This window comes from Pilosibacter rotomagensis (genome assembly GCF_045062245.2).
Classification (GTDB): domain Bacteria; phylum Bacillota; class Clostridia; order Lachnospirales; family Lachnospiraceae; genus Pilosibacter.
In genome coordinates this window covers 3,032,501-3,085,000 of the sequence record NZ_CM170323.1, presented here as the reverse complement: position 1 = coordinate 3,085,000, position 52,500 = coordinate 3,032,501, and the positions used below count along the sequence as shown (strand labels likewise).

At 50.2% G+C, this 52,500-nt stretch carries 36 protein-coding genes, 1 tRNA gene and 1 rRNA gene (2 of these 38 only partly in view); 33 read left to right on the top strand and 5 right to left on the bottom strand.

Going from position 1 to position 52,500, the window contains the following annotated elements:
- The 8 genes from ACI3EW_RS13835 to ACI3EW_RS13800 all read left to right on the top strand — a co-directional run.
- Positions 1-2,718 (top strand): 23S ribosomal RNA (locus tag ACI3EW_RS13835); it begins 169 nt to the left of the window's first position.
- Positions 2,719-2,784: 66 nt separating this feature from the next.
- Positions 2,785-2,856, top strand: a tRNA-Gly gene (locus ACI3EW_RS13830).
- Between the two features lie 301 nt (positions 2,857-3,157).
- Entirely contained in the window at positions 3,158-4,477 is a 1,320-nt protein-coding gene (locus tag ACI3EW_RS13825) for an ATP-binding protein (RefSeq protein ID WP_117471125.1), read from the top strand.
- Between the two features lie 281 nt (positions 4,478-4,758).
- Positions 4,759-5,502: a LytTR family transcriptional regulator DNA-binding domain-containing protein gene (locus ACI3EW_RS13820; protein WP_118533343.1), complete on the top strand. Its 744-nt coding sequence runs from the start codon at positions 4,759-4,761 to the stop codon at positions 5,500-5,502.
- Positions 5,503-5,813: 311 nt separating this feature from the next.
- Positions 5,814-7,676 (top strand): MBG domain-containing protein, encoded by a 1,863-nt coding sequence (locus ACI3EW_RS13815; RefSeq protein ID WP_118533341.1) that lies wholly within the window; start codon positions 5,814-5,816, stop codon positions 7,674-7,676.
- Positions 7,677-7,867: 191 nt separating this feature from the next.
- Positions 7,868-9,400 (top strand): sodium/proline symporter, encoded by a 1,533-nt coding sequence (locus ACI3EW_RS13810; protein ID WP_118533339.1) that lies wholly within the window; start codon positions 7,868-7,870, stop codon positions 9,398-9,400.
- Between the two features lie 277 nt (positions 9,401-9,677).
- A complete protein-coding gene (locus ACI3EW_RS13805) occupies positions 9,678-10,871 on the top strand; it encodes a M20 family metallopeptidase (RefSeq protein ID WP_118533337.1) in 1,194 nt (397 codons plus the stop codon).
- 308 nt (positions 10,872-11,179) lie between these two features.
- A complete protein-coding gene (locus ACI3EW_RS13800) occupies positions 11,180-12,121 on the top strand; it encodes a ketopantoate reductase family protein (RefSeq protein ID WP_118299082.1) in 942 nt (313 codons plus the stop codon).
- A 210-nt stretch (positions 12,122-12,331) separates the two neighbouring features.
- On the opposite strand, the gene ACI3EW_RS13795 is transcribed toward ACI3EW_RS13800, so the two are convergent.
- Positions 12,332-13,744 (bottom strand): sensor histidine kinase, encoded by a 1,413-nt coding sequence (locus ACI3EW_RS13795; protein WP_485663131.1) that lies wholly within the window; start codon positions 13,742-13,744, stop codon positions 12,332-12,334.
- Positions 13,745-13,996: 252 nt separating this feature from the next.
- Positions 13,997-14,683: a response regulator transcription factor gene (locus tag ACI3EW_RS13790; RefSeq protein WP_118533333.1), complete on the bottom strand. Its 687-nt coding sequence runs from the start codon at positions 14,681-14,683 to the stop codon at positions 13,997-13,999.
- 251 nt (positions 14,684-14,934) lie between these two features.
- Here ACI3EW_RS13790 and ACI3EW_RS13785 point away from each other — a divergent pair, with 251 nt between their 5' ends.
- The 5 genes from ACI3EW_RS13785 to ACI3EW_RS13765 all read left to right on the top strand — a co-directional run bounded on the left by ACI3EW_RS13785 (position 14,935) and on the right by ACI3EW_RS13765 (position 25,778).
- A complete protein-coding gene (locus tag ACI3EW_RS13785) occupies positions 14,935-16,158 on the top strand; it encodes an efflux RND transporter periplasmic adaptor subunit (RefSeq protein ID WP_405580145.1) in 1,224 nt (407 codons plus the stop codon).
- A 2-nt stretch (positions 16,159-16,160) separates the two neighbouring features.
- Positions 16,161-19,163: an efflux RND transporter permease subunit gene (locus tag ACI3EW_RS13780; protein ID WP_118533329.1), complete on the top strand. Its 3,003-nt coding sequence runs from the start codon at positions 16,161-16,163 to the stop codon at positions 19,161-19,163.
- Positions 19,164-19,328: 165 nt separating this feature from the next.
- Positions 19,329-20,486 carry a TolC family protein gene (locus ACI3EW_RS13775; RefSeq protein WP_182426868.1) on the top strand — a complete coding sequence of 386 codons (1,158 nt, stop codon included), beginning with the start codon at positions 19,329-19,331 and terminating at the stop codon, positions 20,484-20,486.
- 93 nt (positions 20,487-20,579) lie between these two features.
- Positions 20,580-21,830 carry a TolC family protein gene (locus ACI3EW_RS13770; RefSeq protein ID WP_118533325.1) on the top strand — a complete coding sequence of 417 codons (1,251 nt, stop codon included), beginning with the start codon at positions 20,580-20,582 and terminating at the stop codon, positions 21,828-21,830.
- Between the two features lie 558 nt (positions 21,831-22,388).
- On the top strand, positions 22,389-25,778 hold the full coding sequence (locus ACI3EW_RS13765; protein ID WP_405580150.1) for an InlB B-repeat-containing protein: 3,390 nt from the start codon (positions 22,389-22,391) through the stop codon (positions 25,776-25,778).
- A gap of 157 nt (positions 25,779-25,935) precedes the next feature.
- On the opposite strand, the gene ACI3EW_RS13760 is transcribed toward ACI3EW_RS13765, so the two are convergent.
- Positions 25,936-26,367 (bottom strand): hypothetical protein, encoded by a 432-nt coding sequence (locus tag ACI3EW_RS13760; RefSeq protein WP_118533321.1) that lies wholly within the window; start codon positions 26,365-26,367, stop codon positions 25,936-25,938.
- 417 nt (positions 26,368-26,784) lie between these two features.
- Here ACI3EW_RS13760 and ACI3EW_RS13755 point away from each other — a divergent pair, with 417 nt between their 5' ends.
- The 4 genes from ACI3EW_RS13755 to ACI3EW_RS13740 all read left to right on the top strand — a co-directional run bounded on the left by ACI3EW_RS13755 (position 26,785) and on the right by ACI3EW_RS13740 (position 31,067).
- Complete coding sequence (locus ACI3EW_RS13755) at positions 26,785-27,294, top strand: hypothetical protein (protein WP_142412735.1); 510 nt, start codon at positions 26,785-26,787, stop codon at positions 27,292-27,294.
- 25 nt (positions 27,295-27,319) lie between these two features.
- Complete coding sequence (locus tag ACI3EW_RS13750; RefSeq protein WP_118533317.1) at positions 27,320-27,997, top strand: uracil-DNA glycosylase; 678 nt, start codon at positions 27,320-27,322, stop codon at positions 27,995-27,997.
- A 169-nt stretch (positions 27,998-28,166) separates the two neighbouring features.
- A complete protein-coding gene (locus tag ACI3EW_RS13745; RefSeq protein WP_118533315.1) occupies positions 28,167-29,006 on the top strand; it encodes an undecaprenyl-diphosphate phosphatase in 840 nt (279 codons plus the stop codon).
- Between the two features lie 366 nt (positions 29,007-29,372).
- Positions 29,373-31,067 (top strand): S1C family serine protease, encoded by a 1,695-nt coding sequence (locus ACI3EW_RS13740; protein WP_405580155.1) that lies wholly within the window; start codon positions 29,373-29,375, stop codon positions 31,065-31,067.
- Between the two features lie 225 nt (positions 31,068-31,292).
- On the opposite strand, the gene gltS is transcribed toward ACI3EW_RS13740, so the two are convergent.
- Positions 31,293-32,477, bottom strand: a complete 1,185-nt coding sequence (gene gltS / locus ACI3EW_RS13735) for a sodium/glutamate symporter (RefSeq protein ID WP_118533313.1) — start codon at positions 32,475-32,477, stop codon at positions 31,293-31,295.
- A 644-nt stretch (positions 32,478-33,121) separates the two neighbouring features.
- Here gltS and clpX point away from each other — a divergent pair.
- Positions 33,122-34,735 (top strand): ATP-dependent Clp protease ATP-binding subunit ClpX, encoded by a 1,614-nt coding sequence (gene clpX / locus ACI3EW_RS13730; RefSeq protein WP_405580185.1) that lies wholly within the window; start codon positions 33,122-33,124, stop codon positions 34,733-34,735.
- Between the two features lie 46 nt (positions 34,736-34,781).
- On the opposite strand, the gene ACI3EW_RS13725 is transcribed toward clpX, so the two are convergent.
- Complete coding sequence (locus tag ACI3EW_RS13725) at positions 34,782-36,515, bottom strand: S8 family peptidase (RefSeq protein ID WP_405580159.1); 1,734 nt, start codon at positions 36,513-36,515, stop codon at positions 34,782-34,784.
- A 262-nt stretch (positions 36,516-36,777) separates the two neighbouring features.
- On the opposite strand from ACI3EW_RS13725, the gene ACI3EW_RS13720 reads away from it, so the two are divergent.
- The 15 genes from ACI3EW_RS13720 to ACI3EW_RS13650 all read left to right on the top strand — a co-directional run.
- Positions 36,778-37,284, top strand: a complete 507-nt coding sequence (locus ACI3EW_RS13720) for a signal peptidase II (protein ID WP_118533309.1) — start codon at positions 36,778-36,780, stop codon at positions 37,282-37,284.
- An 88-nt stretch (positions 37,285-37,372) separates the two neighbouring features.
- The gene (glf, locus tag ACI3EW_RS13715) at positions 37,373-38,482 is read left to right on the top strand and encodes a UDP-galactopyranose mutase (RefSeq protein ID WP_405580163.1); all 1,110 of its coding nucleotides are present in this window, start codon (positions 37,373-37,375) and stop codon (positions 38,480-38,482) included.
- Positions 38,475-39,788: a lipopolysaccharide biosynthesis protein gene (locus ACI3EW_RS13710; protein WP_405580166.1), complete on the top strand. Its 1,314-nt coding sequence runs from the start codon at positions 38,475-38,477 to the stop codon at positions 39,786-39,788. The genes glf and ACI3EW_RS13710 overlap by 8 nt, the downstream gene beginning before the upstream one ends.
- Positions 39,778-40,704 (top strand): glycosyltransferase family 2 protein, encoded by a 927-nt coding sequence (locus ACI3EW_RS13705; RefSeq protein ID WP_405580169.1) that lies wholly within the window; start codon positions 39,778-39,780, stop codon positions 40,702-40,704. The genes ACI3EW_RS13710 and ACI3EW_RS13705 overlap by 11 nt, the downstream gene beginning before the upstream one ends.
- Before the next feature lie 392 nt (positions 40,705-41,096).
- Positions 41,097-41,672, top strand: coding sequence for a dTDP-4-dehydrorhamnose 3,5-epimerase (rfbC, locus tag ACI3EW_RS13700; RefSeq protein WP_015553895.1), 576 nt, complete (start codon positions 41,097-41,099; stop codon positions 41,670-41,672).
- 156 nt (positions 41,673-41,828) lie between these two features.
- Positions 41,829-42,614, top strand: coding sequence for an ABC transporter permease (locus ACI3EW_RS13695; RefSeq protein ID WP_485663125.1), 786 nt, complete (start codon positions 41,829-41,831; stop codon positions 42,612-42,614).
- A 9-nt stretch (positions 42,615-42,623) separates the two neighbouring features.
- The gene (locus tag ACI3EW_RS13690) at positions 42,624-43,940 is read left to right on the top strand and encodes an ABC transporter ATP-binding protein (protein ID WP_215702217.1); all 1,317 of its coding nucleotides are present in this window, start codon (positions 42,624-42,626) and stop codon (positions 43,938-43,940) included.
- A 91-nt stretch (positions 43,941-44,031) separates the two neighbouring features.
- Positions 44,032-44,892 carry a class I SAM-dependent methyltransferase gene (locus ACI3EW_RS13685; RefSeq protein ID WP_118533299.1) on the top strand — a complete coding sequence of 287 codons (861 nt, stop codon included), beginning with the start codon at positions 44,032-44,034 and terminating at the stop codon, positions 44,890-44,892.
- A complete protein-coding gene (locus tag ACI3EW_RS13680) occupies positions 44,889-48,002 on the top strand; it encodes a glycosyltransferase (protein ID WP_118533297.1) in 3,114 nt (1,037 codons plus the stop codon). Before ACI3EW_RS13685 ends, ACI3EW_RS13680 begins: the two co-directional genes overlap by 4 nt.
- A gap of 353 nt (positions 48,003-48,355) precedes the next feature.
- Positions 48,356-48,904, top strand: coding sequence for a ribosomal protein S18-alanine N-acetyltransferase (rimI, locus tag ACI3EW_RS13675; RefSeq protein WP_243022373.1), 549 nt, complete (start codon positions 48,356-48,358; stop codon positions 48,902-48,904).
- Between the two features lie 49 nt (positions 48,905-48,953).
- Positions 48,954-49,223 (top strand): hypothetical protein, encoded by a 270-nt coding sequence (locus ACI3EW_RS13670; protein ID WP_485663122.1) that lies wholly within the window; start codon positions 48,954-48,956, stop codon positions 49,221-49,223.
- 463 nt (positions 49,224-49,686) lie between these two features.
- Positions 49,687-50,598 (top strand): ribonuclease Z, encoded by a 912-nt coding sequence (locus ACI3EW_RS13665; RefSeq protein ID WP_118322624.1) that lies wholly within the window; start codon positions 49,687-49,689, stop codon positions 50,596-50,598.
- Positions 50,599-50,601: 3 nt separating this feature from the next.
- Complete coding sequence (gene tsaD / locus ACI3EW_RS13660; protein WP_118533295.1) at positions 50,602-51,639, top strand: tRNA (adenosine(37)-N6)-threonylcarbamoyltransferase complex transferase subunit TsaD; 1,038 nt, start codon at positions 50,602-50,604, stop codon at positions 51,637-51,639.
- Positions 51,639-52,373 carry a 2-C-methyl-D-erythritol 4-phosphate cytidylyltransferase gene (gene ispD, locus ACI3EW_RS13655; RefSeq protein ID WP_118533293.1) on the top strand — a complete coding sequence of 245 codons (735 nt, stop codon included), beginning with the start codon at positions 51,639-51,641 and terminating at the stop codon, positions 52,371-52,373. Before tsaD ends, ispD begins: the two co-directional genes overlap by 1 nt.
- Positions 52,360-52,500, top strand: the 5' end (the start) of a protein-coding gene (locus ACI3EW_RS13650) for an AAA family ATPase (RefSeq protein ID WP_118533291.1). It continues 1,350 nt past the right edge of the window; the window shows 141 of its 1,491 coding nt (coding positions 1-141); its start codon is at positions 52,360-52,362; its stop codon lies beyond the right edge, outside the window. Before ispD ends, ACI3EW_RS13650 begins: the two co-directional genes overlap by 14 nt.

Below are 52,500 nucleotides of genomic sequence, written 5' to 3'. Positions count from 1 at the left end.
CATACGCCGGGAACCCGGTGAACTGAAACATCTAAGTAGCCGGAGGAAGAGAAAGAAACATCGATTCCGAAAGTAGCGGCGAGCGAAATTGGAAGAGCCCAAACCGGAATGCGTGCATTCCGGGGTTATGGACCACGACATGTGACCTGTATGGTAATGGAACAGTCTGGGAAGTCAGACCAGAGAGGGTGAAAGTCCCGTACATGAAACCAGAAGGGAGCTAGTGGGATCCAGAGTACTGCGAGACACGTGGAACCTTGCAGGAAGTCGGGGGGACCACCCCCCAAGGCTAAATACTCCTTAGTGACCGATAGCGCATAGTACTGTGAAGGAAAGGTGAAAAGGACCCCGGGAGGGGAGTGAAAGAGAACCTGAAACCCTGTGTTTACAAGCTGTGGAAGCACGTTAAGGTGCGACCGCGTACTTTTTGTAGAACGGTCCGGCGAGTTGCGGATGCTGGCAAGGTTAAGCACTTTAGGTGCGGAGCCGAAGCGAGAGCAAGTCTGAATAGGGCGTCAAGTCAGCATGTGCAGACCCGAAACCGGGTGATCTATCCATGTCCAGGTTGAAGCGAAAGTAAAATTTCGTGGAGGACCGAACGCACATCCGTTGAAAAGGGTGGCGATGAGGTGTGGATAGGGGAGAAATTCCAATCGAACCCGGAGATAGCTGGTTCTCCTCGAAATAGCTTTAGGGCTAGCCTCGTATTAGTCTGGTGGAGGTAGAGCACTGAATTTCCTAGGGGGCGTCAAAGCCTACCGAAGAATATCAAACTCCGAATGCCATACAGATGATGTACGGGAGTCAGACGGCACGAGATAAGTTGGGTCGTCAAAAGGGAAAGAGCCCAGACCTGCAGCTAAGGTCCCAAAGTGTGTGTTAAGTGGAAAAGGATGTGGGATTTCAAAGACAACTAGGATGTTGGCTCAGAAGCAGCCACACATTCAAAGAGTGCGTAATAGCTCACTAGTCGAGAGGTCCTGCGCCGAAAATGTCCGGGGCTGAAACACAACACCGAAGCTCAGGAATGACTTAGGTCATTGGTAGAGGAGCATTCTTAAAGGGGCGAAGCAGTACCGATAAGGAGCTGTGGACTTTTAAGAAGAGAGAATGCCGGAATGAGTAGCGAGATGGAGGTGGGAATCCTCCAGGCCGAATATCTAAGGTTTCCAGGGTAAAGCTGATCTGCCCTGGGTAAGTCGGGGCCTAAGGCAAGGCTGAGAAGCGTAGCTGATGGACAACAGGTTTAGATTCCTGTACCACATGATATCAGAACTGTGGGGACGCAGAGGGATAAGATGACCGGGGAACAGAACTCCGGGCAAGCGTAGGAGGTGTCAGGCAGGCAAATCCGCCTGACAAGCCAAAGGCGTGACGCGGACCGAACTCAAGTAGGGAAGCATCCGATTCCAGCTGCCGAGAAAAGCCGCTATTGTGTATCATGTGCCCGTACCGTAAACCGACACAGGTGGATGAGGAGAGAATCCTAAGGCCGGCGGGAGAAGCATTGTTAAGGAACTCGGCAAAATGACCCCGTAACTTCGGGATAAGGGGTGCCAGAGAGATCTGGCCGCAGAGAATAGGCTCAAGCAACTGTTTAGCAAAAACACAGGTCTATGCGAAACCGTAAGGTGATGTATATGGGCTGACGCCTGCCCGGTGCTGGAAGGTTAAGAGGAGAGGTTAGAGCAATCGAAGCTTTGAATTGAAGCCCCAGTAAACGGCGGCCGTAACTATAACGGTCCTAAGGTAGCGAAATTCCTTGTCGGGTAAGTTCCGACCCGCACGAAAGGCGTAATGATTTGAGCGCTGTCTCGACAATGCACCCGGTGAAATTGAAATACCAGTGAAGATGCTGGTTACCTGCGCCAGGACGGAAAGACCCCATGGAGCTTTACTCCAGCTTGATACTGGGATTCGGTAATGCATGCACAGGATAGGTGGGAGGCTACGAGTACGGAACTCCGGTTTCGTATGAGCCGCTGTTGGGATACCACCCTTGCGTTACTGGGTTTCTAACCATGGTCCATGATCTGGATCGGGGACAATGTCAGGTGGGGAGTTTGACTGGGGCGGTCGCCTCCGAAAGGGTATCGGAGGCGCTCAAAGGTTCCCTCAGAATGGTTGGAAACCATTCGAAGAGTGCAAAGGCAGAAGGGAGCTTGACTGCGAGACCGACGGGTCGAGCAGGTAGGAAACTAGGACTTAGTGATCCGGTGGTATGAAAGTGGGATTGCCATCGCTCAACGGATAAAAGCTACCCTGGGGATAACAGGCTTATCACTCCCAAGAGTTCACATCGACGGAGTGGTTTGGCACCTCGATGTCGGCTCATCGCATCCTGGGGCTGAAGTAGGTCCCAAGGGTTGGGCTGTTCGCCCATTAAAGCGGTACGCGAGCTGGGTTCAGAACGTCGTGAGACAGTTCGGTCCCTATCCGGCGCAGGCGGAGGATATTTGAGAGGAGCTGTCCTTAGTACGAGAGGACCGGGATGGACGGACCGCTGGTGTACCGGTTGAGCTGCTAAGCTCATGGCCGGGTAGCCAAGTCTGGCAGGGATAAACGCTGAAGGCATCTAAGCGTGAAGCCCCCCTCAAGATGAGATATCCCATTCGAAAGAAGTAAGACCCCTTGAAGACGACGAGGTAGATAGGGCAGAGGTGGAAGTGCAGTAATGTATGGAGCTGACTGTTACTAATCGGTCGAGGGCTTATCCAGGAAGGTCAAGTGAAGATTCGAAGGTTGCTGATGTTCAATATGTGGTTTTGAAGGTATGTTACCTATGCACGAGTGGCTCAGTGGTGGAGTATCGCCTTGCCAAGGCGAGGGTCGCGGGTTCGAATCCCGTCTCGTGCTCGCTTTTTGAGGATATCCAGTGTGGGTATCCTCTTTTTTTGTGGAAAAAGAGTTTGCGATGCCTCGTGCTCTTTTTTATAAGGATATCCAGTGTGGATGTCCTTTTTTTGTGAAAAAATCATTTACCAGCGGTGTCTATTATAAAAAGTTGCTTGAAAAAGTTTGCACTTTATCGAAAAAGTCACTTGAAAAAGTTTATATTTTATCAAAAAGTCGTTTAAAAAAGTTTGTTATATCTTATATAACTCCCTTGAAAAAATGAATATTCCGTTGTACTCTATAGAAAAGAGGTGAAATCATTATGCTGAAAAGAAAAATTGAAAAAAAATTAATCGCTTGGAAAAACACAGAAAATCGAAAACCATTGATTATTAAGGGGTGCAGGCAATGTGGCAAAACATTTTCTGTTCTTGATTTCGCAAAGAAAAATTATAAAAATGTTGTGTATTTGAATTTTTTTGAAAATCCAGACTATGTTGCTGTATTCTCAGGCTCTCTGGAAGTAGATACGATTGTTATGATGCTCTCGGCCTTACTTGGTAAGGAAGCAGTCTTTGAAAGTGGCAATACTGTTTTAGTCCTGGATGAAATTCAGGAGTGCCCAGAAGCTCGAACAGCTTTGAAATTTTTTCGCATGGATGGGCGTTACGATGTGATAGGTACGGGATCACTTTTGGGTGTAAAAGGATATGGAAAAGAACCAAAATCGGTCCCAGTTGGGTCGGAAACGGTAATTGATATGTATCCACTGGATTTTGAAGAATTCCTGTGGGCAAATGGAATTGAAACTCCGGTGATTGAACTGTTGAAAACATGTTTGCAGAATGAAAAAACAGTTCCGGAAGCATTGCACAAGCGTATGAAACAGTTGCTCTTGCAGTATACAGTTGTTGGCGGCATGCCGGATGTGGTACAGACATTTGTAAGCACAAAACAGATGGACGAAGTTCTACAGATTCAACGAGATATTGTTCGGTCATATGAAGATGATATGATAAAATACGCAGAAAAAAAAGATAAATCAAGGATCAAAGAATGTTTTCAGTCTATTCCTAAACAACTCAGTAAAGAAAATAAGAAATTTCAGTATTCAATTGTCAAAAAGGGATCTACCGCTTCAAAGTATGCTGGAAGCTTGCAATGGATCGAGGATGCAGGTATTATTGTGCGCTGTTATAATCTTAGTATTACGGAACTGCCTTTAGACGGAAATGCAGAAGAAAATACATTTAAAGTGTATATGCGCGATTGTGGTCTGTTTGTCAGCATGTTGGAGGATGGTACGCAATACGATATTCTTCAAGGAAATCTTCATGCTTATAAAGGAGCAGTTTTCGAAAATCTGATTGCTGATATTTTCAGTAAAATGGGAAGAAAACTTTACTATTTCCATAAAGACAGTGGACTTGAGGTGGATTTTGTGATCCGTTATAAAGGTGAATGCACATTGGTAGAGGTAAAAGCATCTACAGGTAATACAAAAAGCACCAGAACAATCCTGAATCATCCTGAAAAATACCATGTCAGTCATGCAATCAAACTTGGAGACTATAATGTTGGACGTGCGGAACAGATACTTACACTTCCACTCTATATGGCATTTTTGCTAAAAGAAATATAAAAGTGTGCATCTTTTTCAGGGAGCTACGTAGCACTGACTTTATCTAGATATTATACTTCGCAATATATCAAAATAAAGCTGATATATTGCGAAGTGATTGTCTCATCATTCTGCTATTCGATCTGTTTACTTCTCCTTTTATGTCTTTCTGTGTTTGGGAATCTCAAAAATCCAAATTTCGACATCTTGTGCAGGTAGAATTGATTCTGCTGTGAAATCCACTTATAATTTCAGATATAAAAGCTTCAATAAAATATAAAATCTTACGGAGGAACTGTTTCATGCCAGAAGAAAGATACATAACGATCGTCTCGGCGAGGAAAACGATCGCTTTAAGAGTGAGTACGATCTTATATGTTCTGATGAATGGAAAATACGCAAATATCCATGTGCTGGGAGACCAGGTGTATCGGACGACGATGACGCTTGGGGAGATCGAGGAGAAGATCGGGGACGGATTTTTGCGGGTGCATCGCGGCTGCCTTGTGGCTGTCATGGCAATTCACAACGTCACGGATACCATCAATCTCAGTAATGGGGAATCTCTGGGGTATACGGCCCGTAAGAAAGGGGAGATCATGAAAACACTCCGGAATGTCCAGCAGGGCATGATCCGGGAATTTCAGAATCATGGGGTCCCGATGACGAATGATGAGTACCATGACTATTACCGCAGTTTCGATCAACTCCCATTCGCATTTACGGATATCGAGATGGTATTTGATGAGGAGAAACGAGCAGTTGACTGGATCTTCCGCTATGGAAATCCGGAACTTGCGAGGCTGGAAAAACTGCCGTTAGACCGGCTGATCGGAAATTCATTCGGAAGTCTTTTCAGCAATATGGATTCCAAATGGCTTCGAAGCTATGAACGGGCCGTCCTTTACGGGGAGAAACTGGAGCTCATCGACTACAGCCCGGAAATCGATGTGAATCTGAAGGTCACATGCTTCCCGACTTTTCCGGGGCACTGCGGCTGCATCCTGTTCAATATTTCGGAGATCGAATTTGTGAACAGCAGATAGCAACTATTCGTTCCTGTTGCAAGTCTATTCGTTCCAAGTCTATTGATTGGCAAATGAAAAATAGTAGAATAAAGTCTGATATTTGAGCTGGTGAAAAGTTCGATATATTAGGAAAAAAGTCTTATGATGACAACACAAAGGAGATGGCAGTATGAGAAAACGACTTCAAAGAGCAGCCGCGATCGGAATGGCGGCAATTCTATGTATACAGAATGCGTAGTTCGGTCTGACAACATTTGCGGATGAGCTTTCCGACTTCGCGAGGATGGAAGGAATTATGAATGCACAGGCAATGCGCATGACACCGGCAAATGCTGTTAAAAATTTGTCAGGGGGTGCTTGCTGAGGATAGTGATAAAGGAGAAAACGGAGAGATAAAAGAAAATCTGGATGGAAGCAGAGTCTACGATGGAACTTCTGTGGATCTCACACCATCGACAGATGGAGACGGTGCAAGAAGTTATATCGTTGAAAATACAGAGACGGGTGATGTTCTGACAACGGATCCGGTCAATGTGGGAACCTATAAGGCTACGTATTCGGTCGCAGAGGGAACCAATTATCAGGCAGGTTTAATTTCGTATGAATTTGCAATCACAGAAGCCGAGATGAAAAACGTCACGGCGAAGGGATATGATGGAATCTATGATGGTCATTCACATGTGATCGAGGTTTCTGTACAGGATGAGCTTGTAAAAGATGAGGTGGTAGAGTACGGACTGGAGCTGGATACTTATACCGGAACAGATGCACCGGAACTTATCGATGCCGGAACTTATACGGTTTACTATCGGATCACAGCACCGAACTACAAACCTTACACAGGAAGCGCGATTGTAACGATCACGCAGAAAGAGATTCAGGTTGTGACAGCAGATCAGGAGACAACCTATCTGGAAGAAGCTCCGAAGTTTACTGTTGATTCGGTAAAGGGCATGGTAGGAGAAGAAACTCTTGAAAATCAGCATGCTGTTTTATCATTTGTGACTGCATATACAAAAGGCTATGATGTCGGGGAGTATGCGGTTCAGGCAGTGGTAGATGGTCTGAAGAACTATAAGGTAGAGATTGTACCGGGTACATTGAAAGTACAGCACAGAACCCCGGTCTTCACTGATTCCGCAAATCTGTATACAATTCGTGTCTATGACGGAAAAGCTGTGGATCTGACTCCGGCAACGGACGGGGACGGTACGATGAGCCGCGTGATCACGAACCGGGAGACGAATGAGGTCTTAACGTCTGATCCGGTCGATGTGGGAGAGTACCGTGTGGTTTACAGTGTTTCGGAAGGAAAGAATTACACGGAGGGAAGTGTTTCCTACGACTTTGCGATCACACAGGCTCCGCTTGTGATCACTGCAGAGGATAAGAATGTTGTATTCGGAGCAAAAGCACCGGAGTATACAGTTGTTTATGATGGATTTGTAAACGGCGAGACGGAAGCTGTTCTTACAGGAACGCTGGTTGTAACCTGCGATTACACAGTGGAAAGCCGTGAGTATACTTATGAGATCGTTCCGTCCGGACTTTCTGCAAAGAACTATGCGATTACCTGGAAGAATGGCGTTCTGACAGCACGCTATCCGGAGAGTGACAGTGACGATTATGAGGAAACTTCCAAACCGGCGAACAGCAAGATGCCGAAATCCGGAACCAACAACCCGGGACTGGGAGCAACCGCGAAGGATGCGAAAAAAGGCTATGTGAATGAAAATTCCGGTATTGTTTCCGGAAAGACACTTACCGAAGAGATGTTAAAGAATGACAACGGAAGCCTGAATGATGGCTACAGTCACTGGATACAGACAAACACAGGCTGGTGGTTCCGTTACGCAGACGGAAGTTATCCGAAGGCAGCGGGAGCAGTAAATTCCGGATCCGGCAATTCTTCTGCAGCTCAGAGTTATGAGTGGATTCAGATCGATGGAAACTGGTGGGCATTTGATACAGATGGCTATCTGGCTACCGGATGGATCTTTGATCCGGTTTACGGAAACTGGTTCTACGTGGATGCCAACACCGGAATGAAGACCGGCTGGGTCCAGATCGACGGAAAGTGGTATTACTTTAATCCGGTTTCCGACGGAACAAAGGGAATCATGTTCGCGAACCGCATGACACCGGACGGCTGGTTTGTCCGGGAGGACGGAAGCTGGGATGAGAAGCGGTAATGATACCGAAATCAGGATCCCATGAAAATTGAAGAAAGACAGGAAAAGGTCGGCACGGGAAATGTGCCGACCTTTTTTCGGACACAAATCCCTGGAAAACACTTGCAATCCGGCCATTTTCTGATATACTAAACTACATTAACGCTTTATTAAACTAATATAGCAGACTAAAATGAGAGGAAGTATGAAAAATGAATGGAGCAATCATCGGTGTTTTTCTTGTGATCATTGCCTATCTGGTGATGATGCTGGCAATTGGTTTCTTTTATTCTAAGGGAAATAATGACTCCAGTGATTTCTATCTTGGCGGAAGAAAATTAGGTCCTTTTGTGACTGCAATGAGTGCGGAGGCATCGGATATGAGCAGCTGGCTGCTGATGGGACTGCCGGGAGTGGCTTATCTCAGCGGTATCTGTGATGCATCCTGGACTGCGATCGGACTTGCCATCGGTACCTATTTAAACTGGCTGATCGTGGCGAAACGTATTAGGAGATACAGCGCAAAGACGAATTCGATCACACTGCCGGATTTCTTTGCAAACAGGTATCGCGATGACTCGAAACTGTTATTGGGAATTTCCGCAATTTTTATTATTATCTTTTTTGTCCCGTATACAGCGTCCGGATTCGCGGCATGTGGAAAACTGTTCTCCACATTATTCGGAATTCCGTATACGGCGGCTATGCTGATCAGTGCTGTCGTTATTGTCGGTTACACAGCACTCGGTGGATTCATGGCGGCGAGCTTTACGGATCTGATCCAGAGTATTGTTATGACGATCGCGCTTGTCCTTGTGGTATGCTTTGGCGTATCCATGAGCGGCGGTGTCAGCACAGTTCTTGCAAATGCGAGAGAACTTCCGGGATTTTTATCATTAACAGCTACATATAACAGCGAGGCAGGAACCGCTTCCTCTTATGGAACCATAACAACCGTCTCTACTCTTGCCTGGGGGCTTGGTTACTTTGGAGTTCCGCATGTGCTTCTCCGCTTTATGGCGACGGAAAGCGAGGAGAATATATCACTTTCCAGACGGATCGCGACGGTATGGGTCGTAATCTCTATGGCAGTTGCGATCTTTATCGGCGTTGTCGGTTACAGCCTCTCAAAGAATGGCGTGATGGCAGAGTTAAAGGGCTCCGCTTCTGAGACGATCATCATTCAGGTTGCGACACTCTTAAGCCAGCATGGATTCCTCGCGATCGTGGGTGCGGGAATCACACTTGCCGGAATCTTAGCCTGCACGATGTCCACCGCAGATTCCCAGCTTCTTGCGGCATCCTCCGCTGTTTCTGAGAACCTGTTAAAGGGGATGTTCGGCGTAAACCTTACTGAGAAGAGAACGATCCATGTTGCCCGGGCGACGGTTCTCTTTATCGCAGTGATCGCAGTATTTTTAGCGGGAAATCCTGACAGCTCCGTATTTGGAATCGTGTCCTTCGCTTGGGCTGGATTCGGTGCAGTGTTTGGACCTGTCGTTCTTGCGGCATTATTCTGGAAACGTTCCAACAGGAACGGTGCGCTTGCTGGTATGATCGCAGGCGGAGTCATGGTATTTGTATGGAAATACTGCGTTCGTCCGTTAGGCGGTGCATGGAATGTGTATGAGCTTCTTCCGGCGTTTATCGTTGCAATGGTCGTTCTGATCGCGGTCAGTCTTGCGACCGGTGAGCCGTCGAAGGAGATTCAGGATGAATTTGATGCGGTGAGAGAAGGAAAGTAAGCTTCTTAGCGGCTGAGAAGAAAAAATGCGCACTATATTCTCATTACTTGCGTGATGAGGCTGGTGCGCTTTTTTTAGTGCGGAGTGTATTGAAAAGAAAGAGAAAAAGAACTATAATGCACATTAAGAGACCTGACAAGTGGGTTTTTGCCAGAACTTAAAAAAATATTGTGGTGACTGCTGAAGCTGAACAGAGCGTCAGATTTATTTATGCGACGGAACGGCTATGATCCGTCCTATACACCGCAGAAGATAAATGAAAAGGAGATTGTGGACAATGGATGAATTACAGCAGAAAATTGTGGATTATGTAGAAGCAAACGGAAAAACATACCAGCAGATCGCGCTGGAGATCCATGAGAAGCCGGAGGTCAGCAATTATGAGTTCTTCGCTTCCAAACGCCTTGCAGATCAGATTAAGAGTGTCGGGTTCGAGGTGGAGATGCCGGCGGCCGGTCACAGAACGGGATTTGCGGCGAGCTATAAATCAGGGAAACCGGGTCCGGTCATGGTGTTCCTCGCAGAGTATGACGCTCTTGTGGGACTTGGACATGGCTGCGGACATAACCTGTTTGGCGCAACTTCTTCTCTTGCGGCGGCTGCGTTAAAAAGCGTGATCGATGAGGTCGGCGGTGAGGTCCGTCTCTACGGAACACCTGGTGAGGAAGGCGGAGAGAACGGAAGCGCGAAGGGAAGCTTCGTCCGTGAGGGATATTTTAAGGACGTCGATGCGGCTCTTTCCGCACATCCGGGCGTCGGTCATCATCTGACAGAGAAGACACTCGGCTGCGTGCCGATCGATATCGAGTTCTGGGGGAAAGCGTCCCACGCGGCAGCAGCACCGGAAAAAGGGATCAATGCCCTGGATGCCCTGATCCAGACATACAACTCCATCAATGCGCTTCGCCAGCACCTGAGTGATGATGTGCGGATCCATGGGATCATCGTAAACGGCGGTCAGGCGCCGAACACAGTTCCGGATTATGCGGCGGCGAAGTTCTACCTGAGAGCGGCAGCAGCAGACACTCTGAAGGACGTCTACGCGAAGGTTGAGCGGATCGTGGAAGCTTCCGCGATGGCAATGGGCGCAAAGGGCAGCATGAAGCCGTACCAGAACTGGGTTGAGAACATGGTTCCGACTCCGTCCTTCGATGCAGTGTATGCGAAGAATTTGAGTCTGTTCGGGGAGACTGCGGAACCGGCAGGGGAGCGCCTCATGGGTTCCACCGACATCGGAAATGTTTCCCAGGTCGTTCCGGCGATCCAGCCGACGATCAACATCAGCGACGAGCCGATCAAGGGTCACAGCAAGGAGATGGTTGCGGCGGCATGCTCCCAGAAGGGACTTGATTCCATCCTGCTCGGAGCGAAGGTGCTCGCATTCACAGCCCTGGATCTGATCCGGGAGCCGGAGACCTTGAAGAAGATCAAGGAAGAGCATAAGTACGAGGTTGAGCATCAGGCAGACTGATATCGGTCAGAGAATGTGAAAAACGGGGGATAAAAAGACAGTCTATTCTTATGTGCTGATTTCCTCCAAAATATGGAAAATTGAGATTTTAGAGTTGTGCGCGCATTTTTGCAGATTCCGCAGATGCGCGCACTTGTTTACATCAATCATGCAGCAGAATTACATGGAATCCGGAGTGAAAAATACTGATAAAATTACAAGAAAAGGAAAGCAGGTATATTGCAGAAACAAAATGCCTGCAGATTGCCTGGCGAAGTAGTCATCTGCACAACGCAAACGAAAAAGAAACAGAAGAGGAGAACATCATCATGAAATACGTCATCATCGGTGCCGGCGGTACCGGAGGAATTCTTGGATTTTACATGACAAAGGCGGGAAAAGACGTGACACTGATCGCAAGAAACGCCCACCTTGCCGCGATGAAGGAGCAAGGACTTACTGTCCGCCATCTCTGGGATGGAACGACGGAGACAGTCCCTGTCAAGGCGGAGAACATGGAGACTTATGAGAGCATGATCGCCTCCGCCGGGGAAGCTGCGAAGCCGGACGTGATCCTCGTGTGCGTGAAGGGATACTCTCTTGACAATACAGTTCCGTTTGTTCAGAAAATTGCAAAAAAGAGCACAATTGTGATCCCGATCCTCAACATCTACGGGACAGGAAGCCGCCTGCAGAAGAAGCTTCCGGAGCTTCTCGTGACGGACGGGTGTATCTATGTCTCCGCGAATATCGAAGGTCCGGGGGCCCTTGTCCAGCATGGAAAGATCCTGCGGGTCGTATTCGGCGTGCGGGAGAAAAGCGAGTTCCGGGAAGAATTAAAGGAGATCGCAAAGGACTTTTCCGACAGCGGGATCTCCGGCGAACTTTCTGAAAACATCCGCCGGGATGCGCTGGAGAAATTCTCCTACGTCTCTCCGATCGGGGCAGCAGGTCTCTATTATCATGCGACGGCGGCCGATTTCCAGAGAGAGGGCGAGGAGCGCGAGACATTCAAGGCGATGATCCGCGAGATCATGGCGCTGGCGGACGCGATGGGCGTCCCGTTTGAGAAAGATTATGTGAAGGTGAACCTGGAGATCCTGTCCCACCTGGCTCCGGAATCCACGACTTCCATGCAGAGGGATGTCATGGACGGAAAACAGTCGGAGATCGACGGACTCGTCTACGAGGTCGTCCGCATGGGAGAGGAGTACCATGTTCCGACACCGGAATATAAAAAGATAGCGGAAAAATTAAAAACTACAATATAAAATCTGGCAGAAATATTTATGGGAAAATACAGACAGAAGGAAACTTATTAGCAGCCATTCTGTGCAAGTTAGAAAAGTGCAGCTGACTTATTTTTGATAGCTCTGATTATAGCTCAGGGTCATCAAAGAGAGTCAGCTGCACTTTTGATTTACGCGAACAACGAGCTAAAGTCCGCTCTTGCGCGAGACCTTGCGACTGTAGTGATATAATCAGGTTTTGTCTGCCTGCAAAGAAGGTTCGGGCGGGGCAGAAACGGTGACATCAAACCAGAACACGGTTTCCGTGTCATCGGACGATACCCCGTACTTCATGCCGTGGGCGTCGAGAATCGTGCTGACGATCGAGAGACCGATGCCGGTTCCCATGCGGCGGCCGCTCTGGTGCTGGCTTCGCTGGTAGCGCTCCCAGATGATCTCCTGGTCCTCTTTGGAGATCGGGGTTCCGGGGTTTTTGACGGAGAGACGGACCGTTTTTCCGGTCTGTTTCAGGGCGACGGTGATGAGTTCGCCCTCCGGGGTGTGGTTGATCGCGTTGTAGAGGAGATTCCGGAGAACCTGACTCAGCTTTAGCGGATCTGCCGTGATGAATACAGACTCAGGATCTGACTCAAAATGGATCCGGATCCCGTAGGTTTCGGCGGCTGCGGCGCAGTGCGAAGTCTCGGATTCCGCGAGTCCCGCAAGGTCAAAGAATTCCGGATGGAGCCGGATATAGCCGGACTGGAGCTGGGAGTAGTCGAGAATGTCGTTGACCATCTCGCTCATCCGGTTGGATTCCTCGATGATGAGGTCGAGATCTTCATTTCTGGCGTCCTCGTCTTTCCAGTGGATGTCGCGGACGAGCTCCGCATATCCGGAGATCACGGAGAGCGGGGAGCGGAGTTCATGGGAGACATTCGCGATGACTTCTTTCCTGAGGACATCGACTCTCGCGAGTGCCTGGCCGAGAAGTCCGACCGATTCCGCGAGTTCGCCGAGCTCATCATGACGTTTTACATCGGCGCGGGCGGAAAAGTCGTTCGCGGCGAGCTGATCGACCGTGTGCTTGATCGCGAAGATCGGCTTTGTGAAATACCGGGAGCAGACGGCCGCGAGGACGGCTGCGGCGATCGTTAAGAGGATGGTCAGGAGAATGAGCTGGTAGCGGTTGTAGTTAAAAACGGTGTCAGTCCGGATCATGTTTTCGATCAGGAGATAGGCGTCCTCCCCTGCGTAGGTAATCGGAACGCCGATGTGGATGGAAATCGTTCCGTGGTCGCCGTTTAAGACTTTCTGGTAGGAAAGACGGTTTCTGACGTTGGCAAATTCGTCCGTATCCCGGATAAACTCCCAGACATGGTACTCCGGCTCCTGTTCCACGTCAAAGAGAAGATGGCCGTAGCTGAAAATTTCATTGAGTTCCCCCGCATCGTCGGCGAGAAAGATCGTTCCGTCGATCAGGCGGCTGAGGAACGGAAGGAGCTTGTCATCCTCCGCGAGATCGCGGTCAGTCAGATCGTTCATGATCGGCTGCATCTGTTTCAGGGAGGTCGAGAGCGCCGCCTCCGCGTAGGTGTGCTCAAACAGGAAGACCTGGACGAGCCACATAAAGACGGCGGTGAGCGCAACGAGTCCCATCATCATGCCCCAGAGCTGGAAGACTAGACCGGGGGCTTTTTTTTTGTGTGCTCTGTGAAATGACGATTTTGTTTGATTATTCTGATTTGATATATTTTTCATGTTTATTAAATAAATTGATAATATAATCCGGCAGCTGCTTTTCTATGCCTCTGATATTGAGTTTCGTGTATTGTGCGGTGCGTGTCATTCCGTCTGCGCATTTTTCCGTTAAAACGGGATCCATAATGCACAGCGGATTCAAAAAATCGTGATCCGCTACAGATTTTCAATCTTCACGTCCGGATCAAACTTATACCCGACTCCCCACACGGTCTGGATCATGGCGCGGTACGGACCAAGGCGGTCGCGGACGGATTTTACATGGGTATCGACGGTGCGGCCGTCCCCGAAGTAGCTGTAGCCCCAGACATCCTGGAGGAGCTTGTCGCGCCGCAGGACGGTACCGGGATTTTTTGCAAGCTCTAAGAGCAGATCAAATTCCTTTGGAGCCAGGACGAGCTCTTTCCCGGCGACGGAGGCGATGCGGGAATCCGGCCGGATCTCGAGTTCTCCGTATGTAAAGGAATTGCGGACGGGAGTCTTCCGGTTACGTTTTAAGACGGCGCCGACCCGCGCCATCAATTCCTTCGGGCTGAACGGTTTTGAGACGTAGTCGTCCACGCCGAGGTCGAAGCCGGTCAGCTTGTCATATTCCTCGCTCCGGGCGGTCAGCATGATGACCGGGATCTCGCTTGTTTTCCGGATCCGCTCTAACGTCTCAAAGCCGTCGAGTCCCGGCATCATGACATCAAGGATGACGAGGTCAAAATCCGCATCCTGTAATTTCTCGAGTGCGGAAAGTCCGTCCGCGGCTTCCTCACACTCATAATGTTCCACTTCTCCGTAGGTTCTTACGAGTTTTCTCAGACGGATATCATCGTCCACAATTAAAAGTTTTGCCATGCCGGTAAACCTTCTTTCTTAATATTAAAAATCTGCAAATGCTCTTAAATAAGATATATCATAAAATTCCGATCCGGAAAAGCTTCCTCACAAAGTCCTCACAAATTCCTGAAATTTTTCTCACAAAGTGTTCACAATTGACTTTTATAGTAAAACGCGATAATGAAACAAATTCCTGCTTATGGAATGAAACTTTAAGGAAAATTCTGTGGTGCAGGAGTTGACAGGAATGTTATAGGAACTGCAGGAAAGTGAGAGATAGAAGGGAGTATCAGATCATCATGAAGAAAAAGAACATCATCCTGTGCGCGGCGGCTGGTGTCGTTGTCGTTGCGGCAGCGGCCGGCGTGACGGCCATGAAAGGTTCATCCGGCGGTGATAAACAGGGCATGGGCGGTGGTCCGGGAGGCGGACCGGGCGGAATGGGCGAGATGGAACAGCAGACCCAGACGACCGTGGTCCGCGCCGAGGAGCCGGAGACGGGAAACATCTACCTGACAACGGAGCTCACCGGGACTGTGGAGCCGGATGATGTGGTCCATGTCTACGCGAAGGCATCCGGGGACATCACGGCGGTCAATGTCAAGGCGGGCGATACCGTGACGAAAGGCCAGGTGCTCTTTACGATCGACACGGAGCAGGTCGATACGGCGAAGAACTCCGTGGATTCTGCGACGGTCAATCTCCAGAAAGCGCAGAGCGACCTCGCGAGAATGCAGATCCTTTATGATGGCGGCGACCTCTCGGATCAGGAATATGAGCAGTATACAAATTCCGTAAAGACCGCGCAGCTCCAGTATAATTCGGCAAAGACCGCCTACGACCAGCAGGTCGGTTACAGCAGTGTGACGGCTCCGATCTCCGGAAAGGTGGAGAGCTGCAGCGCGGAGGTCTATGACCGGGCGAACATGAACGGGGAACTCTGTGTGATCTCCGGGGAAGGAGAGAAGAAGGTGACATTTTATGTCACCCAGAGAATGCTGGAAAACCTCTCAGTCGGCGATACGCTGACGGTCGAGAAGAGCGGAAAGACCTACGATGCCGTGATCAACGAGATCAACACGATGGTCGATGATGCGACGGGACTTTTTAAGATCGAGGCGCAGCTCGCTGATGCAGATGATGCGGCGACTGGAAGTACCGTAAAGCTCACGGTCACGACCGGAAAAGCCGAGAATGTCATGACGATCCCGGTGGATGCGGTGTATTACAGCGGCGGAAAGGCGTATGTATACCTCTATGAGGACGGAAAGGCGAAGAAAGCTTCGATTGAGGTCGGAATCAACGATGACGATTATGTGGAGGTCACAGACGGACTTTCCGCGGACGATCTCGTCGTGAGCACCTGGAGCAACAACCTGTATGAAGGAGCGGATATCCAGCTTGCGGGAAGCAGCGAGAGCGCGGGTGGCCAGAATGCCCCGACCGGAAATGATAACAGCGCAGCCGGCAGCAGTGCCGCGCAGGAGGGCTGATCATGGGACTTACGAGATATGTATTAAAACGTCCGGTCACGACGATCCTGGCACTCCTCTGTATCCTGGTTTTCGGTATCTCCTCGGTGTTCAGCGCGACGCTGGAGCAGATGCCCGACACGGATCAGCCGATGCTCATCATCCGTGCTTCCTACCAGGGCGCGACGCCGGAGGACATGGATGAGCTTGTGACAAAGCCCATCGAGGACCAGGTCAGCCGTCTGGAGGGCGTAAAGAGCATGTCCTCGACCTCGAACGAGGGAAATGCGATGATCATGCTGGAGTATGATTACGACGCGGACATGGATGACGCCTACAACGAACTGACAAGATCCTTAAACAGCATGCGGGGACTCCCGGATGACTGTACGACGAGCGTCATGGAGATGAACATGAACGGCGGAAACGACATCATGCTCTCCATCTCCCACGACACGCAGGAAGATCTCTACGATTACGTCAACCAGAACATCACGCCGGTGTTCGAGCAGCTCTCCACGGTGGCTCAGGTGGAATCCATGGGCGGTTCCTCCGAGTACGTGAAGGTGGAGCTCGATCCGGTAAAGATGAAGCAGTACAAGGTGACGGTGAACCAGATCACGAGTGCCATGGCGGCAGCGGACCTCTCTTACCCGTCCGGTGACGCGCAGTACGGTGATCTTTCCCTCTCCGTAACGACCTCCGCAAAGGCAGACACGCTCGATGACCTGAAGAAGGTGCCGATCACGACCCAGAGCGGAAAGATCGTCTATCTGGAAGATATCGCGGATGTGTACACGACGGAAGAACAGATGGGCGGCGTGTCCCGCTACAACGGACAGGAGACGATCTCCCTCTCCGTATCCAAGAAGCAGGACAGCTCCGCAATGAAACTTTCTTCCGATGTAAAATCGGCGGTTGAATCCCTGGAAGCGGCAGATTCCGGGCTTCACATCGAGATCGCCCGCGACAGCGCCGACAGCATCAAGTCATCCCTCATGGACGTTGCGCAGACGATGGTCCTTGCGGTCGTGATCTCGATGGTCATCATCTGGCTGTTCTTCGGTGATATCAAGGCATCCCTGATCGTCGGAAGCTCGATCCCGACCTCCATCCTGGTGTCCCTGATCCTGATGACGCGAGTGGGATTCTCCTTAAACGTCATCACGATGAGCGCCCTGGTCCTCGGCGTCGGCATGATGGTCGATAACTCGATCGTTGTCCTCGAGAGCTGTTTCCGTGCGATGGACAAAATGGACGAAAAAGGCTTTGTGGAGTACGCGAAGGCGGCTCTGGAAGGTTCCGGACTCGTTGCCATGTCCGTCCTCGGATCGACTCTCACGACCTGCGTCGTATTTATCCCGCTGACGACTTTAAACGGCATGAGTGGACAGATGTTTACCCCGCTCGGCTGGACGATCGTATTCTGTATGAGTGCATCCCTGCTCTCCGCGGTCACGGTCGTTCCGTTGACGTACATGTTATATAAGCCGAAGGAGCGGGAAAAAGCGCCGCTTTCCGGTCTGATGAAACTGTTGCAGGCACTTTACAGACATGTGCTTCCGACAGTATTAAAGCACAAGGCGATCGTCATGTTAGGCTCTGTCGGACTTGTCGTCCTGACCTTGTTCCTCGCGAGCGGAATGCAGAGCGAGCTCATGACGGCGGATGACAACGGAACGATCTCCGTGACGATCACGACGAGACCGGGACTTCTCGATGAGAAGGCGGATGATATTTTAAATCAGGTGGAATCGATCGTGAGCAGCCATGAGGACGTGGATTCCTACATGCTCCGCTATAACGGCAGCAGCGGTACGGTCAGCGCCTACTTAAAAGATGACCGGAAGATGAGCACGGATGAGATCGTTTCCCAGTGGGAGGACGAAATGTCCGGTCTTGAAAACTGTACGATCGAAGTCGAGGCGTCCTCGTCCATGAGTTTCATGGGACGGAGCCGCGGATATGAGGTCATTTTAAACGGTTCCGATTACGATACGGTAAAAGATACCGCCGACAAGATCGTAAATGAGATGGTTGCCCGCGATGATGTGAAGAATGTCCACTCCGACGTGGAGAACACGGCCCCGGTCGTATCGATCAATGTCGATCAGGTTGCAGCGTCCGCGGAGGGACTGACGGCGGCATCCATCGGACAGCAGGTAAAGACGATGCTCGATGGCACCGAGATCGCGACCCTGACGATCGACGGAAATGAGGTCAGCGTCAAGGCTGAGTATCCAGACGGCATGTACCGGACGGTCGAGCAGGTGAAGAACATGCTGATCACGACGGGAAGCGGCGGAAGTGTCGCACTCTCCGACGTGGCGGATGTCGTGTTCAAGGATAACCCGTCCTCGATCTCCAAGACGGATAAGTCTTACGAGGTTACGATCACGGCCGATTATACCGGTCAGAATGTCAAGAATCTGATCGACAGCGAGGTCGTACAGCCGAATCTTCCGAACGGCGTGACGATCGGAACAAACTCCATGAACCGGATGATGGCGGAAGAGTTCTCCGCCCTGTATCAGGCGATCGCAGTCGCAGTATTCCTGGTATTCGTGGTCATGGCGGCGCAGTTCGAGTCACCGAAGTTCTCCTTCATGGTCATGACGACGATCCCGTTCAGCCTTGTCGGTTCCTTCGGACTCTTAAAACTTACCGGAACGACGATCAGTATGACTTCCATCCTGGGATTCCTGATCCTCATCGGTACCGTCGTAAACAACGGTATCCTCTATGTGGATACAGTCAACCAGTACCGGATGACGATGGACCTCAGGACAGCGCTTGTCGAAGCGGGTGCGACGCGTCTCCGCCCGATCCTGATGACGAGCTCGACGACGATCCTCTCCATGATCCCGATGGTACTTTCCACGGGAAGCAGCGCATCGACGACAAAAGGTCTCGCGATCGTAAACATTGGCGGTCTGACGGCTGGTATTCTTGTCGCGCTGTTCATTCTTCCTGTTTACTATGCGATCATGAATGGCAAGAAGGAGAGAAAGGTACTGGATATTTAAATTGGGGTTTAAAATAAAAGGTCATAAAAAAGGATTAAATTAAGGATTAAATTTAAAGGTTTCATTAAAAAAGGTTTAAAAGGATAAAAAGGTTTTGGGAACACCCTGGGGGAATTTATCCCCAGGGCGGACCTGTATCTGCCGCAGAAAGGAATGGATATCAGCATGAAGAAATGGAAGATTGCAGGCTTGTTCGCTATGGCACTTATGATGAGTGTGACGCCGCTCCAGGCGTTCGCGACCAGCCCGGAATTTGCATATACAGCGGAAAAATGGGCGTCTCTCCAGGATAACAAGCTGGAATACGGGGAGATTGCGGACTTGATCCACGAGTACAACACGACAGTCCGCCAGAATGAGCTGGACTACCAGAAATATAAGGGAAAGACCAGCACGGATATCGCAAAGGAGTATTATGATTCCGCAAGCGAGGTATCCGAGCGGATCAGCTACCCGGACGATGACAGCGCAAACTACGCGGGACAGATCTCCCAGGCGTTAAACAGCGAGATCTCCGTGGATAACCTGACGGAGCAGGGAGATAACAACGTGGATGACGGTGAGATAAAGCGCCTTGGATATGAACAGGCGGAGAAAAGCATCGTGCAGCAGGCACAGAAGCTGATGATCTCCTATTATAGTGGGAAGGCATCCCTGGATACCTTAGAGGATGCAGTGACCCAGGCGGAGACCACATACACCCAGGCGCAGACGAGAAAATCCGCGGGAATGACCCTGCAGTCGGAGGTCGACAACGCGGCGGAGGCGGTTACAAATGTGAAGGCGTCCCTGCAAGCCGCGAAGAGCAGTTTAGAGCAGACGAGACAGCAGCTCATTATCATGTCAGGCTGGAACTACAATGATTCCGTGGAGATCGGAAGTCTGCCGGATGTGGACACCTCCGCAGTTTCCTCCATTAATGTGGATTCAGATATCCAGACAGCTATTGCGAACAACTACAGCATTAAAATTACGGAGCGCAGACTTGCGAACTCCCAGTCGGAGAACAACAGAGCGACTTATACAAGCACACTGTCGAATCAGAAAGACACGGTTTCCACAAACGTGAAGAACGCCTACAACAGCCTGGTACTCGCAAAGGACAGTTACGAACAGGCGAAGACGAACTATGAGCTTGCGGAGAAGGAACGGGCAGCAGCAGAGCTAAGACTCTCCGCCGGAACCATCACAAAGAAGACATACGCAAAGCAGGAATCTGCCTGCCTTTCTGCGAAAACTTCCATGGAATCTGCAAGGTTAAGCTTTCTCACCGCGAAGGTCACATATGACTGGGCTGTGGCAGGACTGGCGTCGGCGTCATAAGTTCCTTTTTGCCGGGAATGATTCCTGTCACAGCAGAAAAACGCAAAATGGCATGGAATGTAGTTTGGGAATGAGTTGATGTGAGGTGAAAGAATGAAAACATATAAAAAATGGATGGGCGGTCTGCTATTCGGCGCGGCAATTTTCGCGGCAGCCGGAGGTGGGAACAACGCGGACAGTATCCTCGGAAATATGCATGGATTGATTGCCGGAGCGTTCTCATCCTGCAAAATCATATCTTACGCAGCGGAATCCGATTCCGTAGATTCAAGCCAGATCACGAAGATCGAGTACAGCGATCTGCGGGAATTGATCAAAGCGGGAAACTTTTCCTATCTGCAGAGTCAGGACAGCCAGAACCGCCAGAGTGCGCCCTATGAAAAGATGCACGAGACGTTAAAGGAAGAGTACAACTACCTGAAAAAGATGGCGGACTCCTATAAGGATGACGGCGATACAGAAATGCAGGCACTCTACGAGAATAACGCGAAGAATATCCGCACTTCCATGGCGCAGGTGCAGTCTACGATCAACCGAATGAATTCCGCAAGTCAGGAGAAGACCATGGAGGATCTGGCGGATACCCTGGCGGCATCGGCACAGAACCTGATGAACTCCTACAACCAGATGGCAGCCAATGTGGCGGCGATGGAAAAAAATGTGGAGGCGGCGCAGAGTTCCTACGACGCGGCGGTGAAGAAACGGTCGGCTGGTCTCATCAAGGATACGGAGCTGGAGTCGGAGAAGAGCAGCCTGGAACGGCAGCAGAACTCCCTGGCATCCCTGAAAGAGCAGCAGAGTGAATTGAAGGAAAGTCTTCTGACGCTGCTCGGACTTTCCGGGCGTACCGATGTGGAGATCGGCACAGTCCCGGATCCGGATATGACGGCGATCCGTGCAGTTTCTGTGGAGAATGACCTTCAGACAGCCATCAGCAACGATCCCACCTGGGTCAGCGAGATGAAATCAAAGGTCACCGGAACGGATAACCGGGAGCTCAGAAAGCAGCGGATCAGCGAGGCATCCCAGAACGCGGAGATCAGCCTGAGATCCACATACGAGAATCTCCAGAATGCCGTATCCCAGTATGAGGCAGCGGAGAGCGCCTATTCCGCCGCAAAACAGGCATGGGATACGGTGCAGAAGAAGCAGGCAGCAGGCATGCTCTCAAAGAACGCCTATCTTTCCGGTGAATCCGCATGGCTCTCCGGCGAGGCAGCGATGAATACGGCAAAACTGAATCTCGTCTCCGCCTACGAGTCCTATGTATGGCAGGTGGCCGGTGTTGAGACCGGCGCATCCGCCGGAGCTTCCGGCGGTGGCGGGGCACCGGCCGGAAGATAGAAAAACGTAGCAAAAAGAGTACATGTAAAAGTGTGCTCTTTTTTGCGCTTTTCAGAAAAAATACCGGGGCCGATTTTGGATGTAATAAAGGTGGTATATTTAGTTTATAAATTTTAGAAAATATTCAAATAACTTGTTTTGGTAAAAATTAGTGCTATAATATACCCCGTATGTAAATTGTAAAAATTCTTAAATCAAGCGGAAGTTATAAGGACTTACTTTGGCATGACCACACAAGATAAGAGAATATAATACTGATTTGCAAATAAAAAGAAGGAGAGACTGCACATGAAACAACGATGCTTATCGTTGGTATTGGCAATTAGTATGATCATGGCCTCGGCAAGTCCATTTTCATACGCAAAAGATACCCTGGGGGGGGTATTGCAAAATACTAGAACGACTACTACAGATGAAACAGAAGAGATACTGCCGATAAAGGCAACAGATTCAGAGGCATCTGATATACAGAAATACCCGTTGGATGACAAAGAACACATAGCAAGCGCTTCTAACCCAGCTCTTTTTGCCACAAAAAAGACCAAACAGAAGGCTGATTTGCCCGATGGTATTTATTTATCCCAGTCAGATGGCGATGATGGAAACACGGGACTAGACAGGGAAAACGCAGTCAAAACGTTTGAGCAGGCTAAGAGCTTGATGGAAGAAAACTCATTTGAACATGTATATCTCTGTGGAAATTATGTGATAGACGGAACAGAAGAATGGGATCTGGACGGAAAAACATTGAACCGTTACGGATTTATAAGCTATATGATCGACCTGAAGGGTGAGAACTCAAATCTTACGCTCAGCAATATCGTGATCGATGCGGAGAACACCATTAAGAATCCGGACGAGAGCGAAACAGGAGATTCGATCATTCAGGCATTTCATGGAGGAAGCCTGACACTGAATGATGGCGCGATCCTGGAAAACAATAATGCCCAGATGATGGGAACAGCTGTATTCGGAATCAATGGATTCAATATGACGATGAATGATGGTGCGGTTATTCAAAACAATACCAACCATAACGTGCATTATGGTGGAGCAGTGACAATCGCAAATAATAGTACATTCACGATGAACGGTGGTCTGATCACTGGAAACACGGCGAACCGCGGTGGTGGTGTAGCGGTTATTGGATCCTCAATGGTCATGAATGGGGGTTCCATTGAGAAAAACAAAACCTACACGATAGGCAGCCAGTTCGGCTATGGCGGAGGAATTTATCTTGCGGACTGGCAGGATATGTCAGGAGTAGGTGAAAATCACAATCAGCTGCTTACTTCATTACCGGCTTCGTTTGTTATGAATGGTGGCGAGATTTCAGAAAATGTGGCTCAAACCTATGGCGGCGGTCTTGTAACGTTCCCCCAGTCAGGAAACAATAGTCCGGAGGTTTCGGTTGAAATCAATAACGGCATAATTGCGGATAATGAGGTGACAGACGGAAGCGGTGGAGCGCTTGCGATGTTTTTCAATAGTACAAAATTCCGTATGAATGGTGGAAAGCTGATAGGAAATAAAGTATCAGACTTTGGCGGTGGGATTTTTATGTACAGTATGAAGGGAACCGGCGAGATCTCAGATGGTCTGCTTTCAGAAAATAAGGCAGCCTTTGGTGGTGGAATCATGGTACAAGATAATACCGAACTTTTCATAAAAGGCGGTACAATTTCCCAAAACCAGGCGAGCGGTACAGGTGGAGGCTATTATATCTGGCGTGGGTCACAGCTACGTCAGACAGGCGGTTCCTGTCAGAAAAATAAAGCAGAAAATGCCGGGGGCGCATATATCTCCCCAAATTGTACATTTACCATGACAGGCGGCGATGTATCTGGCAATAATCCGGGCGATCAGAAAAATACTACGGGTGATGGAATATATGTAAACGGCTTTTTTGAAATGGGAGATTCCGCACAGGTCGCTTCCGACAATGATGTGTATCTTCCGACGGATCATTATATAAAGATGATATCGGAATATACAGGAACAACCAGTGAAGCACCAATCATGATTACGAGTGAGGAAGATCATGTCGAGAACCTCAGCGCAATTGGTACAAAATTAGTATTATATACAAATGAAGCCGGTGGAGCGGAGGCAGCGAAAACGGCTGATCTCGACAGAATCTTTGTTCCAAGTAAAAAAATGCATTCAGGGCTGGCGATAGGAGAAAGCCAGCATGAAACGGACTGGATGACATATATTCCAGGGATAAGAATCCATTATGAGTGGGTAGGAACATGCACGCCGTCTGACGCAAAGCCTCCAGTGGATGATGCGGTTCGCGTTAACAGCGCATATACGGCAAAATCGCAGGAGGAATCAGAAGAGGGATATAAATTTGATGGCTGGTATCTGGATCAGGAACTCACTCAGAAATATGTGGATGGAACGACATTGAGCACAGATACGGTTCTTTATGGAGAGTGGAAAGAAGATCCGGATTCCGCATACGCGATCACGATCACACCGATGGATATTACGGTCTATGTTGGCGGCAATGGATACAAAGGCGTAATCGGATCGGATAACCAATTTGCTTCCAATGATCTGCCTGAGATGGGATATTACCTGACTCTTCCGGCAAACATCAGTCAGGCTCTTCAGGATGAGGGAGCGGGCAGTGATGTGAGCGATCATATCGAACTGACCTACGATGATGGAAATGGAACGACAATAGTATGGAATCTGAAGCTTTATGGAGATGAGGAACACAGCTCCTCAACGCTGAATGGAACAGAGCACCGGATTTATCGGATCCTTCCAGGTAAGGTAAACGGCACGGATGAGACCATTCCGGTCGGTCTGAAATTTATGGCACCGGATGGATCTGTCATTGTCAGCTCTGATTTCCCGGTCAAGGAAAATGATACATTCCGCGACTACAAGGTAGATATTTATTCCGTTAACCTGAATGCGTCTCTTATCCGCGCAAAGATCAAAGTGGGAAATAAGACACTCACGCGGACGGTACGTGCGGGAACTGGAAATTTAAAAGTTCGAGGGAATGTGGAAGAAAAGTTTTCTGACGTGACATATGGAGGACCGAAGCTCGAGCTCGATGCTCCTGAGCGGATTCTCGCAAGTGCCGCACAGCCAGATACGATGTACTTTATTAATAAGGGAAATGTCAAAGTGACAGATCCGTCCGGCGTTCGCCTACTGGTGGATCAGAGTCTGGGCGATGGTTCCCTGGCAGAGTATCTTGATAAGAACGTCAATACAGATGGAAGATTTTCGTATATTTTCAAATACCTTGATCTAGTGGACACCCATAATGGAGACGCGTATGTGACAATGGCAGAGGGACAGAAAATGAATGTCTACTGGCCAGTACCGAAAGACGCGTCCAGAGATTCGGAATTTCGGATCATCCATTTTGAGACGCTTCATCGTGAAAGCAACGTGGATACAGGTGAGCAGTTGAGACAGAATCCACCAACCGAGATTTCATGTGAAAAAATTGTGATTGCTGGAAAGGAGTTTATCACTTTTACGACACATTCATTTTCGCCGTTCGCGCTGCTGTATGAAAAAGGCGGCTCTGGATCCACAGATCAGCCGGTTGATCCGAAACCGGATCCATCGAATCCGGGAACTCCGGTTAAATCACCGAGCAACGCGAACCGATCGGATTCCTCCGATGATTCTGATGACTCTGGTTCTTCAACAACAACGAGAAAGAATCAGACGGTAACTACAAATACCACTACATCGACGAATACAACGGAGACAGATCAGACAGCAGGAGGCACGGATGAGACCAATCTTCCGGGTACTACGGGGGAAAATAACGAGTCTACCTCTGAGACGGTAGAAACAGATGAAACAAAGCTTCCGCAGACAGGACAAACCTGGTGGCCGGTATGGTTGTTGATGATGGCTGGCGGCGCACTGATTTTTGCGGGTCGGTCATTGAAGAAACGCGAGAAATAAATAAAATGCAGAGAGGGAGATCGCATATTTGAGATACTATGCGATCTCCCTTTTTACAGAAAAGAAAACATAAAAAAAGGCTATCATGAAAAGCAAATTTTTGGTAGGAACCGGCCTTATCATGATTGCGGCGGCCTTATGTCACAGGCTAAGTGAGTCAAAGAAATTTCTTCATATGATTTCTGAGATTTTCTTCCATCCCGGTGAGCTCGTCCGCGAGTTCCATGGCGGCCTTTGAGGCACCGGAATACTGATTTTTATAACCGCATATGGTCTTGATCCCCATATTACAGCCGTCAGTGACAATACTGGCGGCTTCTTTGTCTCCGCCTTTTGCCATCATCCTCATTTCTGTGGACATCCAGGACCAGGCGGATGCCATTTTGCCCGGCTCTTTTCCCTGTTCTTCCATGGCACGCAATGTCTTTTTGATCCTCAGATCGAGATCCTGGTGCTTTTCATAGCTCGCAGTGATCTCATTCCATAATCCCTGATCGGAAACAAAATCCCGGATCTGTTCCAGACTCTCCGCCGCCATCGCGCATCCGGAATCGCATTCCCGGAGCAGATCGACTGTGTGTTCTTCCATTGTGATCATCCTTTCTATTAAGAAGGTTTTACAGGTCAGCTTCCGTGTGACGGATGATAAAAAATCCGTCATGGATCAGGCTGATCCGTATATATGAAAAGTATGGGAAAGACAGAAGAAAAATATACATTTTGTTATGGGCAGGAAGTGAAAGCGGATCGGGAATCTCTTTGAAAAATGCAGACGGAATTTCGGACATGCGACTTTGTGCGGAGAAATTTACGGATCGGGCTCCGGTATGGACAGAAAAATTTAAGAAAATTAAAAATAAAGAGAAAAATGGATCAGTTGAATCAAGAACCTATTTATGTTATGATGGTAACGGTCGACAAAAAATGGCAGAAAATAGAAATACAGCGCGAAAAAGAAGTGCCGGTCCGGCGGAGCGCAGTTTCTGCCAGATATTGGAGGAAACATTTGGAAAAGACAGAAGCAGAGAAGATCCTGAGGGAAAAACTGGGATCCGCGGAGAAGATCCTTGTCGGGATCGGCTCTGAATGGAAGAAGAAAGAAGGCGCGGAGGAAGAGGAAATCCTCCATGCGGCTGAACAATTAAAGAAGTTTCTGGATGGAAAAGACTACTATATGATCACGTCCCTGGCAGACGAGGACGCAAAAAGACTCCCGTTTGATGCCGGACATATCGCGGTCCCGCACAGCGTATCCTTTACGGAAGAAAACTGGAAATCGTACACGCTGTGGCTTTCCTGCACCTTAAACAGGAATACGGTGCTTCTGGAGCTCGGGGAGAATTATAAAGATCCGTCCCTGATCCGCTGGCCGTTTGAGAAGACGGCGATGTTAAACAATAAGGCGTATCTGTTCCGTGTCCATAAGATCTTTTCGCAGGTTCCGGAAGAACTGGCCGGAAAATCATGTCCGGTGGCGGAATCATCCGTGAAATTTGCGGAAGAGTTTTTCGACTGATGTATCAATACTACAAGGAGGAAATATGGCTGCGATCGCAAATGACTGGTTAGCCCCGATGAGCGGGGAATTCAAAAAGCCGTATTACAGAAAATTGTATGAGACCGTAAAGAACGAGTACGAGACAAAGGAGGTCTACCCGGCGCCGGATGACATCTTCAACGCGTTCGCGTTCACGCCTCTCGCCAAAGTAAAAGTCGTGATCCTGGGACAGGACCCGTACCATGAGCCGGGGCAGGCCCACGGGCTGAGCTTCTCCGTGAAGCCGTCGGTGGAGATCCCGCCGTCTCTCATAAACATTTATAAAGAGCTTCATGAGGACTGCGGCTGTTATATCCCGAATAACGGGTATTTAAAGAAGTGGGCCGACCAGGGCGTCATGCTCCTGAACACGGTCCTCACAGTCCGCGCCCATGCGGCAAACTCCCACAAGAATATCGGCTGGGAGGAATTCACGGACGCCGCGATTCGCATCTTAAATGAACAGGACCGCCCGATGGTGTTCATCCTCTGGGGACGCCCGGCGCAGATGAAAAAACCGATGCTGACGAACCCGAAGCACCTGATCCTCGAGTCACCGCACCCGAGCCCGCTGTCCGCCTACCGCGGATTTTTCGGCAGCCGTCCGTTCAGCAAGACAAATAAGTTCTTAAAAGAACACGGCCTGGAGCCGATCGACTGGCAGATCGAAAACGCCAACTAGCAATCTGGCGTGCGTCAGCGGGTTCGGAAAAATGCGCCGCAAGCTTGCTTGCAGAAGCATTTTTTTGAACCTGTTGACATAGGGCGGATGCCCGAAGCTTCTTGTTTTCATGACAATGAAAACAAGAAGACCGCACGCTATATTCAAAATATAAAGCATAGGAGTGAATATGAGTAATTTTATTGAATTTCTGAAGATCATCGTATTCGGTGTCGTAGAAGGTTTCACCGAATGGCTTCCGATCAGCAGTACCGGACACCTGATCCTGGTGGAAAATATCGTCCACCTCAACGTCTCTGAGGACTTTATGAACGTGTTCCGCGTTGTGATCCAGTTAGGTGCGATCCTGGCCGTCCTGGTCCTGTATTTCAGACGGCTGAACCCGTTTGATCCGGGAAAGAAATCGGCACAGAAACGTGCAACCTGGCACTTATGGTTCAAGATCGTGATCGCGTGTCTCCCGGCGGCTGTCATCGGAATCCTGTTTGATGATGTTCTGGATAAGTACCTCTACAATCCGTATGTCGTAGCGGCAATGCTGATCATCTACGGTGTGATCTTCATCGCATTTGAGAACCACAATCAGTATGCGGAGGCGCGGGTAAAGAAGGTCTCCCAGATCAGCTACCAGACCGCCTTCTATATCGGTTTATTCCAGCTTCTCGCCCTGGTCCCGGGTACATCGCGATCCGGCGCGACGATCCTCGGCGCGATGATGCTCGGCTGCTCCAGAACAGTAGCATCCGAGTTCACCTTCTTCCTTGGAATTCCGGTCATGTTCGGCGCCAGCCTCTTAAAGATTGTTCACTACGGACTCGCATTCTCCGCGATGGAACTCTTCTTCATGGTGGCAGCGATGGTGATCGCGTTCATCGTTTCCATGTATTCGATCCAGTTTTTACTTGGATATGTCAAGAAACATGACTTCAAGTTCTTCGGATATTACCGTATCGTCCTTGGCGTGATCGTCCTGATCTACTTCGGACTGACTGCGATCCTTGCAAAATAGATCCTGTATTGTTAAAAAAAACATTCATATGAAATCCCGGGCTGTATGAGGAATGGCTGATCTCCTCATATAGCCCGGGATTTCCTGTTTCATAGGAAATTCCTATAGAACGTCCGGTTAAACGAAAAGACACTGTGTACAGAAATGTGATTCCATTTCACAGAACTATCCATGATTCATCACACTTTCATCACAATTCACTGGTACACTATGTCATGTAGTTGAGGGGAAGGAAAAAAGAGATCCCTTAAATACGAAAGACAAGATCTGAAAGCATCTGGCAGACAGGTTTTCCGAAGAAAGGCTGATCCGGATGCAGAAGAAATGATCAGAAATATCACTCGTTACAGAAAGGAGATACCTGTTATGTATGATGAAAATAAATGGAACGAAATGAACAATGAAAATGAAAAGAAGGACGGCGGGGAGCCGGTAAATGCGCAGAACGCTCAGAACGCACAGCAGCCGCAGAACCGCCCGCAGGATGCACAGCAGTCCCAGGGACAGAGCGAACACACCGGAAGACAGATCTACGGAAGACTCGGCGGTGCTCAGAGCGGTCAGCCATATAACGGAAATGCCCAGAATCAGAACCAGAACGGTTCCTACTACGGCGGACAGCAGCATCAGCAGTATTACGGAAACCAGAACCAGTACACAAACCCGTATCAGCAGTATGATTACTACCAGGGACATGGACAGAATCCGAATCAGAACGGAAACAGCCACCATGCTCCGAAGAAGAACCAGCATATGAAGACAGCGGCTCTCGTCACAGCGGCGGCACTTCTCTTCGGTGTTGTCTCCGGAGGTACGATGTACGGAGTCAACCGTGCGGCGAACACCCTGTTCCCGTACCAGAGTTCCCAGGCGAGCGCTTCCAGCGAGACGATCGGTCAGACTTCCCAGGTCCCGGCGGCGAACACCTCCACATCATCCAGCAACGGTGTTGTTATTGAGGATGTATCCGCGATCGTGGATGCGACACTTCCGTCCGTTGTATCGATCACGAATACCCAGCTCTACCAGAGCAACAGCTGGTTCGGACCGTCCCAGACTTACGAAGTTCCGAGCAGCGGTTCCGGCATCATCGTCGGACAGAATGACTCAGAGCTTCTGATCGTCACAAACAACCACGTTGTCAGCGACACCGAAGGTCTTACGGTCACATTCGCAGATGAGAGTACCGCAGATGCAGCGATCAAGGGAACCGATTCTGAGGCAGACCTCGCAGTGATCGCTGTTCCGCTCGACAGCATCTCCGCTGACACAAAGAGCAAGATCAAAGCGGCAACACTCGGTGATTCCGACTCCTTAAAGATGGGCCAGGGCGTGATCGCGATCGGCAATGCACTTGGACTTGGCCAGAGCGTCACAGTCGGACATGTCAGTGCATTAAACAGAGAGATCAAAGTTGACGATACCACAAAGACCGTGATCCAGACAGATGCAGCCATCAACCCGGGCAACAGCGGCGGAGCTCTTTTAAACTCCAAAGGTGAGGTCATCGGTATCAATGAAGCAAAGTATGCAGATACAAGTGTTGAGGGCGTCGGCTATGCGATCCCGATCTCCAAAGCAAAAGCGATCATCGATGATCTGATGACAAGAACCACAAAGATCGCTGTTTCCGAATCAGAACAGGGCTATCTCGGGATCCAGTTACAGAACATCGACGAGTCCATGGCAAAGATGTACGGAATGCCGCAGGGCGTCTATGTTTACAAGATCATGGAAGACTCCGCAGCAGCAGGATCTGACCTTCATGAGAAAGACATCATCACAAAGTTAGACGGTGAGAAGATCTCCAACTATGCAGACCTTGCAAAGCTTTTAACTTACTATAAATCCGGTGATACTGTAACTCTTACCGTACAGTCTCTTGTCAACGGCAGCTACCAGGAGAGAGAAGTCCAGGTAACCTTAAAGAACCGTCCGGCAGAAGCTGACAATGGAAACAGCCAGGATCAGAGCCAGAGCCAGGATCAGAGCCAGAGCCAGGATCAGAGCCAGAGCCAGGATCAGAAACCGGCACAGAGCCAGTCAAAGATCGGCAAATAAAACAGAAACAGAACAGGATCTGCAGCCCGCAGATTAAGGCGGGAGGCAGAAAGAAAAGATAAAAAGCAGGAGCGCCATCCGGATCCATCCGGACAGGCGCTCCTGCTTTTTGCTATCCGGTCTGGGAACCGGCAGCGGGGAAGGTTTGGTATAGAGGTTTTTCCCTGCACGGTGAAAACACAGGAGCCGCGGCAGGAATCTATCAGAAATTCCTGAAGATGGAATTTACAGGAAATTCATGAATGTCGTCAGTACCATGGAGTTGAAGAAGTCTACAAACAGACTTCCGACAAGCGGTACGATGAAGAATGCTCTCGGAGCTGCACCGTAGCGCTCAACGAGTGCTCTCATGTTTGCCATCGCGTTCGGGGTAGCGCCCATGCCGAAGCCGCAGAAAGCGGTGGTCATAGCAGCTGCTTCGTAGTCACGTCCCATCACGTTGAATACAACGAAGTTTGCGTACAGGAACATGACAACGGTCTGGACAAGAAGAATGACGATCATCGGAAGAGCGAGCGCTGCTAACTGCCAGAGCTTTAAGCTCATCATTGCCATGGAAAGGAACAGGTTTAAGGAAAGTCCGCCCAGGGCGTCGATCTCGACCATCGGAAGTTCTTTGTTCTGGACATCCCAGATATTGCGGATCGCTGCTGCTGCGAGCATGGCGCCGATGTAAGTCGGGAATGTCAGGTGGCATACATCTTTGAAGAATGTGAAAATAAGAGTACCGAGACCGATGGCAACCGCTAAAAACATTGCGGATGTTGTGAATTTCTGACCATCAACGGCTGGCATAACCTCAGCTGTCTCGTTGCCTTCCTCAGCTGCTGTGGATTTCAAGTGGAGTTTTTCAACACGGGCGCGGGCGATCGGGCCGCCCATCATGCTTCCGGATACAAGTCCGTATGTAGCTGCCGCGAGAGCAACAGTGGTAGCGCCGACAACGGCATAATCCGTCTCAAGAAGCGGTCCGAAGGAACCGGATGTTCCGTGTCCTCCTACTAACGGCATGGAACCCATACATAAACCGAGCAGCGGGTTTAAACCAAAGGCTGCTGCGAGTCCGCTGCCGACTGCGTCCTGGATGACACAGATCGCGACCGCGAGACCGAGGAACATGAATACCTGGATGCCGCCTTTCTTTAAGAGACGGAAGCAGGCTGTGAATCCGACGCTGCAGAAGAAGATCGTCATGAAGACACTCTGTAATGTCGTGTCAAAGGAAAGTTCCAGGATCCCGGCTGCATATAATGCCAGATGAGCCAGCGCAAATACGATACCGCCGGCAACCGGTGCCGGGATGCAGTACTTGCTTAAGAATGAAAGTTTGTTGACCATGAGTCGTCCGAGACAATAGACGAGTGCGCCGAGAGCGCAGGCCTGATACATGTCGAGCTGTAAAGTAATCATAAGATACCCCCTCTTATTTTTTGGTAATTGTTCAATTATGCAAAAATCTGTGCAGGGAGACGAACGGAAAATTTGCATCCATAAACATCTCTGTGTACAAGCTGCACAAAAACCTGAACTTATCACCAATTTTTTGCTACAATTTCATCATAAAACCTCACTACAAAAAAATTCAAAAAAATACAGGGGGGAAGATTCAGATAGCGCTAAGCAAAAAAGCACATCTGTCTGGAACTTTGCGGCAGGCTTTTTGTTGCGAGTCCTGCGGATTTGCATTATAATAGTGGATAATTCGTAATCATTCAGTAGGTCTGTGCACTTGCTGCGCTGACCGTAATAAAACACAGGCTTGAAGGCAAAAATCCCATCGGCGAAGCCGATTTAAAATGGATTTTTGCTCGTAACTTGCCATGCATCCGAAAGGAAGCTCCGGGGGAGGTTCCTGTAGGTGTGAGGGCACTGAACAGTTACGGTAATTCTGAAAAATTCAGAAAGAAAAAAGATTCCGTGGATTTTGAGCGCATTTTGCAGAAAAAAGAGCGTATGTGGTGGCTGCGAAAATACGGGATATTTGCAACGATAGAAAGATCAGGAGAAATACATTGGAAGACAACAGAAATAACGGATATGAAAAAGTCTGCTGCATGTGCAGACGGACGGAGAACCAGGCGGGAAAGATGATCACACTGCCGGGCGGACTGAACGTGTGCAGGGACTGCATGCAGAGATCGTTTGACATGATGATGGGAAGCGGTATGGACTGGACAAAGATGTCTGGGTTTACGCCGGAGATGCTGAAAAATATGTATCTGGATCCGGAAAAAGCTAAAGATGTGATCGGACATACCGGTGACGGCGAAAAAGAGGAAGAGCAGACTGCTGCAAATACAGCTGATCCTGCAGACAATGCGGATGAGGACAAAACCCAGACTGTGGAGGACGCGGATGAGTCTGATGACAATGAAGATTTCGAAGAAGATGGCGAAGAGATGGAAGGAATCCCGCTCGGAAACATCTTCGGGATCCCGGTCGGTCAGATCGACCTCGGAGCCCTGATGGGACAGGGACATAAACGCTCAAAGAAAAAGAAGAAAAAAGTGAAGAAAGAGCTGTTCAAGCTCAGCGAGATCCCGGCTCCCCACGCGATCAAGGCGCAGCTCGACGAATATGTGATCGGACAGGAACAGGCGAAAAAGGTGATTTCCGTCGCGGTTTATAACCATTATAAACGTGTATTCTCAAAGACATCCCCGGATGCGGAGAAGTACGGAACAGATATTGAGATCGAAAAATCGAATATCCTGATGATCGGACCGACCGGAAGTGGTAAGACGTATCTTGTAAAGACACTTGCGAAACTTCTCGATGTGCCGCTCGCGATCGCGGACGCGACTTCGCTGACGGAAGCCGGATATATCGGTGATGATATCGAGAGCGTTCTCACAAAGCTTCTCGCGGCGGCGGGCGGCGATATCCAGAAGGCGGAGATGGGGATCGTATTCATCGATGAGATCGATAAGATCGCGAAGAAGAAGTCCACGAATACCCGCGATGTCAGCGGTGAGTCTGTTCAGCAGGAGCTCTTAAAGCTTCTTGAGGGAGCGGATGTGGAAGTCCCGGTCGGAACAGGGCAGAAGAATGCCATGACTCCGATGGAAATGGTCAACACGGACAATATCCTCTTTATCTGCGGAGGTGCGTTCCCGGATCTTGAAACGATCATCAAGGAGCGCCTGACGAACACAACGTCCATCGGATTCGGCTCCGACCCGAAAGACAAGTACGATAAGGATCCGGACATTCTCTCAAAGGTCACAAACCAGGATCTCAGGGAGTTCGGAATGATCCCGGAGTTCCTCGGAAGACTTCCGGTGACAGTGACACTCCAGGGACTCACGAAGGACTTCCTGGTGCGGATCTTAAAGGAGCCGAAGAATGCGATCTTAAAGCAGTACCGGAAGCTTCTCGCAATGGATGAAGTCAACTTAAACTTTGATGATGACGCATTGGAATGGATCGCGGAACAGGCTTTAAAGAAAGACACCGGCGCGAGAGCGCTCCGTGCGATCATCGAGGAATTTATGCTCGATATCATGTTCGAGATCCCGAAGGACTCGGAGATCGGTGCTGTGACGATCACCCGCGCGTATCTGGAAAAACACGGCGGCCCGCGGATCGAGATGCGGGAGTATTCTACGGCGGACAAGAAGGCGGCTGCTCTGCCGGGGCCGACGGAAGCCTGTTACAAAGCTGAATAAATATGAATCCTGCTGATAGTGTCTGCACGGCATCGGATGTTATAAATTAAAGGTTTCTGAGATGTAAAAAAGCTTCATACAGATTCAGCGTTCCATATCCGAACTCACGGTTCGGGTATGTGAGCGCTGGATTTCTTTGTGCCCCACGGACGAAGATGGACTTTAGCACCGGCGTGTTGAGATACGGATAATTTGCATTGAGGACGCCCCAGTTCAACAGGATCGCCGCGGCACCGGCGAGGTGGGCGGCGGAGACGGAGGTGCCGGACATTCTTGTGAGACGTCTTCCTGAGACGGACGCGCCTAAGATGTTGACACCCGGGGCAGCGAGGTCCGGCTTTATCCGGCCGGACAGGCTGTAGCCGCGGCTGGCGTGGATGTAGATGCTGTTTTTGGTGTGGTCGTAGGCGGTGACAGTGATGGGATACCGGGCATTTCCGGGATCTGTGATGATCGTATCGGGATCCGGGCGGAGAAAATAGGTCTCATCGGTGATAAAGCCCCGGACCGGCAGCCAGAGATGAAAGGTCTCACGGATGTCCAGAGAGTTCCGTATCAGGATCCGCCAGATCCCGGACATGGGGTTTTCGAAGCGCATAAAGATAAACTGGCTTCCGGCGCTCACATCGGCGATCTGGGTGTAGACTGTGATCTGGGTCTGTTCCAGGAGAAAGGACACCGTGTTCTCGCCCCGGAGCGGAACGGAAATCTCCCGCGCAACTTCGCCGGTCGGTGAGATAAAGCCTACCGTGTAGACACCCATGTTCTCTGCCCAAAGTTCCATGGAAAAACCGGCTTCCCGTTCCCCCACCCGCAGCTCCGCGGTGACTTCATCCGTGCTTGCGTCCATGACAGCCCGGAAGTGATGTCTTGCCCCGGTCTCGTTCCCGGCAGCGGTGATGACGGCGGAACCGTTAGAAAGGCTGACCTGGTTTAAATACTGCCCGAGGCGGCTCATTCCCATGTGGCTTCCTATATTGGTGCCGAGAGGAATGCAGACGACGAGGGGCATGGAGTATTTTCTGGCGAGAAAATAGAGATAGGAGACGCCCATCATGATATCGTTTTCCTGGTAGGCCTCTGCCCCGTCCCGGATCAGGTAGAAGTCACGGAGATACTGCTTGGCGGGTTTTAATTTCACCATGGCGATGGATGCCTGCGGTGCCGCCCCGGAAAATCCCGCCCGTTCATCCCGGTTCCCGGCGGCAATGGAAGCGAGAAATGTTCCATGTCCGTTTTCGTCCCGGGTGGGGACGATGGAGGCGGGATTGTCGGAGTTCAGGGCTAGGTTGATCTCCTCGGCAGTGTATTGCGTGCCGTAGAGAGCTGAGAAGGCAGAAAATGGTTTTACAGTTTCATTCTCTATATTGTTAGAATTATCTGAATTATTTGTCTGGTCCCATATCCCAATAATTCTTGTACTTCCATCTACATTCCGAAACAGCGAATCTGTATAATTGATCCCCGTATCCACAAATCCCACAATAACTCCCGCGCCCTGATTGTTCAGCACCGGAAGCTCCCCCGCTGGCGTGATCCCGGCAGCATCCATACTTGTGACATCCAGAAGACTATATAGCTTCGGAACTGCCGAATATGTATAGGAAGTATAAGTAGAAGGTGTCACCGTGGAGAGCGGAACATAGACGACCGCCAGTGTAGAATTCACAAAATCAATGCAGTCTGTCCCCTGTGAACGAATAAACTCTTCAGGTGTAGTAAAATAAGGCGCGATAAAATCCGCAAAATCTTCCGACGCGACAGAATTTGTACATGACATGGCTGATACTCCGCAGAAAATGGTTCATACTATATATGTATATGAGGGACAAGGGCACATGTTCCCAAAAAAAATTACAGGATCAGAAAACGGGAAGAGGAACGAGAGGCGTAAATGAAATGGGTAAGAAAACGTGTGAAAATGGCGCCGCGGTCTGACCGTGAAATAAGAAATATATGGACGGACCCTTTAAAATGTTGTAATATAAGGATATCTGTGAAAGTATGCAATCATGTAAGATAGAAAAGAAAGGGGAATCGCAATGTTTGGATTTTTGACATTCGGAACGACGCTTGCGCTTACAGATCTGGCTGTGAAAAAAGAGATCGAAGCCAGACCCGATGAAGAATTCCCGAAAACCGTGAAAGAATCAGGCGGCCTGATCCGCCTCTACAAAAACCACAATCCGGGCTTTTCCTTCGGATTCATGAAGGAATACCCGAAACTTGTGGAGATGGTCCCGGTCTGCATGCTGTCGGCGGTAGCCGGTGCATGGGCGTATGTGATCGGAAAGAAGGGACGCGTGCTGGAGAAGACGGCGCTGACCCTGGTGCTGGCCGGCGGAGCGAGCAACCTTTATGACCGGCTCAAACGCGGATATGTGGTGGACTATTTCAGCATCCAGTGGAAGAAACTGAAAAAAGTGGTCTTCAACCTGGGTGATATCTTTATTTTTGCCGGATCTGCCCTGTTTGCGGCAGTCCAGCTCGTGGAGGAGGTCCGCGAAATTCTTCCGAAAGAAAAAATCTTTGTTAAGGAAGAAGAGTAATTCAGGCAGCAGGACACAAAATCCAGCTCACCCATGCTGCAAAATACATCGGCGCAGAAAAGCCGGGACAATGAGGAGAACAGTCTATATGAAGAAACAATATGATTACCTGTTAGTGGGCAGCGGACTTTTCGCCGGAGTTTTCGCGTACTACGCAAAAAAAGCCGGAAAGACCTGCCTCGTTCTTGAGAAGAGAGGACATGCAGGCGGAAACATCTACTGCGAAAATATCGAGGGCATCAACGTACACCGCTACGGCGCCCATATCTTCCATACCAGTAACAAGGAAGTCTGGAACTTTGTGAACAGCCTCGTGGAATTCAACCGCTACACAAACAGCCCGGTTGCGAACTACAAGGGCGAGATGTACAACATGCCGTTCAATATGAATACCTTCAGCCGCATGTGGGGAATCTCCACTCCGGAGGAGGCAAAAAAGATCATCAACGAGCAGAGAAAGGTCATCAAGGGCGAGCCGAAGAACCTGGAAGAGCAGGCCATCAGCCTTGTGGGAACCCACATCTACCAGAAGCTTGTCAAGGGCTACACTGAGAAACAGTGGGGCAGAGACTGCAAGGAGCTCCCGGCTTTCATCATCAAACGTCTTCCGGTGCGCTACACCTATGACAACAACTACTTTAACGATCTCTATCAGGGGATCCCGATCGGCGGCTACAATAAGATCACAGAAAAGCTCTTTGAGGGCTGTGAGATCCGCCTTGGAACCGACTATCTGGCGGATAAAGCGAAATATGATGCGCTTGCGGACAAGGTCGTGTATACAGGAACCATTGACAGCTATTTTGACTACTGCTTCGGAAAACTCCAGTACCGCAGCCTGCGGTTCGAGACGGAGGTCTTAGACTGCGACAATTATCAGGGCAATGCGGTCATCAACTACACCGACCGCGAGACTCCGTACACGAGGATCATTGAGCACAAACACTTCGAGTTCGGAACCCAGGAGAAGACAGTCATCACGAGAGAGTACCCAGCGGAGTGGACCGAGGGTATGGAGCCATACTATCCGGTAAACGATGAGAGAAACCAGGAATTATATAAGAAATACGCGGAACTTGCTGGAAAAGAGAAGAGTGTGATCTTCGGCGGAAGACTTGCGGAATACCGCTACTATGATATGGATAAGGTCATCGAATCCGCACTTTCCTGCGTAAAGAAGGAATTCGGAAATGAATAACCGGCCAAAGGTGCCCCACGGATTTGCAGGACTCATCATCGGTGACGGATCCGCGGTATCGGAGCAGAAGAACATTATCTGGAATATGATCGGAAGCTTCCTCTACGCCTTTGCGTCCATGGTGCTCTCTATCGCGGTGGTCCAGCTTGCGGGCGAGGACGCGGGCGGAGTGTTCACCTTCGCCTTTACCACCTTCGGACAGCACATGTTCATGGCGGCGTACTTCGGGATCCGTCCGTTCCAGATCACGGATACCGGGGAGAAGTACACCTTCGGTGACTATCTCGGGCTGCGTCTCATCACCTGCGGCCTCGCGATCCTTGTGGGCTTTAGCTATGTGATGGTCAGCGGCTATACCTTTGAGAAAGCGGCCATCGTATTCCTGATGGTGGTCTACAAGGTCATCGATGCTCTGGCAGATACATACGAGGCGGAATTCCAGCGCGGCGGAAGACTGTATCTGACAGGAAAATCCAATGCATTCCGGACGATCCTCTCCGTGGCATGTTTCCTCGGAAGCCTCGCACTGACGGGAGAACTTCTGACGGCCAGTATCTGGGCGGTGGGCGCGCAGATCGTGGGATTTTTCCTGTTTGACTTCCTCGTGATCCGGGAACTCCCGAATGTGACATGGAAGTCGGCGCGAGGAAAGAAATTCCAGCTCTTTCGGGATAATATCCTGTTGTTTTTCTCGGTGGTTCTGGACTTCTATATCTTTTCCGCATCGAAATATGCCATTGAGGCCAATATGGCGGACCGTGATCTCGCAGTCTACGGCGCGATCTTTATGCCGACCAGCGTGATCAATCTGGTTGCCGGTTTCGTGATCCGCCCGTACCTCACAAAGCTCGCGGTGGACTGGGAGACCGGACACTTAAAAGCATTCCGGAAGATCATCAGGAATCTTGCCCTGATCATTGCGGCGCTGACAGTCCTCGCAGTGGGCGGCGCATGGCTGCTCGGCATTCCGGTGATTAGCCTGCTGTACCCGAACCTGCGGGAGGGGCTTTCCACCTGCCGTGCGGCACTGGTACTCATCATCCTTGGAGGAGCACTGAATGCGTTCATGAACCTGTTTTATTATTCGCTCATAATTATGCAGAAACAGAAGTTCATCATTCTTGGATATGCTTTCGTCAGTGTGCTGGCGGTCCTTTCCTCCGGCTGGTTTGTCCGGACGGGCGGGATTCAGGGCGGTTCCTTTGTATACATGCTTTTGATGGCGGCACTGATGGTATTTTTCGGAATCTTTTCGGCAGGCTTTATGAAACAGAAAGAGAGAGCACAAAAACATAATGAAGGTTGATGTGATCATCCCGGTCTACGGTCCGGGAAACAGATTGTTGGAATTATTTGACCAGTTGGGACACCAGACCGTACCGGTGGATCGGCTGATCGTCATGAATACAGAAAAGTCCCTGTGGGATAAGTGGACGGAGACTCTGGAACCGGGAAAACTTCCGGAAAATCTCTCCGTGTACCATGTGACGAAGGAAGAATTTGACCACGGTGCCACGAGAAATGCAGGGATCGAACATTCCGACGCGGATGTCTGTGTCTGCATGACTCACGACGCGCTTCCGGCGGACACGGGGCTCTTAAAAGCCCTGACGGACGCGCTTTTTGCAGAGAAGGATATCGCCGTGGCATATGCGAGACAGCTTCCCGCAAAGGACTGCAATATCATCGAGCGCCACACGAGAGAGTTCAACTATCCGGACAAAAGCCGGATAAAGAGGCTCTCGGATCTCGACACGCTTGGAATCAAGACATACTTCTGTTCCAATGTCTGTGCGGCATATAAGCGGGAGATCTATATGGAGCTGGGGGGATTTATCCGGAAGACGATCTTCAATGAGGACATGATCTTCGCGGCGAAGGCCATGAAGAACGGATATGCGGTCTGCTATGCGGCAGACGCAAGAGTGATCCACTCCCACAACTACACGGCGGTGGAGCAGTTCCACAGAAATTTCGATCTTGCGGTCTCTCAGGCGGATCATCCCGATGTATTCTCCGGGATCCGGTCTGAGGGCGAGGGGATCCGCATGGTAAAGGACACCGTGCGCTGGCTGGTAAAAACGGGGCATACATACCTCGTGCCGAAGCTTGTGGTGGACAGCGGGTTTAAATATATGGGATATCTCGCAGGAAAGCGGTATAAAAAGCTGCCGAAGGCATTGGTAGTTAAGTTATCTATGAACCGGAATTACTGGAAATAGAGTTGAAAATTATGTAAAACTGTTCAGTAGGTCTGCGCACTTGCTGCGCTGACCGTAAGAAAACATAGGATAGGAGGCAAAAATCCCATCAGCGAAGCTGATCTGGAATGGATTTTTGCGTGTAACTATGAAGGTACTGAATAGTTACAATTATGTAAACTGATTTGCTGCATATTCCTCTATATCAATGGCTGTGTGGCAGGTCAGAGCAGAAAAATATTGTCATTCTGCACTCCGGGTGGTATGATGTAGTGCGGAAATGCCGAAAAATGGCGGAAATACAGCGGCTGATCCGAAAAAGCATATGCTTTTACTCCGGAAATGAAACGGACATATGCCGAAAGAGAAAACAAGCACAGCCGTAAATTTATAAAAAGGTGAGGTAAAAGACTATGGGAAAGATTAAAGTTTCTTCCTGTGAAACAGATGGAATGGTAATCGAAGGCCTTCATGTGATCGAGCCGACCGTATTCAACGACGAGCGCGGATACTTTATGGAGACATACAACCAGAATGATTTTAAAGAGGCAGGACTCAATATGGTTTTCGTACAGGATAACCAGTCGATGTCCGTAAAGGGTGTACTCCGCGGCCTTCACTTCCAGAAACAGTTCCCGCAGGGCAAGCTTGTCCGTGCGGTACGCGGAACTGTGTTCGATGTAGCGGTTGACTTAAGAACACACTCTAAGACATACGGCAAGTGGTTCGGCGTTGAGCTTTCTGCGGAGAATAAGAAACAGTTCTATATTCCGGAAGGCTTTGCCCACGGCTTTGTCGTTCTTTCCGATGAAGCAGAGTTTGCTTACAAGTGTACCGATTTCTATCATCCGGGTGACGAGGGCGGACTTGCATGGAACGATGAGACCATCGGCGTAAAGTGGCCGATCACGCCGGATATGCAGCTCATCATCTCTGAGAAAGACCAGAAATGGCCGGGATTTAAAGAGATATTCAAGTTTGATCGTTAGTAATTAGCAGTGCGGCGCCAAATGCGGCAAGATGTGTCGCAAACTTGTTTGCGTAGGCATCTTTCCGCATTTAGCGACATAGGGCGCTGCCAGGAACTGCATCAATAGAAAGGTTGTAAAAGCGTGAATTATTTGACTTCATTACTGAAGGAGCTGGTGGCAAAAAGAAAACTGATCTGGGAGCTTTCCAAGGCAGATTTCAGAAAACGTTTTGTCGGCTCCTATTTTGGCGTTGTCTGGATGTTCATCCAGCCGATCGTCACCGTCCTGATCTACTGGCTCATCTTCGGTCCGATCGGATTCAAGAGTGCGCCGCCGGTGCCGAACGCCTCATACGTCCAGTGGCTGATTCCGGGCATCGCCCCGTGGTTCTTCTTCTCTGAAGCCTTGAACTGCGGAACGGGATGCCTTCAGGAGTACAATTATCTGGTAAAAAAAGTAGTATTCAAAGTGGAGATCCTGCCGGTGATCAAGCTGATCTCCTGTCTGTTTGTGCATGTATTTTTCGTCCTGATCATGTTCTTCGTGTTCCTGATCAGCGGCAAAAAACCGGAACTTTCCTGGATCCAGATCATTTATTACTCCTTTGCCACATCCATGTACGCTCTGGCGCTCACGTACCTTACGAGTGCGATCCAGGTATTCTTTAAGGATATGGCACAGATCGTCAGCATCTGCCTGCAGTTCGGCATGTGGCTGACCCCGATCATGTACAGTGAACAGTTATTCTTAGATAAGGGCTTGACGATGGCTCCGATGATCCTGAAACTGAACCCGTTTTATTATATCGCGGCGGGATACCGTGACAGCATGCTGACGGGAGACTGGTTCTTCATGCGTCCGACACTGACCGTGTATTTCTGGGCAGTGACCCTGATCACCATGTTAGTGGGACTCAAAGTATTCAAGCGGCTCCGTCCGCATTTCTCAGATGTATTGTAGGAGGGAACCATGTCTGCCAATGCGATTACAGTAAAAGACGTGACGAAGGTGTACAGACTCTACGACAAGCCGATCGATCGACTGAAAGAGTCCTTAAGCCCGACACATAAAAGCTATCACAAGGATTTCTATGCCTTAAATGGTCTCTCCTTCAATGTAGAAAAGGGTCAGACCGTGGGCATTATCGGAACGAACGGTTCCGGAAAATCAACGATCTTAAAGATCATCACCGGCGTCCTCACACCGACCACCGGCCAGGTGGACGTGGAGGGAAAGATCTCCGCGCTTCTGGAACTTGGAGCCGGGTTCAATATGGACTACACCGGAATTGAAAATATCTATATGAACGGCACCATGATGGGGTATTCCCGGAAAGAGATGGATGAAAAGCTGCAGGATATTCTGGATTTTGCGGATATCGGCGATTTTGTCTATCAGCCGGTGAAGACATACTCCAGCGGTATGTTCGTCCGTTTGGCATTTGCGCTTAACATTAACGTGGAGCCGGAGATCCTGATCGTCGACGAGGCACTGTCCGTCGGAGACGTATTCTTTCAGGCAAAATGTTACCGGAAGATGGAGGAGATCAAGCAGAGGGGAACAACGATCCTCATGGTTACCCACGATATGGGCAGTATCATCAAATACTGCGATAAGGTCGTTCTCTTAAACAAGGGCGAGTTCATCGCGGAAGGTGAGCCGGGCCATATGGTGGATCTCTATAAGAAGATCCTGGCAAACCAGCTGGATTCCTTAAAGGAAGAGCTGGAGAGCGACTATTCCGGCGGTATGCTGGGCGAAGAAAAGAACGTGAAGGCTGAGAAAGTCCATTCCGATGGATCTCTCATGAAGGATAAGATCACCATCAACACCGACCGAACCGAGTACGGAGACGGACGGGCAGAGATCTTTGATCTGGGGCTTTTTGACGCGAGAGGAAACCTCACAAATCTCCTGCTAAAGGGAGAGATGTTCACGATCAGGGAGCGGATCCGCTTCCATGCGCCGATCAAGTGTCCGATCTTTACCTATACGATCCGTGACAAGAAGGGAACGGATCTCACCGGAACGAACACCATGTATGAGGGCTGTGACATCAAACCGGTGGGAGACGGCGATGTCTACGATGTTTCCTTTACTCAGAAGATGACACTGCAGGGCGGCGAGTATCTTCTCTCCATGAGCTGTACAGGCTTTGAGGGTGAGGAACATGTGGTATACCACCGTCTGTACAATATCGCAAACCTTACGGTGATCTCCAATAAGAATACGGTCGGTGTGTATGACATGGAATCGGAAGTGGAGACATCGTTGACAAAAGCATAAGACCAGAACATGGCATTTTGACAGCAGGATCTGTCTGAAAAGACCGGCAGGATCCGGGAAAAATGTCTGTGACACATAGCGGGAGAAAAAGATGAAGGATTACAGTTATGAACTTCTTGACCTGCTCGAAAAGTATAAAGGAGATGCGGAGGCGGCACTGCGGGGAGAAACAAGCCCGTGGTGTCTCTACGCATTTTCTCCGTTAAGGGAAAATCTTTTCGAGTGGCTGGAAATGAAAAAAAATGACCGGGTTCTCCAGGTCGGATCCGACTACGGTTCCTGTACCGGACTTTTTACAGAGCGTGCCGGTGAGGTGGTCGTTCTGGATCAGCGGGATGAGAATCTGGAGGTGAACCGGAGAAGGCATGGAGAAAAGGAAAATCTCTTCCTGATCCGCGGGGAACTTCCGAAGGCAGATGCAGAGTCTCTTGGGTGGAAAGAGTACAAGGGAAAAGAACGTGCAGCAGAGGAGCTGGACGCGCTCTATAAAGCTGGATTCGACTATGTGATCCTGCCGTCCATGCTTTCCGCGACAGAGAAAAGCGGGGCAGCGGATCTGCTGGAAAGAGCGGCATCCCTTGTGAGACCGGGAGGAAAACTCTTAGCAGCGGCAGAGAATGAGTCCGGCGTCCGCTATTTCATGGGAGCGGAACCATTTGAGCACTCCTTCCTAGAGGTGGAGTTCCGCGGCCTGTTTGAGGACTTAAAAGAGAAATTTGGCGGAACCGCAATGCTCTACTATCCGGTTCCGGACTACCGTTACCCGGTGACTATCTACTCCGACGACTATCTCCCGCAGACCGGCGATGTGACGAACATTTCCGCCCGTCTTGACGGACCGGGACTCTGGTTCGGAAACGAGGAGAAAGCCATGGCGAATGCATGCAGAAATGGAGATTTCGCGAAGTTCACGAACTCATTTCTTGGCATGTGGGAAAAGGGGAAGGCATGAGACAGATTTTATTTGTAAAATACAATCGGACCAGAGCGGAGCAGTTCCAGCTGAAAACGGAGATCGTGAGGGAGGACGGAGTTCTCACTGTCGAGAAGACAGCTCTCACGAAAGCCGGCGAGGCGCATATCCGCTCATTCGGGGAAAAATATGAGAAGATCCGCGATCTGAATCCGGCCGTTCGCTTTTTAAAACCGGAGTGGAAAAAGGATCAGAAGACGGTTTCTTTCCAGTACTTAAACGGTAAGACCGTAGGGGACGCCCTGGGCGAGGCGATCGTCATGGGGGAAGTTCCGTATCAGGAACTTGAGAAGGTGATGAACGTCCTGTTCCCGGAAGACCCTGACGAGAAGAAATTTGAGGCAACGCCGGAATTTGAGGCGGTATTCGGGAAAGTCCCGGAGATCAGCGATCAGGCGGTTTCCGTGTCCAACGTGGACGGACTCTTCGAGAACCTTATGGTCCCGGAAAATGAGAACTGTATCTACGGGATCGACTACGAGTGGGTATTTGACTTCCCTATCCCGGAGAAATTCTTAAAATACCGCAATCTCTTATATTTCTACAGACGTTATGAGAAGGTGCTGAACGTTAAAGAAGAGGACCTATACGCGCATTTTGGGATTACAGCGGAAGAGCAGGCTGTTTTTGACGGAATGGAAAAGGCGTTCCAGTCCTATGTCCATGATGCCGGTTCCTTCGGTTACATGAAGCAGTATGAGCAGCCGACAAAGACGGTCGAGTTCCTTTTAGACCGTGAGAGCGAGCTCTACAAGGTAAAAGACTGGTGTGAGAATTTAAAGCAGGAGATCTCCGAGAAAGATGTCACGATCATGAAACAGCAGGAGGTCCAGCGCCTCACCAACAATCATGTGACGAATCTTGAGAACATCATCACAAGTCTCAGAAGCGAGAATGCGAGAATGGCGGGAGACCTGCAGTATCTGTCGAAACATGAGGCGATCATGTGGAAAATTCTCCGGAAATGCCATCACGCTGTGGATAAAGTCATGCCGAAGGGCACGAGAAAGAGAAAGATCGCTGGATATTTCAAGAATACCGTCTTCCATCCGGGAAAATACGGAAAGCTGTATTTCACGAAGGACGGACGAAACAGGATCCGTGGAGATTTCAAGATCGGCGCCGGTTACCTGGAACACGGAAAGCTGCACTTTGACTATGTGGAGCATCCGACCGTTTCCATCGTGATCCCGGTCTACAACCAGATCCACTACACATATGCCTGCCTGCTCTCGATCCTGGAGAACACGAAGGATGTGACTTACGAGATCATCATTGCGGATGACGTGTCCACGGATGCGACAAAGGAACTCTCCCTGTACGCGGAGAATCTCGTGATCTGCAGAAACAAGACAAACCAGGGATTTTTAAGAAACTGCAACCAGGCTGCGAAGGCGGCCCGCGGCAAGTATGTCATGTTCTTAAACAATGACACCCAGGTAACACAGGGCTGGCTTTCCTCCCTTGTGAACCTGATCGAGTCGAATCCGACGATCGGAATGGTCGGTTCCAAGCTTGTGTACCCGGACGGACGTCTTCAGGAAGCTGGAGGAATTATCTGGAGCGATGGTTCCGGCTGGAATTATGGCCGTCTCGATGATCCGGAGAAACCGGAGTACAACTACGTGAAGGATGTGGACTACATCTCCGGCGCGGCGATCCTGCTCTCGACGGATCTCTGGAAGCAGATCGGTGGCTTTGATGAGCTGTTTGCACCGGCATACTGTGAGGACTCCGATCTTGCATTTGAGGTGAGAAAAGCCGGATACCGCGTGGTCTACCAGCCGTTATCGAAGGTCATCCACTTTGAGGGCGTCTCCAACGGTACCGATGTCAACGGAACCGGTCTGAAGCGCTACCAGGTGGAGAACAGCAGAAAATTAAAAGAGAAGTGGGCGGAGGAGTTCAAAAAGCAGTCTGTCAACACAGGCAATCCGAACCCGTTCCGTGCCCGTGAGAGAAGCCAGAAGAAGCCGGTGATCCTTGTTGTGGACCATTATGTCCCGACGTTTGACAAGGATGCGGGTTCCAAGACGACCTATCAGTACCTGAAAATGTTCGTGAAGATGGGATATTCCGTGAAATTCCTCGGAGACAACTTCCTTCACGAGGAGCCGTACTCGACGACACTCCAGCAGATGGGCGTGGAGATCTTATACGGACCGGGATACCAGGCAGGAATCTGGGACTGGCTGACAAAGAATAAGGACGAGATCGATTTTGCGTACCTGAACCGTCCGCATATCGCGATCAAATATATTGACTTTATCAAGAAGAACACCAATATCAAGGTGATCTACTACGGACATGACCTGCATTTCTTAAGAGAATACCGGGAGTATGAGCTCACCGGCGATATCCAGAAAAAGCGGGAGTCCGATTACTGGAAATCCATCGAGTTCTCCCTGATGGAGAAGGCGGCGGTATCCTACTATCCGTCTTACGTGGAGGAAGAAGCAATCCATGCGATCCATCCGGAGTACAAGATCAGGGCGATCACTGCCTATGTCTACGAGAAGTTCCTGGAGAATATCGACAAGGACTTCGAAAAGAGGGAAGGACTGCTGTTTGTCGGTGGATTCGCGCATCCGCCGAATGCTGACGCGGTTCTCTGGTTCGCAAAGGAGATCTTCCCGCTGATCAGACAGAAGCTTGATGTGAACTTCTATGTTGTCGGATCCAAGGTGACGGATGAGATCAAGGCGCTTGAGCAGCCGGGAAGCGGCATCATCGTCAAGGGCTTCGTCACAGAGGAAGAGCTTGCATCTCTCTATGCGACATCCCGGATCGTTGTGGTTCCGCTGCGTTACGGTGCCGGAGTCAAGGGAAAGGTTGTCGAGGCGGTCTATAATGGATCGGCCATCGTCACTACTTCCATCGGTTCCGAGGGAATCCCGGAGGCGGAACGCGTCATGAAGGTCGCTGACGGACCGGAGGCGTTTGCCGATGAGGTTGTCAAGATGTACCAGGATCCGGCGGAGTGTCGCAGAATGTGCGAGGAGACGCAGAAGTATATTCGTGAGTATTTCAGTGTCGAGGCGGCGTGGAAGGTCATTGAAGGAGATTTTACGCCGGAGAAGAAACGGTAAGAGTTTTCTGATCGCACGAATGTGGAAGTGTTTCATGATTTCTGCGTTTACAATTCTGAAAAACATGGATAGGAAGGAAAAAATCCCATCGGCAAAGCCGATTCGGAATGCATTTTTGCTCGTAACTTGCCATACATCTGAAGGGAAGCTCCGTGGGGAGGCTCTTGTAGGTGTGAGGGTACTGAACAGTTACGTTTATTCATGAATCGAATATTGCATCATACGATTCTGCCGGGACTTTCGTTCCCGGCAGTCTGTATATGCAGAGAAATTTTCCGGCGAAGCGATCTGGGCGGGATGCAGATGGACCGATCATTGGGAATGACTGCAATGCAGCAAAAAAGGAGAATATAGTGGAAATAAACAATATTCATGAAAATTCTAATAATTACAACAAATATACAAAGGATAGTAGCGATGAGGCGAAGTCCGCGGGAAAGGCGGAGACGATTCTTCGTGCGATGACTGCGGATGATCTTCCGGCGGTGGAACGGATCGAACAGACTTGTTTTTCCGATGCATGGTCGGAGAAGCTTCTCTCCGATATGCTGGAGAGCGAGTGGGACGAGGCCTGGGTGCTTGCGGACAAGAAGAATTCCGTGATCGGGTATGCGAATTTCCGGTTTCTCGCAGGGGAAGGGGAGCTTATGAGGATCGCTGTGCTTCCGGAATACAGGGGACATGGGGAGTCAAAGAAACTCATGGATCGTCTGGAAATCTCTTCAAGGGAGAAGGAGGCACCGGATTTGACTCTGGAGGTGCGTGCCGGGAACACGCCTGCGATAAACCTTTATAAATTCTATGGTTTTCAGGCGGAGGCTGTTCGGAAGAATTATTATCATGATCCGGTGGAGGACGCGCTCATCATGTGGAGACGGCCGGTTCCATCGATTCCCACTTAAAATCATGATTTTTTCCGCTATACTGTAGGGGACTCCGGGGGAACCGGGGATGATGAAGGCGGAGGAAAAGAGAAATATGAGAAAATACGGAAAAGACGGTCGGTTGGAGAGCGTGATCTGCAACAGGTGCGGAAGGAAGTTGGCAGTGAGGAATGGGATCGTGCGGGAAGGCGTGTTTTCGTCGGATCATGCGTGGGATTTCTTTTCGGAGAAGGATGGGGAGGTTCACCATTTTGATCTGTGTGAGGAGTGCTATGATGAGGTGACGGGGGAGTTCCGGGTTGCGGTGGAGGTGGAGGAGGAAATCGAGATGCTGTAAAAGGATCAAGGCGGGCGGCTGGAGAGGTTGCCTGCCTTTTTTGTTGGCGGGGGGTACGCGGTGAGCTTCCGCTCAGGAGTGCTGGGGATGCGGGGATGGTTCCACTAAGCTTGCGGATGGCTGCTAAGGGCGGAGGACAGGGACACAACTCGCTGCGCTCAGACAAGTGTCCCCTGTCCTCCAACGCATCCGTCCGCGAGCCAAGTGGAACCAGATCCCCGGATCAATGCACTCCTGATCGGAAGCTCACCGCTGTGTATTGCAGATGGGACGCTCGTGGCGGGCACATCGATGGGAGTATAAGGTGTCTTTCGATGGTTTCTTTCCTGAGGAATAAGGGCTGCATCTCTTGCATATGACTGGCGCTTTATGGTATGATACGTGCAGACTTGATAAATTTAGTATCAAAGGGGACAAAAGTTTTTTTGACCCCGCCATTATGATAGAATGCAGAGGAAATTACATGTTAGATATCTGTTTACTGGGGACCGGGGGCATGCAGCCGCTGCCGTATCGTTGGCTGACGTCTATGATGGCGCGCTGTGACGGCAGTAATCTGTTGATTGACTGCGGCGAGGGGACCCAGATTGCTTTGAAGGAAAAGGGATGGAGTCCGAAACCGGTGGACGTGATCTGTTTTACGCATTATCATGCGGACCATATCAGTGGGCTTCCGGGTTTCCTTTTGACGATGGGAAATGCGGAGCGGACGGAGCCGGTGCTTCTTGTGGGTCCGAAGGGGCTGGAGCGGGTTGTCGGCGCGCTCCGGACGATCGCGCCGGAGCTTCCGTTTCCGCTTGTGTTTAAGGAGCTCACGGAGCCGAGGGAAAAGTTCCAGGCGGGGCCGTATGTGGTCGATGCGTTTCGTGTGAATCACCGTGTTACCTGCTACGGCTACCGTATCACGATCCCGAGGAACGGCAAGTTTGATGTGGAGCGGGCGAGAGCGCAGGAGATCCCGCAGAAGTTCTGGAGCAGACTCCAGAAGGGCGAGACGATCGAGCATGAGGGACGGACCCTGACGCCGGATATGGTGTTGGGCGAGAAGCGCCGCGGGATTTCTGTGACTTACACGACTGACACGCGCCCGGTCCCGGCGATCGCGGAATATGCTGCGGATAATGATCTTTTTATCTGTGAGGGCATGTACGGCGAGAAGGAGAAGATCGCGAATGCGCGGGAGAATAAGCACATGATGTTCCAGGAGGCAGCGAAGCTCGGAAAGGAAGCGAATCCGAGGGAGATGTGGCTGACGCATTACAGCCCGTCGTTGATGCATCCGGAGGAATATTTGAATGAGATCAGGGAGATTTTCCCGAAGATCAAGACCGCCCGCGATGGCTGGTCTGCAGAACTTGGATTTGACGAGGATTAGAAAATGAAGATACACAGTGTTGAAGAAGACGTATATATACTTGCAATCGAGAGCTCCTGTGACGAGACGGCAGCTTCCGTCGTAAAGAATGGACGTGAGGTGCTGTCCAACGTGATCTCATCCCAGATCGCGCTCCACACGCTCTATGGCGGCGTAGTGCCGGAGATCGCATCGAGAAAGCATATTGAGAAGGTAAACCAGGTGGTTCAGGTTGCCCTTGATGAGGCGCATATGACTCTGGGCGAGATCACGGCGATCGCGGTGACTTACGGTCCGGGTCTTGTGGGTGCTCTTCTTGTCGGAGTTGCGGCTGCGAAGGCGATCGCCTATGCGGCAAAGAAACCGCTGGTCCCGGTCCATCACATCGAGGGACATGTTTCCGCGAACTTTATCGAGCATCCGGATCTGGAGCCGCCGTTTGTCTGCGAGATCGTGTCCGGCGGACATACCCACCTTGTGATCGTAAAGGATTACGGCGAGTTTGAGATCATCGGACGCACGATGGATGACGCGGCCGGAGAGGCTTTCGATAAGGTTGCCCGCGCGGTCGGACTCGGATATCCGGGCGGACCGAAGGTTGACAAGGCGGCAAAAGAGGGAAATCCGCATGCCATGGAGTTCCCGCGTGCGAAGGTTGGCGGATCCCAGTATGATTTCAGCTTCAGCGGTATGAAATCCGCTGTCTTAAACTATATCAACCAGGCGGAGATGAAGGGCGAGACGATCAATGTCCCGGATCTCTGTGCTTCGTTCCAGAACGCAGTGGTGGACGTCCTTGTGAGCCGTGCGATCGCTGCGACAAAGGAATTTGGCTATAAGAAGCTTGCGATCGCGGGTGGTGTCGCATCGAACTCTGCCCTCCGTGCCGGGATGAAAGCGGCATGTGAGAAAGCCGGGATCGAGTTTTATTATCCGTCACCGATCTTCTGTACCGACAATGCGGCGATGATCGGCGCGGCCGGATACTATGAATACATCAACGGAGTGCGCGCAGGCTGGGATCTGAACGCGGTTCCGAACCTGAAACTGGGAGAACGGTAATGGAACAGGTAAAAAAGGCTGCGATCGTTCTGGCGGCCGGTCATGGAAAACGGATGCACAGCAAGGTGGCGAAACAGTATCTGCTCTTAAACGGAGAGCCGGTGCTGGTCCATGCCCTGCGTGCGTTTGAGATGAGCGGAATGGATACGATCATCCTGGTGACCGGGGCGGACGAGGTGGAATTCTGCAGGAAGGATATCGTGGAGGCCTATGGGTTTTCCAGCGTGAAACAGGTCGTGCCGGGCGGAAAAGAGCGGTATGACTCTGTCTGGAACGGTCTCTGCGCTTTGAAGGCAGCAGGATTCCCGGAAGATGGGATCGTCCTGATTCATGATGGGGCGAGACCGCTTGTGGACGGGGAGATCATTGCGCACGCAGTGGATGGCGCCTGCAGCTATTCTGCCTGCGTGGCAGCGATGCCGGTAAAGGATACGATCAAAGTGGCGGACGCGGACGGATTTTCCGAGAGCACCCCGGACCGCAGCACCCTGTGGCAGATCCAGACCCCGCAGGCATTCCAGTTTGAGCTGATCTATCGTGCGTATGAGAAGATCTTCGCACCGGGGGCAGACCGCAGCCATATCACGGACGACGCAATGGTGGTAGAGCTGATGACGGATACAAAGGTAAAATTCGTGGAAGGCAGCTATTCTAATATTAAAGTGACGACTCCGGAGGATATGGTGATCGCGGAGGCACTTCTGTACAAGGGAGAAAAACATGTCAGTTTTTGATTTTAATGCGGAAGCAAAAGAAGAGAGAAAGAACGCGAAATGCACATTTACGTTATTTCGTTCCAATGAGACCACGGCAACTCCGGAACATCCGATCCTGGTCCTGGACAACCGGGAAAAACAGTGG

Coding starts and splice junctions, on each gene's coding strand:
- ACI3EW_RS13705 (WP_405580169.1), top strand. CDS start 39,778: ATGAAGGTTGATGTGATCATCCCGGTCTACGGTCCGGGAAACAGATTG.
- ACI3EW_RS13740 (WP_405580155.1), top strand. CDS start 29,373: ATGTATGATGAAAATAAATGGAACGAAATGAACAATGAAAATGAAAAG.
- ACI3EW_RS13760 (WP_118533321.1), bottom strand. CDS start 26,367: ATGGAAGAACACACAGTCGATCTGCTCCGGGAATGCGATTCCGGATGC.
- ACI3EW_RS13815 (WP_118533341.1), top strand. CDS start 5,814: ATGCTGTTAAAAATTTGTCAGGGGGTGCTTGCTGAGGATAGTGATAAA.
- ACI3EW_RS13820 (WP_118533343.1), top strand. CDS start 4,759: ATGCCAGAAGAAAGATACATAACGATCGTCTCGGCGAGGAAAACGATC.
- ACI3EW_RS13725 (WP_405580159.1), bottom strand. CDS start 36,515: ATGTCATGTACAAATTCTGTCGCGTCGGAAGATTTTGCGGATTTTATC.
- ACI3EW_RS13795 (WP_485663131.1), bottom strand. CDS start 13,744: ATGATGATGGGACTCGTTGCGCTCACCGCCGTCTTTATGTGGCTCGTC.
- ACI3EW_RS13680 (WP_118533297.1), top strand. CDS start 44,889: ATGAGACAGATTTTATTTGTAAAATACAATCGGACCAGAGCGGAGCAG.
- ispD (WP_118533293.1), top strand. CDS start 51,639: ATGGAACAGGTAAAAAAGGCTGCGATCGTTCTGGCGGCCGGTCATGGA.
- clpX (WP_405580185.1), top strand. CDS start 33,122: ATGTGCAGACGGACGGAGAACCAGGCGGGAAAGATGATCACACTGCCG.
- tsaD (WP_118533295.1), top strand. CDS start 50,602: ATGAAGATACACAGTGTTGAAGAAGACGTATATATACTTGCAATCGAG.
- ACI3EW_RS13685 (WP_118533299.1), top strand. CDS start 44,032: ATGAAGGATTACAGTTATGAACTTCTTGACCTGCTCGAAAAGTATAAA.
- ACI3EW_RS13810 (WP_118533339.1), top strand. CDS start 7,868: ATGAATGGAGCAATCATCGGTGTTTTTCTTGTGATCATTGCCTATCTG.
- ACI3EW_RS13825 (WP_117471125.1), top strand. CDS start 3,158: ATGCTGAAAAGAAAAATTGAAAAAAAATTAATCGCTTGGAAAAACACA.
- ACI3EW_RS13710 (WP_405580166.1), top strand. CDS start 38,475: ATGAATAACCGGCCAAAGGTGCCCCACGGATTTGCAGGACTCATCATC.
- gltS (WP_118533313.1), bottom strand. CDS start 32,477: ATGATTACTTTACAGCTCGACATGTATCAGGCCTGCGCTCTCGGCGCA.
- ACI3EW_RS13790 (WP_118533333.1), bottom strand. CDS start 14,683: ATGGCAAAACTTTTAATTGTGGACGATGATATCCGTCTGAGAAAACTC.
- ACI3EW_RS13670 (WP_485663122.1), top strand. CDS start 48,954: ATGATGAAGGCGGAGGAAAAGAGAAATATGAGAAAATACGGAAAAGAC.
- ACI3EW_RS13770 (WP_118533325.1), top strand. CDS start 20,580: ATGAAAACATATAAAAAATGGATGGGCGGTCTGCTATTCGGCGCGGCA.
- ACI3EW_RS13750 (WP_118533317.1), top strand. CDS start 27,320: ATGGCTGCGATCGCAAATGACTGGTTAGCCCCGATGAGCGGGGAATTC.
- ACI3EW_RS13745 (WP_118533315.1), top strand. CDS start 28,167: ATGAGTAATTTTATTGAATTTCTGAAGATCATCGTATTCGGTGTCGTA.
- ACI3EW_RS13780 (WP_118533329.1), top strand. CDS start 16,161: ATGGGACTTACGAGATATGTATTAAAACGTCCGGTCACGACGATCCTG.
- ACI3EW_RS13805 (WP_118533337.1), top strand. CDS start 9,678: ATGGATGAATTACAGCAGAAAATTGTGGATTATGTAGAAGCAAACGGA.
- rfbC (WP_015553895.1), top strand. CDS start 41,097: ATGGGAAAGATTAAAGTTTCTTCCTGTGAAACAGATGGAATGGTAATC.
- ACI3EW_RS13690 (WP_215702217.1), top strand. CDS start 42,624: ATGTCTGCCAATGCGATTACAGTAAAAGACGTGACGAAGGTGTACAGA.
- ACI3EW_RS13665 (WP_118322624.1), top strand. CDS start 49,687: ATGTTAGATATCTGTTTACTGGGGACCGGGGGCATGCAGCCGCTGCCG.
- glf (WP_405580163.1), top strand. CDS start 37,373: ATGAAGAAACAATATGATTACCTGTTAGTGGGCAGCGGACTTTTCGCC.
- ACI3EW_RS13775 (WP_182426868.1), top strand. CDS start 19,329: ATGAAGAAATGGAAGATTGCAGGCTTGTTCGCTATGGCACTTATGATG.
- ACI3EW_RS13720 (WP_118533309.1), top strand. CDS start 36,778: ATGTTTGGATTTTTGACATTCGGAACGACGCTTGCGCTTACAGATCTG.
- ACI3EW_RS13800 (WP_118299082.1), top strand. CDS start 11,180: ATGAAATACGTCATCATCGGTGCCGGCGGTACCGGAGGAATTCTTGGA.